Genomic DNA, 56,321 nt, shown 5'->3' with positions numbered 1-56,321 from the left:
CACCGGGGGCGCGGCGGGCGCCGCCGCGGGCATCGGCGGGGCGGCGGGGACCGCGGCGGCGGGCGGGGCGGTCGCGGCGGGTGCGGCCCCCGCGGGCTCCTCGTCGACCGAGACCCCGAAGTCCGTGGCGATCCCGGCGAGGCCGTCGGCGTACCCCTGGCCCACGGCGCGCACCTTCCACACGCCGCCGCGCTGGTAGACCTCCACCACCACGAGGGCGGTCTCCGTGCCGAGCTGCGGAGGTGTGAAGGTGGCGATCACGGCGCCGCTCGCCGCGTCCCGCACGGTGGCGGTGGGTTCGATGCCCTGGAAGGTCTGCCCGGCGGCGTCCGGGCTGGCCGTGACCACGATCCGCTCGATGCCCGGCGGGAGGGCGGCGGTGTCGACGGTGATCGAGTCGGGCGCCGACCCGCCGCCGGACCGGTAGTCCACGCCCGGGCCGGAGGGCTGGTTGTAGAAGACGAAGTCGGCGTCGGAGCGCACCTTGCCGTCCGCCGTGAGGAGGAGTCCCGAGACGTCGAGACGCACCGGGGCGGCCACCTCGACCGTCACGCGGACGGTGTTGAGCGGCAGGTTGGAACCAGGGGTCATAGCGGTCATGCCCGGAGAACGACCGGCACCGCTTTGCCGTTCCCTTACCCTCGCAGGATTCTCAGCGCCGGTTGCGCGGGTGGGCGCGGGCCGCGCGCTCGTTGCCGAACTTGTAGGAGCCGGTCCAGCGGGCCATGACCAGCTGGGCGCCGCCCGATTCCACCTCGCCGAGGAACTTCTCGGCCCGGGCTCCCCGCAGGGTGCCCGCGGCCCGGCCCCGGTGCGTGATGACGACGCGCTCGCCCTGTCTTTCGTACGTGAACCCGTGCGGCTTCGGCATGGACGGCAGCGTGCCGCGCCCGAGGCGGGGGCGGCAACGCATTTCCCGCCGTCAGGCCCCCGTGACCCGGCGCGGGAGCCCCAGCGGGTTGCCCTCGCGCAGCTCCGCCGGAAGCAGCGCGTCCGGCACCGACTGGTAGGCCACCGGCCGCAGCCAGCGCTCGATGGCGGTGGCGCCGACCGAGGTGGAGTGCGAGGTCGCCGCCGGGTACGGGCCGCCGTGGTGCTGGGCCGGCGCCACCGCGACCCCGGTCGGCCAGCCGTTGACCACGATCCGGCCGGCCAACGCGGTGACCTTCTCGACCAGTTCGACGGCCGGCCCGGGCGCGCCCGCGGTCTCGGCCGACGAGAGCTGGAGGGTGGCGCTCAGGTTCCCGCCGAGACGGGCCAGCACCTCGGCCGCCTCGGGCCCGGCGTACCGGACGACGACGCCCACCGGGCCGAAGCACTCCTCCAGGAGCACCCCGTAGGACGGCCCGCCGTCGAGGAGGGTCCGGGCCGGCACGCTCAGGTACCCGGCCACGACGCGGTGTTCGCCGTCCGGGCCCGGTGCGACGGGCGTCTCGACCCCGGGCAGGGCCGACCGCTCCCGGACCCCGGCGACGAAGGCGTCCCGCATCCGGTGGTCCAGCAGCACCCCGGGCCCGGTCTCGCCGAGCGCCTTGCCGAGCGCCGCGGTGAGGCGGTCCCCGTCGGGGCCCTCGGGAACCAGCACCAGTCCCGGCTTGACGCAGAACTGGCCGACGCCGAGCGTGAGCGAGCCCGCGAGCCCCGTACCGATCTCCTCGGCCCGCTCGGCGGCCGCCGCCGGGGTGACCACGACGGGGTTCAGGGAGCCCAGTTCGCCGTGGAAGGGGATGGGCACGGGCCGGGCGGCGGCCGCGTCGAACAGGGCCCGCCCGCCCCGGATGGAACCGGTGAACCCGGCCGCCGTGACGAGGGGGTGGCGGATCAGCTCCAGCCCGGCCCCGAACCCGTGGACGACGGAGACGACTTCGGCCGGCAGCCCGGCCCCCACCGCCGCCCGGCGCAGCAGCGAGACGCACAGCTCGGAGGTCGCAGGGTGGTCGGGGTGCGCCTTGACCACCACGGGGCAGCCGGCGGCCAGGGCGCTCGCGGTGTCCCCGCCGGGCACGGAGAAGGCGAGCGGGAAGTTGGAGGCGGCGTAGACGGCGCTCACGCCCAGCGGCACCTTGTAGCGGCGCAGTTCGGGGCGCGGCGGGCTCAGCGACGGGTCGGCGCGGTCGATGCGGATGTCCAGGTAGGAGCCCTCGTCGACGGCGTCGGCGAAGGCCCGCAGCTGGCCGGTGGTGCGGGCCAGCTCCCCGGTGAGGCGGCCGGGCCCGAGCGCGGTCTCGGCGTCGGCGGCTTCGACGACCTCGTCCGCGGCCCCGTCCAGCAGGTCGGCGGCCGCGCGCAGGAACGCGGTGCGGGCGGCGCGGTCGGCCAGTGCCCCCCGGGCGGCGTGCGCCGCGCGCACGGCCTCGTCCACGTCCCGGGGTGTGGCCTCCACCGCAACCCGGCCGAGCTGCTTCCCGGTGCGGGGGTCCACACTCCAGACTGGTGTTGCTGCCATGGCGCACTGCCTCCTGGATCTACGCCGACCCGAGCGGTGTCGTTCAGTATTCTGAACGCCGTTCCGATGGATGAATGATCACATCCAGCGTGGACTCTATTTCCGCGTCTTCCCGGTGACAAGGGAAACGAGACAAGAGGGGCACGAACGCCGATGACCACAGGTGAGCCGGGGGCGCGGGGGGACGGAGTTGCGGAAGCGGGCGGTCCGGGAGCTCCGGCGGCCGTCAAGTCGGCCGTGCGCACGGTCATGCTGCTGGAGCACTTCGCGGCGAGGCCCGGGCTGCACAGCCTCGCCGACATCCAGCACGACCTCTCGCTCCCCAAGTCCAGTCTGTACATGCTGCTGCGCACGCTCGTGAACCTCGGCTGGGTCGAGACCGACGCCACGGGCACCCGGTACGGGATCGGCGTTCGCGCCCTGCTCGTCGGCAGCTCCTACATCGACGGCGACGAGGTCGTCGCGGCGGCCCGGCCCACCCTGGACCGGCTCTCCGACGACACGACGGAGACGATCCACCTGGCCCGGATGGACGGGACGAGCGTGGTCTACCTCGCGACCCGGCAGTCCCAGCACTACCTGCGGCCGTTCACCCGGGTCGGGCGCCGGCTCCCCGTGCACTCCACGGCGCTCGGCAAGGCGCTGCTGGCCACGCACACCGACGACGAGGTGCGCGCACTGCTGCCGCGGCGGCTGGAGGCGGTCACCGAGCACACCGTCACCGACCGCGAGCGGCTCGTGGACGAGCTGGCGCTGGTGCGGGAGCAGGGGTACGCGGTCGACCGGGAGGAGAACACCCTCGGACTGCGCTGCTTCGGAGTGGCGGTGCCCTACCGGACGCCGGCGCGCGACGCGGTCAGCTGCTCGGTGCCGGTCGCCCGGCTGACGCCGCAGCACGAGCAGACCATCAAGGCGGCCCTGTTCGAGGCCCGCGACCGGCTGTCGGTGGTGACGCGCCGGATGTGAGACGGGCCGGATGTGAGGCCTGCCCGAGGCTGGTCCGCCGGGTGCGAGGGCCCCCGCGGCCGGCGATCATGAGGAAAGGCTGAGAACCCGGCCACAATCGGGGCAGAGCGGAACGTCCGGGGCCGCTCGTACGTCTTTCCGGGGGATGAACAAGACGATCAGGCGCGCGTCGGTCTTCTGTCTGCTTCTGGTGGCGGCCCTCTTGGTACGGGTCACCTGGGTGCAGGCGTACCAAGGCCAGGCGCTCGCAGACGACAAGCACAACCGGCGCAACCTCATCGGGCAGTACGAGAACCCGCTGGGGAACATCATCGTGGGCGGCGAGGCGATCACCGGCTCGGTGAAGACGGGCGGCAAGGACTTCCAGTACAAGCGCACCTACGTCGACGGCCCGCTGTACGCGCCGATCACCGGCTACAGCTCCCAGGCCTACGGGGTGAGCATGCTGGAGGGCGTCTACAAGAACATCCTCAACGGCTCCGACAGCCGGCTCAAGACGCCGATGGACATCCTCACCAACAAGCGGGCCGCCCCGGGCAACGTGCTGACCACCATCGACAAGGGCGTCCAGAAGGCGGCCTACGACGCCCTGCAGGGCAAGCAGGGCTCCGCCGTGGCCATCGACCCGGCGACCGGCCGGATCCTCGCGATGGTGAACAACCCGTCCTTCGACCCGGGCCGGATCACCGGCGCCGCCGACGAGCAGGCCTGGAAGGAGCTCTCCGCCGACCAGGGCAAGGCCATGGAGAACGTGGCGCTGCGCAAGCCGCAGGCCCCCGGCTCCACCTTCAAGCTGGTGACCATGGCGGCGGCCATCGAGAACGGCCTGGTCTCCGACATCGACGCGCCCACCGGCATCCCCGGCGCCTACACGATCCCGGGCACCCGCACCGCCCTGCCCAGCGAGGCCGGCAACGACGGCTGCAACAACGTGTCCGTGCGCACCGCGCTCCGGCTGTCCTGCAACAACGTCTTCGCCGAACTGGCCTCCAAGCTCGGCCAGGACAAGATGCGGGCGATGGCGGAGAAGCTGGGCTTCAACTCGGAGACCGCCACCCCCGTCACCGCCCGGCCCGCCAGCAAGTACCCCTCGCAGAAGATGTCGATCGACCAGGTCGCGCAGACCGGTATCGGCCAGTTCGACGTCCAGGCCACGCCGCTCCAGATGGCGATGGTGACGTCGGCGATCGAGAACGGCGGCAAGCTCGTCGCCCCGCACATGGTCTCGGAGGTCACCGACTCCGGCGGCAACGTGCTGGAGAGCTTCAAGGACCCCAAGTCGGACCAGGTCATGAGCGCCAAGACCGCGTCGATGCTCCAGGACGCCATGCGCACCGTCGCCACACAGGGCGGCGGCAAGCCCGCGCAGGTGCCGGGCGCCGAGGTCGGCGGCAAGACGGGTACCGCGCAGCGCGGTGTGAACAACAGCCTCCCGCCGCTCGCGTGGTTCACCTCGTACGGGAAGCTCGACGGCAAGCAGATCGCGGTCGCCGTCGTGATCGAGAACTCGGACACCGACCGCTCCGAGATCGGCGGCGGCAAGCTGGCCGCGCCCATCGCCCAGAAGATGATGGCGGCGTGGCTCAAGACGTAGCCGCCTGCCGTGCGGGGAGCCGCGCCGGGAACCGCCGGGGTTCCCGGCGCGTTTCCATTTCCATGATCAGGACCGCGCGCGTCGACGATCTCGACGCCATTGCCGCCCTGCACACCCGTGCACGGGCCACCTACTACCAGGGCCACATCCCCGAGGTGGAGTACGGCGGTGAGGCCGAGCTCGCGCGCACCCGCGAGGGCTGGTCCCGCGCCGTCGCCCGGACCGCCTCCGAGGGCGGGATGTTCTGCGCGGAGGAGGACGGTGTGCTCACCGGGGTCGCGGCGTTCCGCACGGAGGAGGGGGAGAGCGTCCTCACCCAGCTGCACGTGGACCCGGACCACTGGCGCCGCGGCACCGGCGCGGCGCTGCACGCCGCCTGCCTGGACGCCTGGCGCCGGGCGGGCATACGCCGGGCCCGCCTGGAGGTCTACGAGCACAACCTGCGCGCGCAGTCCTTCTACGCCGCCCACGGCTGGCGTCCGGACCCCGGGCTGCCCCAGTCCGGTACCCACGTGACGCTGTGGCTGACCGTGGAGGCCGCGCCCGGGGAATGAGACGTTCCGGCAGGTGGTTGAAGGGGAAACCGTCCGGCCCCGCCGACCGGACGGCCTCCGAGAGAAGAAGGATCATGCGCGTAGAGATTTGGGCCGATATCGCCTGCCCGTGGTGTTACGTCGGGAAGGCCCGCTTCACCAAGGGGCTGGCCGGGTTCGCACACCGCGACGAGGTGGAGGTCGTCTTCCGGTCCTTCGAGCTCGACCCGAACGGCCCCAGGGGCGTGACCGCGCCCGTCGTGGAGATGCTCGCCAAGAAGTACGGCCGCACCCTCGACGAAGCCCGCGGCATGGAGGAGCACGTCGCAGCCAGCGCGCGCGGCGAGGGACTGGAATACCGGGTGGAGGGCCGCGACAACGGCAACACCTTCGACATCCACCGCATGCTGCACCTGGCCGCCGCCCGGGGCCGCCAGGAGGAACTGCTCGACCTGGTCTACCGCGCCAACTTCGCCGAGGAGCGCAGCGTCTTCGACCCCGAGGTGCTGGTGGCGCTCGCCGTCGAGGCAGGGCTGGAGGAGGCGCAGGCCCGTACGGTCCTCGCGGACGACCGGGCCTACGCCGAGGAGGTGCGCGCCGACGAGCGCGAGGCGGCCGAATTGGGCGCGAACGCCGTACCGTTCTTCGTCCTGGACCGCCGCTACGGCATCTCCGGCGGCCAGCCCGCCGAGGTGTTCACCCGGGCGCTGGAGCAGGCGTGGGCCGGCCGCGAGGTCACCCGGCCCGAGGCCGGGGGCGGCGAGGCCTGCGAGCCCGAGGGGGAGTGCGCCGTCCCGGGTGCGTGAGCGTCGTCCACGCCTCACGGGCATGGACGCGGACTCGATCTCGGCGCAGAGTTGAGGGCATGGACCTCTCCGCCCTCAGCGCCGAGTTCGCACGCTCCAACACCTACCTCAACACGGCCAGCTGCGGGGTGCTCCCGCGTTCCGCCGTAGCCGAGGTCCGGGCCCTGGCCGAGGCGGCCGGGGCCGGGGACCCGGCCGGATTCGGGGACTTCGACCGGGTGGGCCGGGTGCGGGCCGCGTTCGCCCGGCTCGTCGGCGTGCCCGTCGAGCGGGTGGCCCTCGGTTCCTCCGTGGCCACCCACGTCGGCCTCGTCGCGGCCGCACTCCCCGCCGGAGCCGAAGTCCTGTGCCCCGAAGGCGACTTCGCCTCGGTGATGAACCCCTTCGTGGTGCGCGACGACCTCAAGGTGCGCCTCGCCCCGCTGGAGTCGCTCGCCGAAGCCGTCGGCCCGGGCACCGCGCTCGTCTCCCTGTCCGCCGTGCAGTCCGCCGACGGCCGCAGCGCCGACCTCGCGGCGGTACGGGCCGCGACGGCCGCACACGGCGCGCGGATGCTCGTCGACGCGACACAGGCGGCGGGCTGCGTGCCCTTCGACGCCGCGCCCTACGACTACACCGTCACCGCCGGCTACAAGTGGCTGCTCGGCGCGCGCGGGGCCTCGTACCTCACCGTGTCGGAGGAGGCCGAGGACACCCTCACCCCGCTGCACGCCGGCTGGGTGGCGGCGGAGTCCGTCTGGGACGCCACCTACGGGCCGATGCCCCGACTGGCCGAAGGGGCGCGGCGCTTCGACGAGTCCCCCGCCTTCCTCGGCTACCACGCCGCCGAGCCCTCACTGGCGCTGCTGGAGCGGATCGGCGTCTCCGCCGTCCACGCGCACGACACCGCCCTGGCCGACCGCTACCGGGCCGGTCTCGCGCGCCTGGGCCACGAACCGGTCGCGGGCCAAACCCCGATCGTCACCGTCCCGGGCCTGGCCCACCGCCAGCCCGCACTCCAGGCCGCGGGCATCATCACATCGGCCCGCGCGGGCGGCCTGCGGGCCTCGTTCCACCTCTACAACACCGAAGCCGACGTCGACCGGCTGCTGGACGTCCTCGGCGGCTGACCCGCCCGCCGCGGCCGCGTACCGGGCGGCCTACCAGGCCGCGTCCGCCGCGGCGAGCGCCGGGGCGGGGTCCAGCGACAGGGCCGAGGCCAGCGCGGTCAAAGCCGCCCGCACCGCGTCCGCCGAGGCCGCCGGACCGTAGTGGTTGACCCGGACCATCTCCCGGGCCAGCGCCCCGCCGCCCGCCGCGAGCGGGGCCGCCGGGTCCGCCGCCAGCGCCTTCGCCACCACGGCGGAGGCGTCCGCCACCCGCAGGGTCGTCGCCACCGGCGCCGCCTCCACCGCCACCGGGACGTACGGGGCCACGCCCAGCGCCGTCGCGCCCGCACGGGTCGCGGCGGCCGCCGCGGCGTGCCGGCCCGTCACCGCGGGCAGCCCCTCGGCGGCGATCCGGTGCAGGCAGGCCTCCAGCGCCAGCATCTCCAGCTGCGCGGGAGCGTGCAGCAGCGTCGTACGGCCGGCGTCGATCCAGCGCTCCTTCCAGTCCAGCAGCGACAGGTACGAGCGCCGGGGCGCGGCCGGGTTCTCCGCGAAACGGGCCCAGGCGCGCTCCGAGACCGACACCGCCGAGACCCCCGCCGGGCCGCCCATCGCCTTCTGCGCGCCGATCACGCACAGGTCCACGCCCCACGCGTCCGGGAGCAGCGGCTCCGCCCCCACCGAGGCCACCGCGTCCAGCATGAACAGCGCACCGTGGGCCCGAACGGCCTCGCCGATCTCGGCGACCGGGTTGGTGTTGCCCGTCGCGGCCTCGGCGTGCACGAGCGAGACGAAGTCGGTGCCGGGGTGCGCCGCCAGCGCCTCGGCGACCTGCTCCCCGGTGACGGCGGTGTGGAACGGCACCGCCAAGTCCACCACCGTCGCCCCGCAGTCGCGCAGCCAGTTGCCGAACGTGGTCCCGTACGGGCCCGTCACGATGTTCAGCGCGGTCGAGCCGGGACGGGCCCCCGAGCGGATGCACGCCTCCAGCGGCAGCAGCGCCTCGCCCTGCGTGACGACCACGTCCTGGTCGGTGCCGAGCAGCTCGGCCACCCCGCGCTCGATCGACGCGAAACGGGCGGCGGTCAGCGGCGGGAGGTCCAACAGGGGGCGGGTCACGGCGGTGCTCTCTTCGTCCGGGGTCACCGGCCGAGCCTACCCAGCACGGACGTAAGGTGCCGCCATGAGCGATGCGCGTGAGGTGGGCGGAGCGGGCCGGGCCGGCGCCGGGTCCCGGGGCGAAGTGCTGCACGTCAAGGGGCGGGTGCTGGTCGGACCCGACGACGTGCGCGACGAACTGTGGGTGATCGGCGGCCGGATCTCCTATGAGCGCCCGCGCGGCGCCCGCGAGATCACCACGGTCACCGGCTGGACCCTGCCGGGCCTGGTCGACGCGCACTGCCACGTGGGTCTCGACGCCCACGGCCCCGTCGACGCCGAGACCGCCGAACGCCAGGCGCTCACCGACCGCGACGCCGGCACCCTCCTGATCCGCGACGCGGGATCGCCCTCGGACACCCGCTGGATCGACGACCGCGAAGACCTGCCGAAGATCATCCGGGCCGGCCGGCACATCGCCCGGACCCGCCGCTACATCCGCAACTACGCGCACGAGATCGAACCGGCCGACCTCGTCGAGTACGTCGGGCGCGAGGCGCGGCGCGGCGACGGCTGGGTCAAGCTGGTCGGCGACTGGATCGACCGCGACGCGGGGGACCTGACCGCCTGCTGGCCGCGCGCGGAGGTCGAGGCTGCCATCGCCGAGGCCCACCGCCTGGGCGCCCGCGTCACCGCGCACTGCTTCGCCGAGGACTCGCTGCGCGACCTGGTCGAGGCGGGCATCGACTGCATCGAGCACGCCACCGGACTCACCGAGGAGACCATCCCGCTCTTCGCGGAGCGCGGGGTGGCCATCGTCCCGACCCTGGTGAACATCGCGACGTTCCCCAAGCTCGCGGCGGGCGGCGAGGCGAAGTTCCCGGTCTGGTCGGCGCACATGCGGCGGCTGCACGAGCGCCGGTACGACACCGTACGCGCCGCCTACGACGCCGGGGTCCCGGTCTACGTCGGCACCGACGCGGGCGGCTCCCTGCCGCACGGCCTGGTCGCCGCCGAGGTCGCGGAGCTGGTGAAGGCCGGGATCCCGGCGTCGGACGCCCTCTCGGCCACCGCTTGGGCGGCCCGCGAATGGCTCGACAGGCCGGGCCTGACCGAGGGCGCGCCGGCCGACCTCGTGGTCTACGGCTCGGACCCGCGGGCCGACGTACGGGCGCTGGCGCAGCCGCTGCGGGTGGTGGTCGACGGGGGCATCCGGGCCTGAGGCGCGGCCGTGTCCGGTGGGAACTCCCGTTCCTGCCGGGGCGGATGATTCGCACCCTTGCTCGGAAACCACCCTTTGGGGTGAAGTCGCGTCAAGTGTACCCCCGTTCACCCACAGTGCTTAAAGAATCCGGAAGTCGAAGCCGTCGGCGTGCGCGATGTCCCCCATTGGCCGCGCGACGGCACCCAACTCCCCGGGGGTTCCACCATCTTGAACAGCAACACCTTCCGCATGCCCGCGGCCGCCCTGCTCGCCACGGGGGCGGTAGCCCTGCTCACCGCGCCGCCCGCCGCCGCCACCGACGGCTCCGGGACCGGCTCGGCGGGCCAGGGCAAGGCCGGCGCCGTCGTCCTGCGCGCCGGACTCGACGTCGGCCTGCTGGGCAACGCCGTGCACGTGCCGCTCCGGACCACCCTCAACGAGGTCAGCGCCCCCGCGACGGCCGACAGGACCGCCCTCACGGTGACCCTCGACGGGGCCGAGCAGGGCAAGCCGGTCAGCGTCCTGCGGGCGGACGTGGCCACCGCCAAGGCGACCGCGGACGACCGGAGCGCCCAGGCGGAGTCCCACCTGGCCGATGCCCAGGTGCACGTGCCCGGGCTGCCGCTGCTCTCCCTGATCCAGGTCGAAAAGGTCACCTCCAAGGCGGTGTGCGAGGCCGGCCGAAAGCCCGTGGCCACCTCGAACGTGCTCGGCTCCGTCACCGTCCTCGGCAAGAAGGTCACCCTGTCGGCGGGCGGCCCCACCAAGGTGGAGGTCCCCGGGGTCGGCCTGGTGGACATGGAACTGTCCGGTACGCAGACCACCTCCACCACGGCCGCCTCGGCCGCGCTCCGCCTCAAGGTGTCGGTGAACCCGCTGAACCTGAACGTGGCGCGGGTCGACGGCGAGGTCGTCCTGGCGGAGGCGCACTGCGAAGCCCCGGCGGCCGCGGCGGTACCGGCGCCGAGCGCTCACGCCGACGTCAAGGTCCAGACGGGGCCCGGCGCCACGACGCCCGTGAAGGCGAACCTGGCGGAAACGGGCGGCAGTTCGGCGACCCCCTACGTGGCGGGCGGGGCGCTGCTGCTGCTCGGCGTCGGTGCGGGCGCGCTGGTCCTCACCCGGCGCGGCAAGTCCTCGTAGCACCCGGGCCCGCCGGGCGGGGGACCGTCAGCGGGTGGCGTGCTCCAGCCCCTGGGCGCCCGCGCCGCGCGACGTCACGGCGGCGGTGACCTGCTGGTCGACGCGGGCGTACTCGCTGCGCTTGGCGGCGGGGAGCGAGCCGTCGGCGGCGGCGCAGGAGGCGCACACGACGCGGAACGGAGGCCCCGTGTCCGAGTACTGCGTGAGGTACTCGGCCTTCACCACCTCCCAGCGGCCCGGGCGCGCGGCGGCCGGGGCGAAGGTGAAGCGGGGCACCGAGGACATGTTGCCGCGCAGCTGGGCGGGCTCGTAGAAGCTGGCGATCTGGTCGCCCATGCCGTAGACCACCCACGTGCCGTTGATCTTCTCGTAGGGCTGCGGCACGTGGTTGTGCGTCCCGATGATCAGATCGATGTCGGGGAGCCCGTCGGGGGCGCGGGAGGCGGTCAGCGCCTGGGCCAGGTCGCTCTGCTGCCGGTCGGGCGCGGTCTGCCACTCGGTGCCCCAGTGGACGCTGAGGACGACGACGTTCGCGCCCGCCGCGCGGGCGGCGCGGGCGTCGGCGATGATCCGGTTCTGGTCGATCAAGTTGACGGACCACGGCTTGCCGGCCGGGAGCGGTATCCCGTTCGTCCCGTACGTGTAGTCCAGCTGGGCGACCTTCGCGCCGCCCGCCGTGAGGACGGCGGGAGCCCGGGCCTCGTCGGCCGCGCGGGCCGAGCCGACGTGTTTGACGCCGACGCGGTCGAGGTTGTCGAGGGTGCGGGCCAGGCCGTCGTAGCCGGCGTCCAGGGTGTGGTTCGAGGCGGTGGAGCAGCTGTCGTACCCGGCGTCCTTGAGGGCGTCGGCCAGCTGGTGCGGTGCCTTGAAGGCGGGGTAGCCGGTGTAGGGGCCGCCGGGCGGCCCGTACGGTATCTCGTGGTGGCATATCGCCAGGTCGGCGGCGGACACGATGGGCTTGACGCCGGCCAGTATCTTGCGGAAGTCGTGGCTCTGGCCGGTGCCGTGGGCGTCGTCCGCCGCGCGCTGGATGATCGAGGGGTACGGGATCACGTCCCCGGTCGCCACCAGGGTGAACGGCTTCCCCGCGACGACGGCCGGGGCGTCCCGCCGGGCGTCGGCCCCGAGCCGCTGGTCGGCAGCGCCCCCGCCGGCCTTGCCCATCACCACGGGCACGGCCCACACGGCCCCGCCCACCAGCACCAGCCCGCCCAGCGCCGCGCCTGTCTTCCCGAACGCCTTCACCCTCGCACCCCCGTGATCACGACTCCTCCCCCGCGATCTTCCCCCACCCGGCCCCGACCCGCCAGGCGACGCCGGGGTGGAGGGCCGGGGCGCCGGCACGGACGTCGGGCCGGCTGCACGCCGCCCGTCCGAGCGACCCGAACGGCCCCGGCTCCCCGCAGGCGCGGCCGGAGGCCCCGGCGCCCGGCAAGGCCGCGCCGCGGCGCGCCTGGGTAGCCGCGACCGACCACCCCGGGGGCCTACCCCCCGCGGGGCACGGCGAGCGGGCCCCCACCGGGGGTGCCGACGTGCCGCCCCGGCCTAGGGGTGCGGCCGGTGGTGGTGTTGCCGCCCGGTCGCGTCGGCGGAAGGGCCGGGCCGCGTCACCCGCGGGGCACCGGGGGCCGCCACCGGCGGGGGCCGGCGAGCACGGGCGTGCGAAGGCTCCGCCTCCCGTCGGGCGCGGTGAGCGCTCCCGGACCGCGCGCGCCGGCACACCTCGCTCGGGCCCGAGGGCACAGGCGTCGGTGGTCGTCGGCCGGTCGCGCCGGCGGGCAAGGCCGGGCGGCGCCAGGGGCGGGGCGCCGGGGTGGCCGCCACTCGCCGGGCGCGGTGAGCGGTCCCGACCGGGCGCGCCGACACACCCCGCTCCGGCCTGGGGGTGCGGCCGGTGGTGGTGTTGCCGCCCGATCGCGCGGATGGAAAGGCCGGGCCGCGCCAGGCGGCGGGCGCCGGGGGGCCGCCACCGGCGGGGGCCGGCGAGCACGGGCGTGCGAAGGCTCCACCTCCCGTCGGGCGCGGCGAGCGGCCCGACGGGGCGCGCCAACCTGCCCTGCCCCGGGCCTAGGGGTGCGGCCGGTGGTGGTGTTGCCGCCCGGTCGCGTCGGCGGAAGGGCCGGGCCGCGTCACCCGCGGGGCGCCGGGGGGCCGCCACCGGCGGGGGCCGGCGAGCGGCCCCGACCGGCGGGGGCCGGCGAGCGGCCCCGACCGGGGGTGCCGACGTGCCGCCCCGGCCTGGGGTATGGCCGCCGGTGGCGGTCGCGCCCGGTCGCGCCGGTGGAGGCGGCCCGGGGGCCTATCCCTGGGCGGGGTGCCGCTCGGCAGGACGAGTTGTCCAGCCGGGGGAACAACGCTGCGGGTCGATACGCCTAGCGCGCGGTCAGGGCGAGGGCGTGGTCGAGGGCCTGGAGGAGGCGGCCCGTCGTGGGGCGGTCGCGGACCGCGAGGCGGAGCCAGGAGGCGTCCAGGCCCGGGAAGGTGTCGCCCCGGCGGACGGCGAAGCCCAGCGCGCGCAGACGGCTGCGGACCTGCTCGGCGCCCGGGACACGGATCAGGACGAACGGCCCCTCGGCCACCCCCGACACCGAGACCTCCTCGAACTCCGCGAGACCCGCCAGCAGATGCGCCCGGTCGACCGCGATCTGCCGGGCCACCGCCTCCGCCTCCGCCAGCGCCTCCGGCGTCATGCACGCCTGCGCCGCCACCAGGGCCGGAGTGGACACCGGCCACAGCGGCTGCGCCGCCGCCAGCTTCGCGATCACCTCCGGCTCGGCCAGTACGTACCCGATCCGCAGTCCCGCCAGCCCCCACGTCTTCGTCAGGCTGCGCAGCACCACCAGCCCCGGTACGTCCGTCCGCCCGGCCAGCGCCTCCCGTTCGCCCGGGACCGCGTCCATGAACGCCTCGTCCACGACCAGGATCCGGCCCGGCCGGGCCAGCGCCGCCAGGGTGGCCGCCGGGTGGAGCACCGAGGTCGGGTTGGTCGGGTTGCCGACGACCACCAGGTCGGCTTCCTCCGGCACCGCCGCCGGGTCCAGCCGGAACCCGTCCGCCGCCCGCAGCACCACCCGCTCCACCCGGTGGCCGGCGTCCCGCAGGGCCGCCTCCGGCTCGGTGAACTGCGGATGCACCACCACCGGCCGTACGGCGCCCAGGGCCCGTGCGATCAGTACGAACGCCTCCGCCGCCCCCGCCGTCAACAGCACCCGGCCGGCCGGCAGCCCGTGCCGCTCCGCCACCGCCGCGCGGGCCGCCCGGCCGTCCGGGTACGCGGCGAGGTCCCCGAGCGAGGCGGCGATCCGCTGCTTGAGCCACTCCGGGGGCGTGTGCGCCCGTACGTTGACCGCCAGGTCGACCAGCTCCCCGTCCGCGTCCCGCACCTCCGCGTCACCGTGGTGGCGCAGGTCGTGCCCCTGCGCGGTGGCGACGGCGCAGGTCGCGGCCACCGACCGGCGCTTGGGTACGAGGAGTTCCCCGCCCCCCGCGAGCGCCGCGGCCTCCGCCACCGAGGCGGTGCCGGCGGCGTCGCGCGCCGCGTCCGAGGGATGCGGTACCGGGATCCCGGCCAGCTTCTCCGCGGGGTAGCCGAGCAACGGCACGCCGAAACGTTTCGCCGCCCCCGCGATGCCCGCCTCCTGCGTCTTCGGCTCCACCGTGGCCAGGGCCGTCACCGCGTCCGCGGCCAGCCCCGCGCCCCGCAGCGTCTCCTCGACCAGCGCACAGACCTCCGCCACGGAGACCCCCGCACGTCCGCCCACCCCGACCACCAGCCGGGTCGCGTACTCGCCCACAGGGGCACTCCCTCCGTCGTCCTGTCGGGTCATTGTCGGCCCACCGGTGTCCCTACGTCTGCGTCCCCGGCCCGCGCGGGGAAGTGCGCGAGGCGCCGACAATCGGTATGCAGGGGCACATGGCCGTGATCGTGGCGTTGGGCGCGTTCCTGATGACCCTGGCGGGCGGATGGACGGCGCAGCGCGTCACCGACCGGCGCCACCTCGTGCTGGGCCTGGCCGGCGGGCTGATGCTCGGCGTCGTGGGCCTGGACCTGCTCCCCGAGGCGATGCGGGCGGCGGGGGACGAGGTGTTCGGCGTCCCGCTCGCCCTGCTCCTCTTCGTCACCGGATTCCTGCTCGCGCACGTGGCCGAACGCCTGCTCGCCGTGCGGCAGGCCGCGCACGGGGCGGCGAACGGGGCCCCGCACGCAACCGGCTACGGGGCCCCGCACGCAACCGGCAACGGCGCCCCCCGCGGCCCGGGCAACGGCGCCCCGCACGAGCACGCGCACCGGGCCCCCGAGGTCGGTCTCACCGCGGCCGCCGCCATGGTCGGCCACAGCCTCGCCGACGGAGTGGCCCTGGGCGCCGCGTTCCAGGTCGGCGGCGGGATGGGAGTGGCCGTCGCCCTCGCCGTCGTCACGCACGACTTCGCCGACGGCTTCAACACGTACACGCTCACCAGCCTGTACGGCAACGCCCGCCGCAGGGCGCTGACGATGCTCTTCGCGGACGCCCTCGCGCCGGTCGCGGGCGCCGCCTCCACGCTGCTGTTCACCCTTCCGGAGGAACCGCTCGGGGCGTACCTCGGTTTCTTCGCGGGCGTCCTGCTCTACCTGGCCGCCGCCGAGATCCTGCCCGAGGCGCACCACCGCCACCCCGCCCTGTCCACGCTGCTGTGCACGGTGGGCGGGGTGGCCGGGATCTGGCTGGTGGTCGGCCTCGCGGACTGAGCTCACCGCCGGGCCGCTGCGGCCTGTGTGAACCGCCGGGCGACGGAAGGCTGCGCCGCCCAGTGCGTGTGCAGGTAGCTGGCGTGCACACCGCCCCGCACGAAGCCCTCGACGCGGCGTTCGGGATGCGTGAAGCCCCAGGCGGGGGCCGCCCCGGCACCCGGCTCGATCACCGTCCGGTGGAACTCGTGGCCCCGTAGCCGGGTTCCCGTTGCGGCGAGCGCGCTGTCCGACACCGCGACGGCCTCGCGGTAGCCCAGCGTCAGCCGCTCCGACATCCGCGCGTCGGCGTCCAGCACCCCGCACATCGGCTTCCCGTCGAGCGACCGGGCCAGGTACAGCAGGCCGGCGCACTCGGCCGCCACGGGGCCCCCGGCCGCGGCGAAGCCGGCTACGGCGCGGCGGAGGGGGGCGTTGGCGGAGAGCTCGGGGGCGTAGACCTCGGGGAACCCGCCGCCGATCACCAGGCCGGTGGTGCCGGGCGGGAGCGTTTCCTCCCGGAGCGGGTCGAAGGTGACGACGTCCGCACCGGCGGCGGTGAGGAGTTCGGCGTGCTCGGCGTACGAGAACGTGAAGGCGGGGCCGCCGGCGACCGCGACCACCGGCCGCCGGCCGGGGCTCTGCTCCGGACCCCGCGCCTCGAACGCCGGCGGGGCCGGATCCTGCTGCTCCAGGGCCCGTTGCGGGGACCAGGCTTCGCAGTCCAGGACGGGGGCCGTGCGGGCGAGGGCCATCAGGGCGTCCAGATCGCAGCCGGCGCGGACCTGGGCCGCCAGGGCGGCGACCGAGGAGACGGCGTCGGCGCGGCGCTCCGCGACCGGGACCAGGCCCAGGTGCCGCGACGGCGCCGCCACCTGCGGGGCCCGCCGCAGTACTCCCAGGACCGGCATCCCGGCCTCCTCCAGCGCCTCCCGCAGCATCGCCTCGTGCCGGTCGGAGCCGACCTTGTTGAGGATCACTCCGCCCAGCCGCACCCGGGGGTCGAAGGACGCGAAACCGTGCACCAGCGCGGCCACCGACCGGGACTGCGACGAGGCGTCCACGACCAGCACCACCGGCGCCCGCAGCAGCTTGGCGACCTGCGCCGTCGATGCCAGCTCACCCCGCCCCGCGGCCCCGTCGTACAGGCCCATCACGCCTTCGACGATCGCCAGGTCGCACCCGGCCGCCCCGTGCGCGAACAGCGGTGCGACCAGTTCCGTCCCGCACATGAAGGCGTCGAGGTTGCGCCCCGGCCGGCCGGTGGCCAGCGCGTGGTAGCCGGGGTCGATGTAGTCGGGCCCGGCCTTGTGCGGGGACACGGCGAGGCCGCGCTCCGCGAAGGCCGCCATCAGGCCCGTCGCCACGGTGGTCTTGCCGCTCCCGGAGGACGGCGCGGCGATCACCAGCCGCGGCATGCGGAGCGAGGTCACCACTCGATGCCCTTCTGGCCCTTCTGGCCCGCGTCCATGGGGTGCTTGACCTTGGTCATCTCGGTGACCAGGTCGGCGAACTCCATGAGCTCCTGCGGCGCGTTGCGGCCGGTGATGACCACGTGCTGGGTCCCCGGACGGGTGCGCAGCACCTCGATCACCTCGTCCACGTCGATCCAGCCCCAGTGCATGGGGTACGCGAACTCGTCCAGCACGTACAGCCGGTGGGTCTCGGCGGCCAGGTCCCGCTTGACCTGCTCCCAGCCCTCCTTCGCCGCCTGCTCGTTGTCGAGCTGCGCGTCGCGCTGGACCCAGGACCAGCCCTCGCCCATCTTGTGCCAGGCGACCGGGCCGCCCTCGCCGGAAGCGCCGAGCACCTTGAGCGCGTTCTCCTCGCCGACCTTCCACTTCGCCGACTTGACGAACTGGAACACCCCGATCGACCAGCCCTGGTTCCAGGCGCGCAGCGCCAGCCCGAAGGCCGCCGTCGACTTGCCCTTGCCCGGGCCGGTGTGGACGAAGACGAGCGGACGGTTGCGGCGCTGACGCGTCGTGAGTCCGTCGTCCGGAACGACGGTCGGCTGTCCCTGCGGCATTACGCGGCCCTCCTGGAGCTGTCCGATGCGGTACGTACGTTCTTCACGAGGCCGGCCAGCGAGTCGGCCCGCAGCCCGTCGAGCGTGACGGCCGGGCCGCCGAGGTCGGCGGCCAGCGCCCCGGCCAGCCCCAGCCGGACCGGGCCCGTCTCACAGTCCACGACCACCGAGGTCAGCCCCTGCGCGGCCAGCATGCGTGCACTGCGCCCCGACAGCTCGCGCGGGTCCCCGCCGAGCGCGCCGGCCGACGTGGCCCGCCCGTCGGTGACGACCACGAGCAGCGGCCGGCGCGAAGGGTCCCGCAGCCGCTCGATCCGCAGGACCTCGTGGGCTTTCAGCAGACCGGCCGCCAGCGGGGTCCGGCCGCCGGTGGGCAGCTGCTCCAGCCGGGCCGCCGCCGCGTCCACGGAGGAGGTCGGGGGCAGCGCCAGCTCCGCGGTCCGGCCGCGGAAGGTGATCAGACCGACCTTGTCGCGCCGCTGGTAGGCGTCCAGCAGCAGCGACAGTACGGCGCCCTTGACCGCGCTCATGCGCTGCCGGGCGGCCATGGACCCCGAGGCGTCCACGAGGAACAGGACGAGGTTGCCCTCACGGCCCTCGCGGGTCGCCTGCCGCAGGTCGTCCTTGCGCACGACCAGCCCGCGCCCGCTGCGCCCGCGCGCCTTCTGGTGCGGCGCGGCGGCCTGGACGGTCGCCGCCAGGTGCAGCTTCGTCAGCTGGCCGCGGGGGCGCCGGGAGCCGGTGGTGCGGCCGTGCGCCGTCCGGGCGCGGGAGCGGCGGCCGGCCGCGCCCTCGCCGAGGCCCGGCACGCTCAGGACCTTGGTCCGGAAGGGCTCGGCGGCCCGCACGGGCGCTTGTTCGGGCGCGGCAGCGGGGGAGTCGGGGGCGTCCGCGCGGGCCGGTTCCGGTGAGTCGGCGTCGGGCCGGGGCTCCGCCGGGGGCGTCTCGGACGCCTGGCCGGGGCCGCCGTCCTGCGGGGGCTGCTGCCCGCCGCCGTCGGGTCCGTCGCCCGGGCCGTCACCGTCGTCGTCCGGGCCCCCGGGCTCCGGCTCCGGCTCCGGTTCCGGGTCGGGCTCCGGCTCTTCGTCGGGGAACCGGTCCAGGATCTCGTCCAGCTTGTCCTCGTCCAGGCCCGGGGCGTCGAACGGGTTGCGGCGGCGCCGGTGGGGGAGCGCCAGCAGCGCGGCCTGCCGCACGTCCTCCTTGCGCACCTCGGTCCGCCCGGCCCAGGCGGCCAGGGCCGTCGCGGTGCGGGCCATCACGATGTCGGCGCGCATGCCGTCGACCTCGAAGCCGGCGCAGGTGGCGGCGATCCGGAGCAGGGAGGTGTCGTCGAGCACCACCTTCGGCAACAGCGCCCGCGCGGCGACCACCCGGGCCCGGACCTCGCGTTCGTCGTCGGCCCAGCGGCTCGCGAAACCGGCGGGGTCGTCCTCGTACGCCAGTCTGCGGCGCACCACCTCGACGCGCTGGGCGGGCTCGCGCGAGGCCGCGACCTCGACGGTCAGCCCGAACCGGTCCAGGAGCTGCGGGCGGAGCTCGCCCTCCTCGGGGTTCATCGTGCCGACGAGCAGGAAGCGGGCCGCGTGGCGGACGGAGACGCCTTCGCGCTCGACGTAGGAGGCGCCCATCGCGGCGGCGTCCAGGAGGAGGTCGATCAGGTGGTCGTGGAGGAGGTTGACCTCGTCGACGTAGAGGATGCCGCGGTGGGCGTCGGCGAGCAGGCCCGGCTCGAAGGCCTTCACGCCCTCCGCGAGGGCGCGTTCGATGTCGAGGGCGCCGACGAGGCGGTCCTCGGAGGCTCCGACGGGCAGCTCGACCATCCGCGCGGGACGGGCGGTGCCGGGGCCGGGCTCGTGGGGGCCGTCGGGGCAGGCGGGATCGGGGGCGCCCGGTGCGCACGAGAACCGGCATCCGGGTACGACGTCCACCTGCGGGAGCAGCGCGGACAGCGCGCGGACGGCGGTGGACTTGGCGGTCCCCTTCTCACCGCGCACGAGCACACCGCCGACCGCCGGGCTCACGGCGTTGAGCAGGAGCGCGAGGCGCAGGTCGCTCTGGCCGACCACTGCGGTGAACGGGTAAGGGGTGCTCATGCGGTGCCTTTCCTTGTGCGGGTACGGGTACGGGTTCGCGGGCGGTCGTGGGGGCGCGGGGCGCCGGCCGGGGGGCGGATGCGCGCAGCTGCGGCGGGGCGGCTCCGGGCTGCCGGGCCGCCGGGGGCCGCCTGGGACCGGGTGCGATGCGCGGGCGCGCTGCGGGGTGCCGCTGCGCGGCGCTGTCCCCAACCCGGCCTCCGCCCGTTCCCCGGGGCTCCGCCCGGGACCCCGCGCCTCGAACTCCCCCGGACTCCGTCCGGGGGCAGCAGCCCCACACGCTGCCGCAAGGGCGCCGCGCGCCGTCCGGCCCGCCCAGCGGGACCATGCAGCCCCGCCGGCATGTGAGGCGCGGCGGTCCGGGGACCGGCCCCCGGCGGCGGCGCCGCGCCGGCGAGGGGTCGGCGGAGCTCCGGAGAACGGGGGAAGGGCGGCTGGGGGAGCGGCTCCCGCAGGGCCGGGGGCCTCATGGAGCGCCCGGGGGGAGGAAGGGGAGGCCCGCCGGGGCGCCGCCCTCGATCAGCGCCAGCAGCGCGCCGGTGTCGGCGTGCTCCTCGATCAGGTCCCCGAGAAGGTCCAGCTGCCGCTCCCGCAGCAGGCCGAACGACGTATCCGCCGCCGGAACGAACCGGCGCCCCGCGGCGGAGGCCACCTCCCGCAGGAACGCCCGGCGGAAGCCGTCCGACTCCAGCGAGCCGTGCCAGTGCGTGCCCCACACCTCGCCGACGCGGCAGCCGTCCAGGAACCGCGTCCCGCCCAGCACCTCGGCCACCCCGTGGTGGATCTCGTACCCCTCCACGGCCTCGCCCAGCGCCGAACCCACCGGCCGCGCCAGGGTTTTCTCCCGCTCGAAGCGGACGCGTACGGGCAGCAGCCCCAGGCCGTCGACGGTGCCCGCACGGGACTCCACCTCGTCCTCGATCCGCTCGCCCAGCACCTGGAACCCGCCGCAGATCCCCAGCACCGGCCGGCCGGCCGCCGCCCGCGCGGCCAGGGCGTCGGCCAGACCGCGCTCGCGCAGCCACGCCAGCGCCTTCACCGTGCCCCGCGTCCCCGGCACCACCACCAGGTCGGCATCGGTCAGTTCCTCGGGCCGGTCCACGAACCGCACCACGACCCCGGGCTCCGCAGCCAGCGCGTCCACATCGGTGAAGTTCGACATCAGCGGCACCGCGCACACCGCGACCCGCAGCACGTCCTCGCCGACGGGAGGGGCGACCACGGACTCCCGTACCGCGCCCCGCAGCGAGACCCTCAGGCCGTCCTCCTCGTCGATGCCCAGCCCGTGCCGGTAGGGCAGCACACCGTAGGTGGGCCGCCCCGTCAGCCCGCGCAGCATCTCCATGCCCGGCTCCAGCAACGAGACGTCACCGCGGAACTTGTTCACCAGATAGCCGGCGATCAGTGACTGGTCCTCGGGCGACAGCAGCGCCGTCGTCCCGAAGAAGGAGGCGAAGACGCCGCCCCGGTCGATGTCCCCGACCACCACCACCGGGAACCGCGCGGCCCGCGCGATGCCCATGTTCACGATGTCGGTCCGGCGCAGGTTGATCTCGGCCGGACTGCCCGCCCCCTCGCAGATCACGGCGTCATACGTGCCCCGCAGCTGCTCCAGGCAGTCCGTGACGACCCCGAGAAGCTGCTCCTGCCTCCCCCCGTGGTAGCCCCGCGCGCTCATCTCCCCCACCGGCTTGCCCAGCAGCACCACCTGGCTGCTGCGGTCACTGCCGGGCTTGAGCAGCACGGGGTTCATCAGCGCGGTCGGCTCCACGCGCGCGGCCTGGGCCTGCATCGCCTGCGCCCGGCCGATCTCCGCGCCCTCGCGCGTGACGAACGAGTTCAGCGACATGTTCTGCGCCTTGAACGGCGCCACCTTCACGCCCTGCCGGGACAGCCAGCGGCAGATGCCCGCCGTGACCACGCTCTTGCCCGCGTCCGACGTGGTCCCGGCGACCAGCAGACCGCCGCCCCGCTTCGAACCGTTGCTCATGCCCGCCCCTTCCTCGACCGGCGCGCGACCGGCCATCGCGTCACCGCACACCGCAGTGCCACGCACGCCCCCAGTGCCACCCACGTCACTTGACGCGACAGCCGTACCGCCCGCTCGATGTCCGCCACTTCGACCGGCCGGCCGGCGGCGCCGTTCAGCACGGCCCGGTGCTCGACCCGTCCGCCGTACGCGAGCGTCCCGCCGAGGCGTACGCCCAGTGCCCCGGCGAACGAGGCCTCGACCGGACCGGCGTTGGGGCTCGGGTGCGCAGCGGCGTCGGCGCGCCAGGCGCGTACGGCTCCCCGCCGGTCGGGCCCGGCCAGTACGGCGGCGAGCGCGGTCAGCCGGGCCCCGGGCCAGCCCGCCACGTCGTCGAGCCGGGCCGAGGCCCAGCCGTAGCGCAGGTGGCGCGGCGACTTGTGGCCGACCATCGCGTCCAGGGTGTTGACGGCACGGAACGCCAGCAGTCCGGGCACGCCCGCGAGGGCGCCCCAGACCAGCGCCCCGACCACCGCGTCGGAGGTGTTCTCGGCGACCGACTCCACGACGGCGCGGGCCAGCTGCTGTTCGTCCAGGGCCTGCGGGTCGCGCCCGCACAGGTGCGGCAGCCGCTCCCGGGCCACCTCGGCGTCCCCGGCGGCCAGCGCCCCGCCGATCGCGCGGGCCTCCCGGCCGAGCGAGGTGCCGCCGACGACGGCCCAGGTGGCGGCGGCGGTCAGGGCGATACGGGCGGCAGCGGGCCGGGAGCGCACGGCGCGCGCGCCGAGCGCGCCGACGGCGGCCACGCCCCCCACGCACGTCAGGGTGTGGATCACGCCCCGTGCCCGGTCGTCCCGCCACAGGGCGCGTTCGAGGGCGGCGGCGGCTCGTCCGAAGGCGGCCACGGGGTGCCCGCGGCGAGGATCCCCGAGGATCCGGTCGCCGATCAGGCCCGCCGTGGCGCCGTACGCGAATACGCGGTCGGCACGCATGGTGGCAGGTATGTCCTCGCTCAGGGTCCGCGCCCTGGTTCGACGTGTCCGGCGGCGAGAGTTCCTGGCTCCCGGGGCGCACGGACGGCGTGCGCTACCCGGTGACAGTGGCGGGACCGCGCCGGATTCGCACCGGACTTCCTCTCCATGCCGCCGTATTGGCTCGGGCAGTCCACCACGCACCGCGAACGCCCGTCAACTTGCCGTTGACCTGCGGCGAGGGGACGGGGCGGCCGGGGCGGGGGTACGCGAAAGCTCCCCGCGGCAATCCCGCGGGGAGCTCTCGGTGTCCGGCGCCTCGGCCGGCGTCCGTCCGGCGCGTCGGATCTCGCGTCAGATCTCGCGCCGGTCCGCGCGCCGGTCCGTGCGTCGTTTCCCGGTCAGCCGACGCGCCGGGTCCGTGTCAGCTGACGATCAGGTAGATCGCGTAGGCCACGGCGAGGCCGCACAGCGCGAAGCACGCGTACGCGCCGCTGCGGGCCGCGGTCGCGGTCCCGCCCTGCTCGGTGGCGGTCTCGTGCTTGGAAAGACCCACCAGGCCCAGGGTGAACAGGGCCACGAGGGCGACGGTGGCGGAGAGGCTGACCCCGAAGACGGAGCCGAGTGCTGCCCAGTCGATCTTCATACCGCTGATTCCTCTGTCGTTCTCGGGGTCAGACCGCGGCGGCCGGGGCCGCGGGTGCCGGGGCGGCCGCCGGGATGGTGGCCTTGAGGTCCTCGTCGGTCACAGCGGCCGTGGTACCGGCGACGGCGATCGGCGGGACGGTGACGGCGGCCATCGCCGTGGTGACGACACCGGGCGCCTCGGCGGCGTCCCGGGCCGGCTCCGTGACGTTGTGGTGGTCGACGACCTGGCGGCGCGAGATGAGCCAGATCGCGGCGCAGGAGGCGACCAGGAAGACCACGACGGCGGCCACGCCGACGTTGCCGGTCCGCATGACCAGCTCCGCACCGGCGCCGACCAGGGCGGCGGCCGGGAGGGTCAGGCCCCAGGCGATGAACATCCGGGTGGCGGTGGACCAGCGGACCACGCCGCCCTTGCGGCCCAGGCCCGCACCCATGACCGCGCCGGAGCAGGCGTGGGTGGTGGAGAGGGAGAAGCCGAGGCTGGAGGAGGCCAGGATGACGCTCGCGGCCGAGGTCTGGGCCGCGAAGCCCTGCTGCGGCTGGAGGTCGGTCAGGCCGCTGCCCATGGTGCGGATGATGCGCCAGCCGCCCAGGTAGGTGCCCGTCGCGATGGCCATGCCGGCCGAGATGATGACCCAGACCGGCGGGTTCGCACCGGACTCCAGGGCGCCGCCCGCGACGAGCGCGAGGGTGATGATGCCCATCGTCTTCTGTGCGTCGTTGGTGCCGTGCGCGAGGGAGACGAGACCGGCCGAGGCGATCTGACCGGCGCGGTAGCCCTTGGTGGAGGTCTTCCCGCCCACCTTGCCACCGAGCTTGTACGTGAGCCTCGCGGCCAGCATGGCGGCCACACCGGCCACGATGGGGGCCGCGACCGCGGGGATGAGCACCTTGGTGACGACCACGCTGCCGTTGACCGCGCCGAGGCCGGCCGAGGCGACCGCGGCGCCGATCAGGCCGCCCATCAGGGCGTGGGAGGAGCTGGAGGGAAGCCCGACCAGCCAGGTGACGAGGTTCCAGAGGATCGCGCCGACCAGGGCGGCGAAGATCACTTCTGGCTGGATGCCCTCCTCGTTGACCAGGCCCTTGGAGATCGTCTTGGCGACCTCCACGGACATGAACGCCCCGACGAGGTTGAGGACGGCGGACATGGCCACCGCCGTCTTGGGCTTGAGAGCGCCGGTCGAGATGGTGGTCGCCATCGCGTTGGCTGTGTCGTGGAAACCGTTCGTGAAGTCGAACACGAGAGCGGTGATGATCACGATCCCGAGGAGAAGCGTTATGTGCTCCATTTACCCAGGCTTCTGTTTGGCGTCAGTGGTTCGGCGACCGTAGGCAACCTGGGTGAACGGAAGATGAACTGAGGGGGGTCGAGCGGTGTCCCGTCCCGGCGCCCGATCGGGGGCTTCCTCCCGATTCGGCCGCAGATCCCGCGATAAGGGCACGTCAAGGCGGGTGGACGCCTCGGTCCGGAAGGCATTTCGACCGGCTCGGCCGCCTTGCGCCCCCCTCGTGACGAGACCCAGATCACGTCCCGATCCGGTCAAGCGGAATCGTTACGGACCGTTAGCCGGCGATTGCGGAATGATCTCCTCCAGTGGCCCGTACGCCACCGGGCCACGACACTGGAGCGGTGCGTACCGCCACAGCGACGGCAGCGGCCGTCACCACGACCCTGATCGGTGCCGCAGCGGCCGTCGTCGCGGCCGGCCGGTACGCCGCCGACGCGGCCCTGCGCCCCGAACCGGGCCGCCCCCTGCCGGGAGTGCCCCGGCTCACCGTCCACGCCACCGCGGCCGGCCGGGTCGTCCTGACCCGCTCCCTGGCGTCCCTGCGCCCCGGCCGGTACGGCCTGGAGGCCCCCGGAGTGCACGCCGTGGTCGGCCCCGTCCTCACCGGGGTGCCGCACGGTCCCGACACCGTCGTACGCCGCCTCCTCGCCGTCACCCACGGCAGCCTCGACCCCGGCACCCGGGTCTTCCTCACCCCCCAGGTCCACATCGGCAACCCGCGCACGGCCCTCGGGCTCGACCACGCCGACGTCGACGTCCCCGGCGAGCTCGGTGCGCTGCCCGCCTGGTTCGTCCCGGCGGCCCGGGACACCTGGATCATCACCGTGCACGGGCTCGGCGGCACGCGCGAACACCCGATGGTCGTGATGCCGTTCCTGCACCGCCACGGGCTGCCCGTCCTCGACCTCGCCTACCGGGGCGATCTGGGCGGCCCCCGCCCGCCCGACGGCGTCGGCCACCTCGGCGAGTCGGAGTGGCGCGACGTCGACGCCGCCATCCGCTACGCCCTGCGCTACGGCGCCCGCCGCGTCATCCTGCACGGCTGGTCCACCGGCGCCACGATGGCCCTGCACGCCGCCGAGCGCTCGGCGCTGGCCGACCGGATCTCCGGACTGGTGCTGGACTCCCCGGTCCTCGACTGGCACGCCACCCTGCGCGCCCTGGCCGCGGCCCGGCGCACCCCGGCTCCGCTGATGCCGTTCGTGCTCCGGGCCGCCGAGGGCCGCGCGGGCCTGCGCGTCGACCGGCGCCCCCCGGGCGCCGACCCCGGCCTGCTGCGGATGCCCGTCCTGATCTTCCACGGGCCCGACGACGCGCTCGCCCCCTGGGAGCCCTCCCGCCGGCTCGCGGCGGCCCGCCCCGACCTCGTCACCTTGAAGGCCGTCAGGGACGCCCCGCACGGGGCGATGTGGAACGCCGGCCCCGAGGTGTACGAGGAAACCCTGCGCCGATTCCTGACCCCTCTTATGTGAAAGCCCTGTGGCGGACGGGGTGCCGTGGTCGTCTTGTCCCGGTATGCGTGCCGGGTCACCCACAGCAACGACCCATTCCGTTTGGGCTTTCGGCCAGTGACGGGCGAGACTGCTTCCGTGACGTCCCGAAAGCCTGATGAGCAGTTGGCTCGCGACTCCAGACTCCGACTCGTCTCCCCGCGCTCCGTCGCCGCGGCCCGCAAGGCGGTGACCGACCGGCGGACGCGGACCGCCCCCCGGCCCCCGGCGGGCACCCCCGCGACGGCCGACCTGGCGAACCGGGCCCGGGCCTCACTCGCCGACGCGGTACGGCTGGCCCGCTGGGCCGAACGCCACCTCGGTGCCGGGGACGGGGGCAGGCCCGCCCCGGCGGGCGCGCTGCCCGCCGCCGACGTCGAACGGGCCGCGGAGGACCTGCGCCTGACGCACGGCCAGATCCGGGTCGGCTGGGACCGCGCCCGTCTCTCCGGCCTGGTCGAGGTGCACGGCGGCCACGCCCGGCCCGGCTGGCGCCTGCGCGCCTGGGACCGTGACGACACCGCCGTCCTGCGCGGCTGGGTCGCCCTCTTCGACGCCTGGTCGCTCGTCCACCCGGCCCCCGCCGACATCGCCCCCGCCGCGGTGGCCGAGGTCGTCGAGGCCATGCCCCAACTGCTGTCCCTGCTCCAGCTGTCCGCCGGTCCGGTGACCGTTCCGGACCTGCTGGACCTGCTCGGCCAGCGGGTGACCGAACTGCGCGACGAACGGTGCGAGGTCCCGTACGAGGGCGCTGCCACCGATGCCTCCGCCACCGATGCCTGCGCCGCGGACCCCGCCGCGCACGACGGCCCGGTGGTGGCGCTCACCGCCCAGGCAGTCCCCTCCGCCCCTGAGACCGGCCCCGCGCCCCCGGTTCCCCTGGCCCGGCTGCTGCGCTGGGCGCTCGGCGGGCTCGCCGCGGTCGACGCCGTCACCCTCGGGCCCGCCCGGGCCACCCTCACCCCGCTCGGCAGCTGGGCCGTCTGGGTCAAGCTGGAGCAGATCTGCGTCGCCGCGCAGAGCCCCGCCGGGAACATCGAACAGTCCGCCGCCGCCATGCTGCACGGCTGCGCCCGGCTCACCCCGGGCCCCGCGCGCGCCGAGTACCAGGCCTGGCTCGCCGCCCGGCCCGTCGGGCACGCCGTCAGTGAACTGCTCCAGGCCGCCCGCGGCGAGGACGCCCTGCTGCGCGGCCTCGCCTTCGAGGCGCTGCGCGTGGTCGGCGCCCCCGCCGAACCCGACGTGCGCGGCGCCGTCCGCGATCCGGCGCTGCGGCCCTACGCCCTGCTGTGGCTCGCCGAGCACGACGGGGTGGACCCCGACGAGGCGCAGGACGTCCTCACCCCCGAGGAGTCCACCTGGCTGTGGGTGGACACCGCCGCGGCCATCGCGGACCACGGCGAAGCCGAACTCCTGGCCCGCCACCTCGACTCGGCCGTGCGCACCACCGTGCCCAGGCTGCTGGACGAGGTCCGGGCGGTCGGCCACCCCCGGACCGTGCAGGTCCTGGTCGCCCTGGCCGCCGCCCACCCCGACCCGGCCCTGGCCAAGGCGGTCCGCCGGGCCGCCTTCCAGGTCCACACCGGTGGCGCCTAGCACCGCGGGACGTGCGGATGGCACCGCGGGACGTGCGGACGGACAGGCGGACGCGCGTGCAGGCGTACAGAGGTGCGCGCCGCCGGGGTCAGACCTGCGGCGCGTACGTCCCGAAGCTCCAGATGTTGCCCTCGGCGTCGCGGGCCATGTAGTCCCGCGAGCCGTAGTCCTGGTCGGTCGGCTCCATCACGATCTCCATGCCGTGCTCCGCGGCCCTGCGGTGGTGGGCGTCCACGTCGTCCACGACGACGTAGACCCCGGCGGGGCCGCCGTCCGCCATGGCCTTGTCGAAGGCCCCGCCGCGGCCCTTGCTGCCGAGCATCACGGCGCCGTTCCCGTACGACAGCTCCGCATGCATCACGGTGCCGTCCTCACCCTCGTAGACGGCGACCTGCGTGAACCCGAACGCCTCGGTCAACTGCTGGATCGCGGCCTTGGCGTCGCGGTAGAGCAGCGTCGGAACGATGGACGGGACACCTGCCATGACGATCACTCCCTCTCGTGCGGTGCGCGTGTGCGGATCAGCGGTCATGTGACCGGCGGGGCGGCCACTTCGACCCGCGGCCCCAGCATGGCAGGCCCCGCCGACAGTCAGCGGAAGGTGTCGCACCGGGCCATGTCACCGGTCCGGTAGCCCTCGTAGAACCACTGCTGGCGCTGCTGCGCCGAGCCGTGCGTCCAGGTCTCGGGGGTGACCCGCCCCTGGGCCGCCTGCTGGATCCGGTCGTCGCCGACCGTTGCCGCCGCGTCCAGGCCGTCCTTGATGTCCTGGTCGGTCAGGCTGGTGATCAACGGGCGTCCGGTGGACTCGTCCGGGGTCCGCGTCGCGTTGCGGGCCCACACCCCCGCGTAGCAGTCGGCCTGCAGTTCCACCCTGACCGAGTTGCTGTTCTCGCCCCGCTGCCCGTCCTGGTACTTGCGCAGCACCCCCGTCATGTCCTGGACGTGGTGCCCGTACTCGTGGGCGACCACGTACGCCTGGGCGAAGGGCCCGCCGCGCGCGCCGAACTTCGTCCGCAGCTCCTGGAAGAAGCCGAGGTCGAGGTAGACCTTCCGGTCACCCGGGCAGTAGAAGGGGCCGACCGCCGCGGTGGCCGGACCGCAGGCGGTGTTCACCCGGCCGGTGAAGAAGACCGTCGAGGCCGGGACGTACCGCGCGCCCCGCCGCTGGAACTCCTGGCGCCAGTAGTCCTGCGTGCTGTTCGTCACGGCGACGAGCCGGCAGTCCTCGCGGGTGTTGGCGTCGTGGCCCTTCCGGCAGGTCTGCTGCACCTGCGCGGCGGACGAGGGGGTCGACGCAGGCTGCGGGCTCCCGCCCGACAGACCCAGCTCGTCCGGTCCCACACCCAGCAGCAGCCCCAGGACCAGGGCGATCACACCGACCAGGCCGCCGCCGATCGTGGCCCGGCCGCCGGGGATGCGGCTGCCGCGCTGGTCCGAGACCTCCGACGTGTCCAGATCGGCGTCGTCGTCGAACTGCATCCCGCACCGTCCTCGCTCCCGGGTGTCCGCCCCTGCGGCGGCCGCCACGTCCTCACTGATACGTGCCCCGGCTGGCCCGGGGGATCCGTACTGATACGTGCCCCGGCGGGCCCGGGGGATCCGTGCGCCGAACGGAGGACCCGGCCGGGGGTGCGCGGGCCGCCGGGCGCCCCGAAAAGTGGTTGCGCGCCCCCGTTAGAATGTCCTCATGGCAAATCTCCTCGCGGATTAGCGGCGTCGAAGCCTCGCGCGTCCCTGCCCCCCTTCCGCCGTCCCCACCGCCCTGGAGTATTTCCGTGATCACCGCCACCGGCATCGAGCTGCGCGCCGGCGCCCGCGTCCTCATCGAGTCCGCTTCCTTCCGCGTCGCCAAGGGCGACCGCATCGGCCTGGTCGGCCGCAACGGAGCGGGCAAGACCACCCTCACCAAGTGCCTCGCGGGCGAGGGCCAGCCCGCCGCCGGCTCCATCGCCCGCTCGGGTGAGGTCGGCTACCTGCCGCAGGACCCGCGCACCGGCGACCTCGACGTACTCGCCCGCGACCGGATCCTCTCCGCGCGCGGGCTCGACGTGCTGATCAAGAAGATGCGCATGAACGAGGAGCGCATCGCCACCGGCTCCGGCGGCACCCGCGACAAGGCGATGAAGCAGTACGAGCGCCAGGAGACCGAGTTCCTGACCAAGGGCGGCTACGCCGCCGAGGCGGAGGCCGCCACCATCTCGGCCGCCCTCGGCCTGCCCGACCGGGTGCTCGGCCAGCCGCTGCACACCCTCTCCGGCGGTCAGCGCCGCCGCGTCGAGCTCGCCCGGATCCTCTTCTCGGACGCCGACACCCTGCTCCTCGATGAGCCCACCAACCACCTCGACGCCGACTCGATCGTCTGGCTGCGCGACTACCTCAAGAACTACCGCGGCGGATTCATCGTGATCTCCCACGATGTCGACCTGGTCGAGACCGTCGTCAACAAGGTGTTCTACCTGGACGCCAACCGCGCCCAGATCGACGTCTACAACATGGGCTGGAAGCTCTACCAGCAGCAGCGCGAGGCCGACGAGAAGCGCCGCAAGCGCGAGCGTCAGAACGCCGAGAAGAAGGCCGCGGCCCTCAACTCGCAGGCCGACAAGATGCGCGCCAAGGCGACCAAGACCGTCGCCGCGCAGAACATGGCCAAGCGGGCGGAGCGGCTGCTGTCGGGCCTGGAGGCCGTCCGCGTCTCCGACAAGGTCGCCAAGCTCCGCTTCCCGGACCCGGCGCCCTGCGGCAAGACCCCGCTGACCGCGGAGGGCCTGTCGAAGTCCTACGGCTCGCTGGAGATCTTCACCGACGTCGACCTGGCCATCGACAAGGGCTCGCGCGTCGTGATCCTCGGCCTCAACGGCGCCGGCAAGACGACGCTGCTGCGCCTGCTGTCGGGCACCGAGAAGCCGGACACCGGCACCGTGACCCCCGGACACGGCCTCAAGCTCGGGTACTACGCCCAGGAGCACGAGACGCTCGACCCCGAGCGCACGGTCCTGGAGAACATGCGCTCCTCCGCGCCCGACCTGGACCTGGTCGCCGTCCGCAAGACGCTCGGCTCCTTCCTGTTCTCCGGCGACGACGTGGACAAGCCGGCGGGCGTCCTCTCCGGCGGCGAGAAGACCCGTCTGGCGCTGGCCACCCTGGTCGTCTCCTCCGCGAACGTCCTCCTGCTCGACGAGCCCACCAACAACCTCGACCCGGCCAGCCGCGAGGAGATCCTCGGCGCGCTGCGCACGTACAAGGGCGCGGTCATCCTCGTCACGCACGACGAGGGCGCCGTGGAGGCGCTGGAGCCGGAGCGGATCATCCTGCTGCCGGACGGCGTGGAGGACCTGTGGGGCCCGGACTACCGGGACCTCGTGGCGCTCGCCTAGTACGCGCGGGGCCCCGCGCGGACCCTCGCCGGGCCCCTCCACGACGTTGATCCAGTTCCTTATGGATCATTCGGCCCACGCGTGATCCATCATCTGAGTGAGGCGGTCTCATACCGCCGCACCGCCACGACGGCCCCGGCCGTGCCCGTACGGGTACGTGTCCGGGGCCCGTCCACTTTCCGGCGCCGTGCCCCTGACCTGGTGATTCCTTGCGCGAGCGGGGGAGTGTGACGGAGGTCATGTGGCGGAACGGGAGATTCCGTTCTGCTCGCGCGTCCACTCCTCGGGAAATGCCGTCGTACCGACCTTGCTGAATGGGTGGCCAGGATGGCGGGGAGGGGTGATCATGAGAAGTCCAGAGCGCACTTCCCATGAGGAGGCACGGGTGGCCGAGACTCTGAAGAAGGGTAGCCGGGTAACCGGCGCCGCGCGCGACAAGCTCGCGGCAGACCTGAAGAAGAAGTACGACTCCGGTGCGAGTATCCGGGCGCTGGCCGAGGAGACCGGCCGGTCCTACGGATTCGTCCACCGGATGCTCAGCGAGTCCGGAGTCGTGCTGCGCGGTCGCGGCGGCGCGACGCGCGGCAAGAAGGCGGCCTCGGCCTGACCCTGGCCGTCGCGGACGGTTCTTCGGTGGCCCCCGGTCGGCCATGCGGCCGACCGGGTGGTTACTGTGCAGTCACTTAGGCCGGGATTGCCGGCCGCTGCACACCGGAGGCACCGAGATGGCTCTGCTCGACAAGGACGGCGTACGGCTCACCGTGGACGACACGGTCGCCACGGTGACACTGACCAATCCGGCCAAGCGAAACGCTCAGTCCCCCGCGCTCTGGCGGGCTTTGGCGGAGGCCGGACGGTCGTTGCCGGGCAGTGTCCGGGTCGTCGTGCTGCGCGGCGAAGGCAAGTCCTTCTCCGCCGGACTCGACCGCCAGGCGTTCACGCCCGAGGGCTTCGAGGGTGAGCCGTCCTTCCTCGATCTGGCGCGCGGTTCGGAGGAATTGCTCGACGCCACCATCGCCGAGTACCAGGAGGCTTTCACCTGGTGGCGGCGCAACGACATCATCTCCGTCGCCGCCGTGCAGGGTCACGCGATCGGCGCCGGCTTCCAGCTCGCGCTCGCGTGCGACCTGCGCGTGGTCGCGGACGACGTGCAGTTCGCCATGCGCGAGACCAGCCTCGGCCTGGTGCCCGACCTGGCCGGGACCCAGCCGCTGACCGCGCTGGTCGGGTACGCCCGCGCGCTGGAGATCTGCGCGACGGGCCGCTTCGTGCACGCCGAAGAGGCCGAACGCGTCGGCCTCGCGAACCTCGTGGTCCCCGTGGACGAGCTGGACGCCGCCGTCCAGGACCTGGCGACGGCCCTGCTGGCCCCGCCGCGCGACGCGGTCATCGAGACGAAGGCGCTGCTCCGTGACGCCACGTCGCGCCCCTACGACACCCAGCGCAGCGCCGAACGCGCGGCGCAGGGCCGCCGCCTGCGGGACCTGGCCGGCCTCTCCGACTGACCCACCGGCCCCGGCTGCCCCGCCGGCCCCTCTGCCGGCCGCTCCGGCCGAGCCGCCGAAACCCCTCCGATCCGCCCGGCGTAGCGCGTCCTCGGGGCGGCGGAGGGGTTCCGCGCTTACGGCGGGCGTGAGTCCGCACGCTCGAAGAGACGCGTGGCTGCCCCTGCCGTTCCGGGGCCGCCGGCCCACTCCGGCCCCCGCCGGGCACCACCCGGGTTCCCTGGGGCTCCGCCCCAGACCCCGCGCCTCAACGCCGGCGAGGCTGAAATTTCCCCGCGGGGCTGCAAGTTCCCCCGCGGGGGTGGGAGTGCTACCGCGGGGCGGGGGGCGCCACGGGGGGATGGCTGGGGCCGGGGTGTCAGAAGCCGTGGCGGGCGCCGCCGTCGACGGGGAGCATGACGCCCGTCAGGTAGGACGCCGCCGGGGAGAGGAAGAACGCCGCCGTGCGGCCGAACTCCTCCGCCGTACCGTAGCGACGCAGCGGGATCCGCGATTCGTTCGCCGCCCGTGCGGCCGCCGCGTCACCGGACAGGCCGTCCAGCTCCTGCACCCGGTCCGTGTCGATCCGCGAGGGCAGCAGCCCGATGACCCGGATGCCCCGCGGGCCCAGGTCCACCGACAGGGACTTCGCGAAGCCGGCGAGCCCGGGGCGCAGGCCGTTGGAGATGGTCAGGCCCGGGATCGGCTCGTGCACCGAGCCCGAGAGCACGAAGCCGATGACCCCGCCCTCGCCCAGCTCGGCCGCCACCGCCCGGGCGAGGCGGACCGCGCCCAGGAAGACCGACTCGAAGGCGGCCGACCACTGCTCGTCGGTGTTGTCCGCCGCCGCTCCCGGAGCGGGGCCGCCGACGCTGATGAGGACGCCGTCGAGGCGGCCGAAGCGTTCCAGCGCGGTGGCGACGAGCCGCGCGGCCGCGCCGGGGTCGGAGTTGTCCGCCGCGACGCCCACCGCGTGCGGTCCCAGAGAGGCGGCGGCGGCAGTCGCGCGCTCCTGGTCCCGGCCGGTGACGACCAGCTTCGCGCCTTCGGCGGCCAGTTCGCGGGCGGATGCGTAGCCGAGGCCACGGGTGGCTCCGGTGACGATGTAGACACGGTCCTCAAGTCCAAGATCCATGCCGGACACGCTACGCCGAGGCGGTCGCCATTTCCGAGGCGGCCTTGGCCGACGCCTCGTCGCGGTCCCGCTTCTCCCGGCGCACCAGGATCACCCACCCCACGGGTACCGCCGCGGCGAACAGCCACCACTGCACGGCGTACGCCATGTGCGGGCCGATCGAGTCGTGGTCCGGCTCGGCGACCGGCTCCGGGCTGCCGCCCGCCGGGACCGGCGCGGTGAGCTCCAGGTAGCCGCCGAGCACGGGCCGGCCCACGTACGCCGTCTGCTGGGTGCTGTTGATCAGCATCACCTGGCGCTCGGGCAGGCCCTTGCGGTCCTTGATGCCGCTGTCGCCGCTGGTCTCGTCCGCCTTGAGCCGTCCGGTGACCGTCACCTCGCCCGTGGGCGCCGCCGGCACCGGCGGGTACGCGCGGGAGTCCTCGCCGCCCGCCACCCATCCGCGGTTGACCAGCACCGCCCGGCCGTCGTCCATCACCAGCGGGGTGACGACCTGGAAGCCGACCTTGTCGTCGTTGGAGGTCCGCATCCGCACGACCACCTCGTGCGCGGAGTCGTACGTACCGGTGGCGGAGACCGCACGCCAGTAGTCGTCCCTCGGGACGACGTGGCCCGGGGAGGTGAGCTCGCCCACGGGGACCGGCTTGCCGTACAGGTTCCTGGCGATCAGCTCGTTCTGCGCGACCCGGTGCTCATGGCGGTGGTACTGCCAGAACCCCAGCTTGATCATCGCGGGGATGAGGGCGAGGGTGATGAGGGTGAGGCACACCCACTGCCGGGTCAGCACAAAGCGGTACACGCCCACGACGGTACCCCCACCGGCTAAGTCCCCGGCGGCCGGGTGGCGTCATCCGGTGAAGCCGGCCGCGCTGCCCACCTTGTCCACGATGCCGGCCTTGCCCTCCGCGCGGGCGCAGTGCGCCCCGCAGTACCAGTGGCCGTCCGCCTCGACGCCCTGCCCGATGATCTGCACGCGGCAGTGCTCGCAGATGGGCGCCATCCGGTGGATGGCGCAGGAGAAGGAGTCGAACACGTGCCGTGCACCGTCCTGCGTCTCCACGTAGAACGCCAGGTCGTAATCGTTTCCGCATACTTCGCAACGGGCCATGCGCCACAGGGTGGGACCGGACGGCGGCCCCGGGGAAGAGGGTGCCTGGCGAGTCGTGCGAGGGTCACCCGTCTGCCGGAGCCACGTCCCTCAGGAGCTGGGTGAAGGCCGCCTCGTCGACCACCGGCGTTCCGAAGGATTTCGCCTTCACGGTCTTCGAGGTCGCCGAATCGGGGTCGTTGGTGACCAGGAGGCTCGTGAGCCGCGACACACTCGTCGCGACGTGCAGACCGGCCTCGACGGCACGGTCCTCCAGGAGCTCCCGGTCCACGGAGGTGTCCCCGGAGAACGCGATCCGCATGCCCTGCTTGAGCGGCTTGCCGTCCTCGAACCGGCCGGGGTTGGGGTACGGGCACGGCGGGCGCTTGCGGGAGGGCCGCCAGCTCGTCGCCCCGAAGGGGCCCTGGTAGCCGATGCGGGGCGCGGCGGGGGAGTCCGACCACTCCGTGAGCGGGCGGCATTCCAGCAGGGGCAGCCGTACGCCGTCCCGCGCGGCGGCGTGCAGCGAGGGCCGGAAGGCCTCGGCCAGGACGCGGGCGTCGTCGAGGGCGTGGTGGGCGCGCTGCTGGACCACGCCGAAGTGCGCGGCGAGCGACTCCAGCTTGTGGTTGGGCAGCGGGAGGTTCAGTTCCTTCGAGAGGGCGATGGTGCACAGCCGCTGACGGACCGGCGCCGCCGCGGCGGCCCGGGCGTACTCCCGGGCGATCATCTGCCAGTCGAAGATGGCGTTGTGCGCGACCAGCACCCGGTCCGCGAGGCGGCCGGAGAACTCCTCGGCGATGTCCTCGAAGAGCGGGGCGTCCTGGAGCATGTCGCTGGTCAGCCCGTGGATCCACACCGGCCCGGGATCCCGGCGCGGATTGACCAGGGTGTACCAGTGGTCCTCCACGTTGCCCTGCGCGTCGAGCCGGTAGACGGCGGCGGACACTATCCGGTCGTCGCGAGCGAGCCCGGTGGTCTCCACGTCGACGACCGCGTACCCCTGGGGGTACGCGGTCGGCCACATCGTCTCTGCGGTCGTTCGGTCGTCGAGCATGGTCACAGAGGATATCGGCACGGACTGACACCCGGGGCCCGACGGTTGCGGGAACGAGGCGGGCACCGGGTCGGGGAACGGGACGGGTCCGGGTCGGGGAACGAGCGGCCAGGCCCTCGGCCGTCGGCGGATCAGCCGGGCGCGGGCCGGCCCGGCCGACGGGGGCGGTGCGCGGGCGGCGCGACGGCGCGGTCCGGCGGCGGGGCGGGCGGGGGAGCCGGGGCAGGTGTCAACAGGGCCCGGACCAGAGCCCGTAGGGACAGCAGGAACAGCCGTTCCGGGTCCGGCGGGCGGGCCAGGGCGCGCGAGAGCGCCGGGTCCCCGGGCGCCGCGGCGGCCCCCCAGAGCTCGCCCTCGTCGGGGGACTGGGCGGGGGAGCGTTCGCGGTTCCGCTCCACGAGCAGGTAGCCGACGGTCTGGAACTGGACGGCGCGCACCGCGTCGGCGGCCCGGGCCCCGCGCAGCCCGGCCGCCCGGACCTCCTGCACGAGGGCCTGCTGGGCGGGGAGGAACATGCGCTCCGTCAGTCCGCGTTCGTGGACCATCGCGATCAGGTGCGGCCGCTCGCGCAGTTCGCGGCGCAGCAGCCGGGCCACGGAGACGATCCGCTCGGCCGGGGTGCGGCCCGAGGGCCTGATCGCGCCCATCTCCCGCACGGTGCGCTCCACGAGGGCGTCGAGCAGCGATTCGCGGTTGCCGACGTGCCAGTAGATGGAGGTGACGGCCGTACCGAGTTCCGCGGCGAGGCCCCGCATGGTGAGGGCCGCCGGGCCGTGCCGCCTGACCAGGGACGCGGCCGCGTCCAGTACCTCCTCGCGGGTCAGCGCGCTTCGCGCCATGGGTGCGCCGCCAATCTGTCGGTCCGTCAGTTCGCGCCGTCGTGGGCCTTTACCCTTCATCGTCCGCGGTGTAACTGTGTTACAGACCCGACCGAGAGGTGGTGCGAGACATGGCACGCGTACGGTACGGAGCGCGGACCGGGGCCGAGATCACGGCGTCGCGCGAGAAGAGCGCCAAGCTCCCCGACATCTGGTCCACCGGTGTGGTGGCCGTCTGGGAGAGCGACCCGGACGTGGTCGCGGCGGTCCTGCCGCCCCCGCTCAAGCCCGCCGAACGGCCCCTGGTGCGGGCGAACATCAGCAAGGTCGACCTGCCCGGGTACCCGCTCGGCGCCGGCTCGGTGGCCGTCGCGGCCCGCCACGGGGAGGTCGAGGGCTGGTACCCGCTGGTGATGCCGATGACCCACGAACGCGCCCTGATCGGCGGCCGTGAGGTGTTCGGCGAACCGAAGAAGCTGGGCGAGGTCACCGTCGAGCGCGAGGGCCTGGTCGTACGCGCCTCCCTCTCCCGGCACGGCATCGCGTTCGTCGAGGTGCGCGGCGCCGTGGACGGCGCCCTGCCGCTGCCCGGGCCCACCGTCAAGACCGACTTCTACTTCAAGTTCCTCCCGGCGGTCGACGGTTCGGGCTTCGAGGCCGACCCGGTGCTCGTGCACTGCACGCGCAACGAGAAGGTCCGCAGGCTGGAGCACCTCACCGGCGACGTGGTGCTGCGCGAGTCGATGTTCGACCCGGTGGCCGACCTCCCCGTGCGCCGCATCGTGGAACTGACCATCGGCGAGAAGACCACCGACCAGAAGGGCCGGGTCGCCGAACGCGTCAGCGCCCAGGCCCTGCTCCCGTACATCCACCAGCGCTACGACGACCCGCTCCAGGTACTCGACGGGCCGCCCGAGGGGAGCGTGTGAGATGCGCCTCGAACCGGGACAGGTCGCCGTCGTCACCGGTGCGGCCGGCGGCATCGGGCTCGCCATGGCCCGCCGCTTCGCCGCCGAGGGACTGCGGGTCGTGCTCGCCGACGTGGAGGAGGACGCCCTGCGCGAGGCGGCCGCCGGGCTGACCGCCGAAGGCGCCGAGGTACTGGCCAGGCTGGTCGACGTCAGCGAACGCGACTCGGTCGTCGCCCTCGCGGACGCCGCCTACGACGCCTTCGGCGCCGTCCACGTCCTGTGCAACAACGCGGGCGTCGGCTCCGGCGCCGAGGGCCGGATGTGGGAGCACGAGCCCAACGACTGGAAATGGGCGTTCGCGGTCAACGTCTGGGGCGTCTTCCACGGAATCCAGGCCTTCGTCCCCCGCATGATCGCGGGCGGCGCCCCCGGGCACGTCGTCAACACCAGCTCAGGCGACGGCGGCATCGCCCCGCTGCCCACCGCCTCCGTGTACGCCGTCACCAAGGCCGCCGTGGTCACCATGACCGAGTCGCTGTACGCCCACCTCAAGGCGGAGGGCGCGGAGGTCGGCGCCTCGGTCCTCTTCCCCGGGCCGCACATGCTGCGCACCGGCCTGTGGGAGTCGCACCGCAACCGGCCCGAACGCTACGCGAAGCAGCGGCCGCGCAAGACCCCGTACCGCAGTCTCGACGAGTACGAGGCCGCGATGAAACGAGCCGGCCACGAGGTGAGGTTCACCCCGGTGGAGGAGGTCGCCGAGCACGTGGTCGACGGCATCCGCGCCGACCGGTTCTGGATGCTCCCGGCCGGCGAGCACAGCGACCGGCAGATCCGCGCCCGTTCGCAATCGATGCTCGACCGCGCCAACCCCGCCTACCTCGAAAGCTTCATCCTCGACTGAGGAGCAGAGGAGCCCTGCCGTGAACGCGTACGAAGACCCGTACCTGATCATCTCCTCCGACTGCCACGCGGGACTGCCCACCGAGCGCTACCGCCCCTACCTCGACTCCCGCTTCCACCGACAGTTCGACGAGTTCCTCGGGCAGCGCGACGCCCGCCGCGAGGAGGCCACCCGGCTCGGGGTCCGCAACGAGGCCTTCGCCGAGAAGTGGTTCCACGACCACGAGGAAGGCCTCAAGGGCGGCTGGGACGTGGGGCAGCGGCTCAAGGAACTCGACGGCGACGGGGTGGCCGCCGAAGTCGTCTTCCCCGACGCGGACGCCGTCGACAGCGGGACCGCGGCGCCCTTCGGGGTCGGCCTCGGCCTCTCCGGCGACCAGGACCCCGAGCTCGGCATGGCCGGCGCCCGGGCCCACAACCGCTGGCTGGCGGAGTTCGTCTCCGAACATCCCGAACGGCACTGCGGGGTCGCCCTGCTGCCCATCACCGGCGAGCCGGCGGAGGTCGTCGCTGAGATCCACCGGGCGAAGGAGTCCGGGCTCGGCGCGCTGATGATCCCCTCCATGTGGGTGGACCGGCCGCCCTACCACGACCGCCGCTACGACCCGGTCTGGGCGGCGGCGGCCGAGACCGCGATGCCGGTCGTCACCCACTCGGGGGCCGCGCCCCGGCACGAGTACGGGGACCACCTCGGCATCTACGTCTCCGAGGTCACCTGGTGGCCGGCCCGCCCGCTGTGGTTCCTGCTGTGGTCCGGGGTCTTCGAACGGCACCCCGGGCTGAGGTTCGGCGTCGCGGAGTCGGGCTGCTGGTGGCTGCCCAACCAGCTGTGGTTCATGGACCGGCTGTACCTGGGGGCGCACGGCGGCAAGAAGCTCTCCCCGTTCGCGGAGCTGAGGCGGCCGCCCAGCGAATACCTGGACCGTCAGGTCTTCATCTGCGCGACGAACACCAAGCGGCGCGAGCTGGCCCAGCGCTACGAGATCGGCGTGGACAACATCCTGTGGGGCTCGGACTTCCCGCACCCCGAGGGCACCTGGCCGGACACCCGCAACTGGCTGCGGAACACGTTCCACGACATCCCGGTCGGCGAGAGCCGCCGGATGCTGGGCCTCGCCGCGGCGGAGGTCTTCGGCTTCGACACCGCCGAGCTGGCCCCGCTCGCCCGGCGGATCGGCCCGACCCCGGCGGATCTCGGCCAGAGCGCCGACCAGGCGGCGGTGGAAGCCTCCTGGGCCGGCTCCCGCGAGGTGGGCCGGCACTGGCTGACCGGCCACGACTTCCCGGTGCTGGGGGTCTCGTCATGACGCAGGACCGCTACACGGTCATCTCGGCGGACTGCCACGCGGGCGCCGACCTGCTCGACTACAAGCCGTACCTGGCCAAGCGCCACCACGACGAGTTCGACGCCTGGGCCGCCACGTACGTCAACCCGTACGAGGACCTGCTCGCCGACACCGCCGACCGCAACTGGAACTCGGCCCGGCGGGTGGCCGAACTCGAAGCGGACGGCATCGTCGCGGAGGTCGTCTTCCCCAACACCATCCCGCCGTTCTTCCCCAAGACCTCCCTGATGGCACAGCCGCCCACGGCCGCGGAGTACGAACTGCGCTGGGCGGGCCTGCAGGCCCACAACCGCTGGCTCGCCGACTTCTGCGCGGACGCCCCGGGCCGGCGGGCCGGGGTGGCCCAGATCCTGCTCAACGACGTGGACGCGGCGGTGCGGGAGGTCCGCCGCACCAGGGCGGCGGGCCTCACGGGCGGGATCCTCCTCCCGGGCGTCCCGCCGGGCTCCACCGTCCCCGAGCTGTACTCGTCGGCCTACGACCCGATCTGGGCGGTGTGCGACGAACTCGACGTCCCGGTCAACCACCACGGCGGCTCGGCGTCCCCGCCGCTCGGCGACGAACCGGCCGCCCGGGCCGTCTTCATGGTGGAGACCACCTGGTTCTCGCACCGCGCCCTGTGGCACCTGGTCTTCGGCGGCGCCTTCCGCCGGCACCCCGGCCTCAAGCTGGTCCTGACGGAGCAGGGCTCCGGCTGGATCCCGGGCGTGCTGGACATGCTGGACTACTACCATGCCCGGCTGGTCACCGCCTCGGCCACGGCGGAGGCCAAGTTCGGGGCGGGCCTGGCGGATTCCATGGGCAAGGGTCCGAGCGAGGTCTGGCGGGACAACTGCTTCGTGGGGGCGAGCTTCATGCGTCCCCACGAGGTCCCGCTGCGGGAGCGGATCGGCCTCGACAAGATCATGTGGGGCAGCGACTACCCCCACGACGAAGGCACCACCCCCTTCTCCCGCGAGGGCCTGCGCATCGCCTACGCGGGCCTGCCGAGGGAGGAGGTCGCCGCCATGGTCGGCGGGAACGCGGCCCGCGTCTACGGATTCGACCTGGACCTGCTGGACCCGTTGGCGGCGAAGCACGGACCCCTCGTCTCGGAAACCGCCGAACCCCTCACCGACATCCCCCCGCAGGCCACCAGCCCCGCCTTCGCCCGCGGCGCCTCGGTCCGCGTCTGGTGACGCGGACCCTCCGGGGCGGCTCGCGGCGGGCAGGTGATCCGCTCCGGAGGAGGCGGTCCGCCGCCGTGGACCGACGCGATCGGTACCCTGGGTAACCCCGATGGATACCGATCGGTAACAACCCCTAGCGGCGGTGGTGGGGGCGCCTCTATGGTGCGGGCATGCCGAACCTGCCCGATGTCGTGCTGTGGTCCATACCCGCCTTCGTGCTGCTCACCGTCGTGGAGCTGGTGAGCTACCGGCTCCATCCCGACGAGGACGCCGCCGGGTACGAGGCCAAGGACGCGGCCACCAGCATCGCCATGGGCCTCGGCAGCATCGGGTTCGACCTGCTCTGGAAGCTCCCGGTCGTCGCGGTCTTCACGGCGGTCTACGAACTGACCCCGCTGCGCGTGCCGTTCCTGTGGTGGACCGTCCCGCTGATGCTGCTCGCCCAGGACTTCCTCTACTACTGGCAGCACCGCGGCCACCACGTCATCCGGATCCTGTGGGCCTGCCACGTCGTCCACCACAGCAGCCGCCGGTTCAACCTGACCACCGCCCTGCGCCAGCCCTGGACCAGCGCCACCACCTGGTGGTTCTACCTGCCGATGGTCGCCCTCGGCGTGCACCCGGCCGTCATCCCGTTCTGCTACGGCATCAACCTGCTCTACCAGTTCTGGGTCCACACCGAGCGCATCGGCAAACTGCCGCGGGCCTACGAGTACGTCTTCAACACCCCCTCCCACCACCGCGTCCACCACGCCTCCCAAGGGGGCTACCTGGACCGCAACTTCGGCGGGATCCTGATCATCTGGGACCGGATGTTCGGCTCCTGGGTGGGGGAGGAGGAGAAGCCCGTCTACGGACTCACCAAGAACATCGACACCTTCAACCCGCTGCGCGTGGCCACCCACGAGTACGCCGCCATCGCCCGCGACGTCCGCGCCGCCCGCAGCTGGCGCGAGCGCGCCGGACGGGTCTTCCGCGGCCCCGGCTGGCAGCCCGCCCCGGCCGCCGAGCCCGCCAAGGCGCCGGCGGAGCACGCCGCGTGAGCGCCACCGGGTCCCGTACCCCCTCCTGGGCCCGCCCCGTACCGGACGACACCCGCGGACGGGTGCTGCTCGCCGCGTTCGCCGCCGCCGGGGTGCTCGACCTCCTCTCGCTGCTCGCCGGCTGGCACCTCGGGCACGTCCTCGCCAAGCCGCTGCTGATGCCGCTGCTCGTCGCCCACGTGGTCACCCGAGGGGCGCCCCGGCTGCTGGTCGCGGCCCTGCTGTTCGGTTGGGGCGGGGACCTGGCGCTGCTCGTCGACGCCGGCCCCGCCTTCCTCGTCGGCATGGGCTCCTTCGCCGCCGGGCACGTCTGCTACCTCGTGCTCTTCGGCCGGGGCAGGACACACCCCGCGCTCGTGGGCGCGTACGCCGCCGCGCTCGTCGGGACGGTCGCGCTGCTCTGGGGCGACCTTCCGGGCGACCTGCGGGTGCCCGTCGCCGGGTACAGCCTGCTGCTCACCGCGATGGCCTGCCGCGCCGGCGCCCTCGGGACGCGCGCGGCGATCGGCGGGGCGCTGTTCCTGCTCTCCGACACCCTCATCGCCACCGGCGTCGCCGACTGGCCGCAGCCGCCCCGCCCCGACCTGTGGATCATGGCCACCTACCTCGCGGCCCAGTACCTGCTGGCCACGGGCGCGCTCGCCTCCCGGCAGGCGTACGGTGGGTCAGTCATACAAGACTGAACCAACCTGATCGGAGGGCAGCGCCACCATGCGTGCCACCGTCATCCACGCCCCGCACGACATCCGCGTGGAGGAGGTGCCCGACGCTGCGATCCAGCGCCCCGAGGACGCCGTCGTCCGCGTCCTGCGTGCCTGCATCTGCGGCAGCGACCTGTGGGCCTACCGCGGCGCGGCCGAGCGCCAACCCGGCCAGCGCATCGGCCACGAGTTCCTCGGCATCGTCGAGGAGACCGGCTCCGCCGTGTCCGGCCTGCGCGCGGGCGACCTCGTGGTGGCGCCCTTCATGTGGTCGGACGGCACCTGCGACTACTGCTCCGAGGGCCTGTACACCTCCTGCGTGCACGGCGGCTTCTGGGGCTCGGTCGGCCACGACGGCGGCCAGGGCGAGGCCGTGCGGGTACCGCACGCCGACGGCACGCTGGTGAAGCTGCCCGCCGACGCCGCCTCCGACGACCACCTGCTGACCGGGCTGCTCGCGCTGTCCGACGTCATGGGCACCGGCCACCACGCCGCCGTGGGCGCCGGCGTCCGCGAGGGCTCCACGGTCGCCGTCGTCGGGGACGGCGCGGTCGGCCTGTGCGGCGTCCTCGCCGCCAAGCGGCTCGGTGCCGAGCGGATCATCGCCCTGGGCCGTCACACCGCCCGCACCGACATCGCGAAGCTGTTCGGGGCCACCGACATCGTCGCCGAGCGCGGCGAGGCCGCCGAGGCGGCCGTCCGCGAGCTCACCGGCGGCCAGGGCGCCCACTGCGTCATCGAGGCCGTCGGTACCGAGGAGTCCATGCGCACCGCGGTGAACATCGCCCGCGACGGCGGGACCATCGGCTACGTCGGCGTCCCGCACGGCAGCGGCACCGGCCTCGACCTCGGCGTCATGTTCGACCGCAACCTCACCCTGCGCGGCGGCGTCGCCCCGGTGCGCGCGTACATCCCGGAGCTGCTGGAGGACGTGCTGAGCGGCGCGATCGACCCGGCGCCCGTCTTCGACCGGGCGGTCTCCCTCGACGGGGTGCCGGACGGCTACCGCGCGATGGACGACCGCAGCGCCCTCAAGGTCCTGATCACGCTCTGAGGACGGTCCCGCACGGCCGGCCGGGGGAGCTTCCCCGGCCGGCCGTGCACGTCCCGCGCTACTGCACGTCCCGCGCTACTGCACGTCCCGCGCTACTTCACGGCCTTGAGCGCGTCCACCACGCCGTAGCCGTAATAACCCGTCTGGCCCCACTTGGCCTGGCAGGTGCCGGCGTCGACCAGGGTGCCCGCGGCGTCGTAGATCTTCTCCGGGCAGGCCGTCTTCGTGGCCTGCGCCTTGAGCATGGCCTGGAGCTGCGAGGGCGTCGCCGTCGGGTGGGCGCTCTTGAGGAGGGCCGCGACGCCCGCGACGTGCGGACCGGCCATCGAGGTGCCCTGCTTGTAGCCGTAGCCGCCGCCCGGGAGGGTGGACAGCACGCGGCCGTTGGCGTCCGGGGTGTCGGGCACCTGCCACTTGTCGCCGCCCGGCGCCGCCACGTCTATGACGCCGAGACCGTAGCTGGAGTAGTAGGACCGCAGCCCCTTGTCACCGGTGGCGGAGACGGAGACCACGCCCGGCAGCTGCGTCGGCAGGTCCAGGCAGTCGTGCGGGTCGATCGTGCGCGGCGCCGGGGTGCCGTCGTCCGGGCTCGTCGTGTCGGTGATCGAGTGGGAGGCCAGGTCCCAGTTCTCGTTGCCCGCGGAGGCCACGTTGAGCACGCCCTTGCGCTCCGCGTACTTGGCCGCCCGGCCGAGGGCCTCCACCAGCGCCTTCTGGTCGTCGTCCGACTTGCAGTTGAAGTACCAGGGGTCGACGTAGTAGCTGTTGTTGGTCACCTCGATCCCCTTCTCGGCGGCGAACACGAAGCCGCAGACGACCGCTTCGGTGTAGAAGAGGCTGGTCCCGGGCTCGCTCACCTTGATCGCGGCGACCTTCGCGCCCGGTGCGACACCGCTGATGCCGATGCCGTTGCGGGCGGCCGCGATGGTGCCCGCCACGTGCGTGCCGTGGTCGCTGCCGTCCGGGTACGGGCGCCAGGCGCCGTCCGTGGTGTCGGCGACGCCGCCGACGCAGTTGGCCGACTGGCTCTTGGAGAAGTTCGGGGCGAGGTCCGGGTGAGTGTCGTCGACGCCCGTGTCGATGACCCCGACCGTGACGTCCGGGCTGCCGGCGTTGAGCGCCTGCGCCTGGTCGGCCTTGATCGCCCGCAGGTCCCACTGGTTGGGCTCCAGCGGCTCCTGCCCGGGCTGCGCGCTCGCCGCCGCCTTCGCCGCGTCCGCCGCGCCGAGGCGCTGCGTGGTGCCCTCCTCGGTCGTCTGCACCGTCTTGAGGGGGGCGGTGCGGGTGGCGCCGACCGACACGAACAGGCCGCGCTGGGCGCGCAGCTGCTTGGCGAAGTCGGGGTTGCGGGAGTGTGCGACGACCACCCCGATCTGCTCGTACGAGGTCACCACCGTTCCGCCGGCCCGCTCGACGGCCTTCTGCGCCGCCGTGACGGTGGCGTACGTGTTCAGGTTCGCCACGTACGACAGCTCGGGACCGGAGGTGTCGGGCTTGGCCCCGGCCGCCGCGCCGGCCGTCGTGCCCAGGGGCGCGGCGGAGGCCGCGACCGGGGACAGGAAGGCGAGCGAGGCGGTGAGCGCGAGGCCGACCGGTACGGCGAGACGGCCGTGCCTCTTGGGGGATCGTGACCCCAGCTGAGCCATGGGTTCTCCACATCATCAGTGAAAGGGCCGTCCGCGCGTGGTCCGCGCAGGCGACGGGTTCATGACAGGCGAACCTAGTACCGGCCTTCACCCCTGCGCCATCAGTTCGAAGAATCCGGTGGAACGAGCAGGACGGCGGAAAACGGCCTCAGAAACGGAACGTGTTGAACCGTCCCGTCGCGCGAGCCGTGCCGTTGTCAGGGGGAACCGGCGCCACCGCTCCCCACCACGGAGGTCGTTTTGTCCGTACCCGCCCCCTCGCACCCGCGTCACAAGGAGAGCCCCCGGTGACAACCCAAGCAGCAGCGCAGCCGCCCGGCGGCGTGGAACCACGCCCGGCGGGTCCCACGGCCGAAGACTTCGAACGCGTCCAGCAGAGCCCGGAGTTCGCCGAACTGCGCCGCTCCCACCGCTCCTTCGCCTTCCCCCTCACCGTCGCGTTCATCGCCTGGTACCTCCTGTACGTCCTGCTCTCGAACTACGCGGGCGGTTTCATGGGGACCAAGCTCTTCGGCAACATCAACGTCGCCCTCGTCCTCGGCCTCGCCCAGTTCGCGACGACCTTCCTCATCGCCTGGCTCTACGCGCGGCACGCCGCCACCGGGCTCGACCCCAAGGCCGCCGCCATCAAGGCGCGGATGGAGGCCGGAGAATGAGCACTCCACTGCACCTGACGGCCGCCGCCGGGGCCACCGAGCACCGCCCGCTGATCATGACCCTGTTCGGGCTGTTCGTGGTCGCCACCCTCGTCATCACCATCTGGGCCGGCCGCCAGACCAAGGACGCCGCCGACTTCTACGCCGGCGGCCGCCAGTTCACCGGCTTCCAGAACGGCCTGGCCATCTCCGGCGACTACATGTCAGCCGCGTCCTTCCTCGGCATCGCGGGGGCCATCGCGCTCTTCGGCTACGACGGCTTCCTCTACTCCATCGGCTTCCTCGTCGCCTGGCTGGTGGCCCTGCTGCTGGTCGCCGAGCCGCTGCGCAACTCCGGCCGCTACACGATGGGCGACGTCCTCGCCTACCGGATGCGCCAGCGGCCCGTACGCACCGCCGCGGGCACCTCCACCATCGTGGTGTCGATCTTCTACCTGCTCGCCCAGATGGCCGGCGCGGGCGTGCTGGTCTCGCTGCTCCTGGGCATCACCAGCGACGGCGGCAAGGTGGCCGTCGTCGCCCTGGTCGGCGTCCTGATGATCCTCTACGTGACCATCGGCGGGATGAAGGGCACCACCTGGGTCCAGATGGTCAAGGCCGTCCTGCTCATCGCGGGCGCCCTGCTGGTCACCTTCCTAGTGCTGCTCAAGTTCCACTTCAACATCTCCGACCTGTTGGGCAAGGCCGCCGAGAACAGCGGCCAAGGCGCCAAGTTCCTGGAGCCCGGTCTCAAGTACGGCACCAACGGGACCACGAAGCTGGACTTCATCTCGCTGGGCATCGCGCTGGTCCTGGGCACCGCCGGCCTGCCGCACATCCTGATCCGCTTCTACACCGTGCCCACCGCCAAGGCCGCCCGTAAGTCCGTGAACTGGGCCATCGGCATCATCGGGGCCTTCTACCTGATGACGATCGCCCTCGGCTTCGGCGCCGCGGCCCTGCTCAAGCGGGCCGACATCCTCGCCTCCAACAAGGCGGGCAACACCGCGGCGCCGCTGCTCGCGCAGGAGGTCGGCGGCGGTCCCGGCACCACCGGCGGGGCCATCCTGCTCGCGGTGATCTCCGCGGTCGCCTTCGCCACGATCCTCGCGGTGGTCGCCGGCCTGACCCTCGCCTCCTCCTCGTCCTTCGCGCACGACATCTACGTGAACGTCATCCGCAGGGGCAAGGCCACCGAGAAGGAGGAGGTCCGCGCGGCCCGCTGGTCCACCGTCGTGATCGGCGCCGTGGCCATCGGGCTCGGCGCCCTCGCCCGCGACCTCAACGTCGCCGGTCTGGTCGCCCTCGCCTTCGCCGTCGCGGCGTCCGCCAACCTGCCGACGATCCTCTACAGCCTGTTCTGGAAGCGCTTCACCACCCAGGGCGCGCTGTGGTCCATCTACGGCGGCCTGGTCTCCTCGGTCGTCCTCGTGCTCTTCTCGCCGGTGGTCTCAGGCAAGCCCACCTCGATGTTCAAGGGCGCCGACTTCTACTGGTTCCCGCTGGAGAACCCCGGCATCGTCTCCATCCCGCTCGGCTTCCTCCTCGGCTGGCTGGGAACCCTCCTGTCCAAGGAGGAGGCCGACCCCCGGAAGTTCGCCGAACTCGAAGTCCGGGCCCTGACGGGAACAGGCGCTCACTGAAATACTCCGGACACCCGTCGTGGCCGTGTCGTACTTCCCTACGACACGGCCACGGCACGTCTCGTTCGTTCAGGCACCACAACAAGTCACGGGCGTCGCGTAGGCTCGAAAGCAGCGCACACATGTCTCGACCGAGCGGCGCTACCTCTATGAAGCGGACAGGGGAGGGGGCCCACAGTGCTTCTCGACACCTACGGCCGTGTGGCCACTGACCTGCGCGTCTCACTCACGGACCGGTGCAACCTGCGCTGCACCTACTGCATGCCCGAGGAAGGCCTGCAGTGGCTGCAGAAGACGGACCTGCTCAGCGACGACGAGATCGTCCGGCTGATCCGCATCGCCGTCACCCGGCTCGGCATCACCGAGGTCCGGTTCACCGGCGGCGAACCGCTGCTGCGCCCCGGTCTCGTCGGCATCGTCGAGCAGTGCGCGGCCCTCGAACCGCGGCCCGACATGTCGCTGACCACCAACGGCATCGGGCTCAAGCGCACCGCACAGGCGCTCAAGGCCGCCGGCCTGGACCGAGTAAACGTCTCCCTGGACACCCTGCGGCCCGAGGTGTTCAAGACCCTCACCCGCCGCGACCGTCACCACGACGTCATCGACGGCATGGCGGCCGCCCGGGAGGCCGGTCTCACCCCGGTGAAGGTCAACGCGGTGCTCATGCCGGGCCTCAACGACGACGAGGCCCCCGACCTGCTCGCCTGGGCCGTGGAGAACGAGTACGAACTCCGCTTCATCGAGCAGATGCCGCTCGACGCGCAGCACGGCTGGAAGCGCGACGGCATGATCACCGCAGGTGACATCCTGGCTTCGCTGCGCACCCGCTTCACCCTCACCGAGCAGGGCGCCGACGAACGCGGCTCCGCCCCCGCCGAGCGCTGGCTCGTCGACGGCGGCCCGGCCACCGTCGGGGTCATCGCCTCCGTCACCCGCCCGTTCTGCGGCGCCTGCGACCGCACCCGCCTCACGGCCGACGGCCAGGTGCGTACGTGCCTCTTCGCGACCGAGGAGTCGGACCTGCGGGGCGCGCTGCGCTCGGGCGCCCCGGACGAGGAGATCGCCCGCCTGTGGAAGGTGGCGATGTGGGGCAAGAAGGCCGGCTCCGGCCTCGACGACCCGAGTTTCCTCCAGCCCGACCGCCCGATGTCGGCGATCGGCGGCTAGGCCGGCCGGCAGCCACCCGTCACATCACGAGGCCCCGTCCGGCGACCGGACGGGGCCTCGACCCGTTCTCAAGCGAAACTCAGGCACTCCTGCGGCGGGTCTTCAGCGCTCGCGCTCCGAGCCCTCCGGCTGGACCCACTCCTCCAGCTTCACGACGTCCTTGAGGAACCCGCGCACGTCCAGGAACCGCGAGAGGTGCTCGCGGTGCTCCTCGCAGGCCAGCCACGTCTTGCGGCGCTCCGGTGTGTGCAGCTTCGGGTTGTTCCACGCCAGGACCCAGACCGCCGCGGCGCGGCAGCCCTTGGCGGAGCAGGTGGGATCGGTGCCGGGGGCGCTGGTGTCCGTATCAGGGGAGTTCACAGCCTCAACCCTACAAACGGAAGGGCGACGCCGAGCAGCCACGGGGGGAGCTGCCCGGCGTCGGTCCGTCGCTCCGACGGGGGATGCGGAGCGCGTAGGCAGTATGTCACGCAGGACCCGGTGCGGTGCACCGGAACTTCATGATTGATCTGAGGTTTTCTTGAGGTTTCCCGCCTCCAGCACCGGGCGCACCGGAGCGGGCAGGAAGTGCGAGGGCAGCGAGGGCGCCGACTCGCGACCCGCGTTGGCGATGACCACCGCGACGTAGGGCAGCAGGGCGCCCGCCACCAACGTCACGATCGCCACATGACGCTCCACGTTCCATAGGAAAACGGTCGCGATGACCGAGAGGGTCCTGATCGTCATCGAGATCACGTACCGGCGCTGCCGACCGCGCACGTCCTCGCTGAGGCCCATCCGCGCTCCGGTGATCCGGAAGACCTCGGCCCCGTTCCGCTTCGACCGTTCCACGCTCCACCACCCGATCCACCCGCCGGGCGCTCCCGGCCCGGACCCCTTCCACCGTACGCCGCCGCCACCGGGGCGAGGAGAGGGGGTGCCCCCGAACGGCGCTGCCGGAATGCGGCCCACGCGGGCCGAGCCGAGACTGGGCCCACCTGCGCACAACGCGCCGCGAGGAGGCTCGACATGCATTGGTTGTGGGCGATCATCGTCGGTTTGGTGCTGGGGCTGATCGCCAGGGCCATCCTGCCGGGCAAGCAGCACCAGCCGATCTGGCTGACCGTGATCTTCGGCATCATCGGAGGCGTCCTCGGCAACGCCGTGGCCACCTGGATCGGCGTCCACGACACCAAGGGCATCGACTGGATCCGGCACCTGCTCCAGCTCGCCGGAGCCGTCCTGATCGTCGGACTCGGCGACATGGTCTACATGGCCCTCAAGGGCGACCGGCGGCGCCAGATGACCTGAGCGGCCCGGCGCGCTCCGCGGGCACGGCGAAGGGGCCGGTACGGACGTCCGTACCGGCCCCTTCGCCATGCCCACGGAGGGCGCCGGGGCCGTCAGCCCGTGACCTCGACCGCGGCCAGGTTCTTCTTGCCGCGGCGCAGTACGAGCCAACGCCCGTGCAGCAGGTCCTCCGCGGCCGGGACCGCGTCCTCGGCGGTCACCTTCACGTTGTTCACGTAGGCACCGCCCTCCTTCACCGTCCGGCGGCCCGCCGACTTGCTCGCGACCAGGCCCGTCTCCGCGAAGAGGTCCACGACCGGGGCGAGCTCCGCGACCCGGGCGTGCGGCAGCTCCGACAGGGCCGCGGCCAGCGTCGGCGCGTCCAGGTCGGCCAGCTCGCCCTGGCCGAACAGCGCCTTCGAGGCGGCGATCACCGCGTCGCACTGGTCGGCGCCGTGCACCAGCGTCGTCAGTTCCTGGGCCAGCGCCCGCTGGGCGGCGCGCGCCTGCGGCCGCTCGGCGGTCTGCTTCTCCAGCTCCTCCAGCTCCTCGCGGGACTTGAAGGACAGGATCCGCATGTAGCCCGAGATGTCCCGGTCGTCCACGTTCAGCCAGAACTGGTAGAACGCGTAGGGGGTGGTCATCTCCGGGTCGAGCCAGACGGCCCCGCCCTCGGTCTTGCCGAACTTCGTACCGTCCGACTTGACCATCAGGGGCGTCGCCAGCGCGTGCACCTGGGCCTGCGGCTCCAGCTTGTGGATCAGGTCCAGGCCGGCCACCAGGTTGCCCCACTGGTCCGAGCCGCCCTGCTGGAGCGTGCAGCCGTGGCGCCGGTACAGCTCCAGGAAGTCCATGCCCTGGAGCAGCTGGTAGCTGAACTCGGTGTAGCTGATGCCTTCCTGGGACTCCAGCCGGCGGGCCACCGAGTCCTTCGTCAGCATCTTGTTGACGCGGAAGTGCTTGCCGATGTCCCGCAGGAACTCGATGGCGGACATGCCCGCCGTCCAGTCCAGGTTGTTCACCATGACGGCCGCGTTCTCGCCCTCGAAGGACAAGAACGGCTCGATCTGCGTACGCAGGCGCGTCACCCAGTTCGCGACCGTCTCCGGGTCGTTCAGGGTGCGCTCGGCGGTCGGCCGCGGGTCGCCGATCTGACCGGTGGCCCCGCCGACCAGCGCCAGCGGCCGGTGACCGGCCTGCTGGAGCCGGCGCACCGTGAGCACCTGCACCAGGTGGCCCACGTGCAGCGAGGCCGCCGTCGGGTCGAATCCGCAATAGAACGTGACCGGACCGTCCGCGAACGCCTTGCGCAGCGCTTCTTCGTCGGTGGACTGGGCGAACAGCCCGCGCCACTTCAGTTCGTCGACGATGTCCGTCACGGTCGTGACTCTCCTTGAACGAGATGAACCAGATGAAGAGGGGTTTCCCCGCCAGTCTAGGCGGGCGGGGAGGACCCCTCAGACGCCCTTGCTGACCGAGCTCATGTTGAAGTCCGGGATCCGCAGGGCCGGCATCGAGGTGCGGGTGAACCAGTCGCTCCACTCGCGCGGCAGGGTCTTCTCGCTCCGGCCGGCCTCCGTGGCCCTCGACAGCAGGTCCACGGGGGACTCGTTGAACCGGAAGTTGTTGACCTCGCCGATGACCTCGCCGTTCTCCACGAGGTACACGCCGTCCCGGGTCAGCCCGGTCAGCAGCAGCGTCGCCGGGTCGACCTCGCGGATGTACCAGAGGCAGGTCAGCAGCAGGCCGCGCCCCTGGTGGCCGGTGCCCGCCACCATCTCCTCCAGCGACTTCTCCCCGCCCCCGTCCAGGATCAGGTTCCCGAAGCCGGGGGAGAGCGGGAGCCCGGTCAGGTCCGCGCTGTGCCGGGTCGTGGTCAGCCGGGCCAGCTCGCCGCCGCTCATCCACTCCGTGGCCGGGACCGGTAGGCCGTTGTCGAACACCGAGGCGTCGTCACCGGAGCTGTGCGCGATCACGAACGGCGCGGACTCCAGGCCCGCCGCGTTCGGGTCGCTGCGCAGTGTCAGCGGCAGCCGGGACAGCCGCTCCCCGATCCGGGTGCCGCCGCCGGGCTTGGAGAAGACCGTCCGGCCCTCCACCGCGTCCCGGGCCGCCGCCGACCACATCTGGTAGATCAGCAGGTCCGCCACCGCCGTCGGGGGCAGCAGGGTCTCGTACCGCCCGGCCGGCAGGTCGAAGCGGCGCTCCGCCCAGCCCAGGCGTACGGCGAGCTCCGCGTCCAGCGCGGTCGGGTCCACGTCCTTGAAGTCCCGCGTGGCCCGGCCGGCCCACGCCGAGCGCCGGCGGTCCGGCGACTTCGCGTTCAGCTCCAGCGTGCCGTTCGGCTGGTCGTGGCGCAGCCGCAGGCCCGTCGAGGTGCCGACGTAGGTGGAGACCAGCTCGTGGTTGGCGAAGCCGTACAGCTCCCGGCCGCCCGCGCGGGCCCGGGCGAAGGCCTCGCCGAGGGCCGGGGCGAAGTCGGTGAACACCGCAGAGGAGGTTTCGGCCGGGGCGTCGGTGAAGTCCGGCGAGGCCGGTGTACCGGTGACCAGGGGCTGGGCGTCCTCCGCCGGGCCCGCGTTCCGCGCGGCCGCCTCGGCGGCGCGCACCAGAGGTTCCAGGTCGGCCGCGGTGACGGCGGAGCGCGACACGACCCCCGAGGCCGTGCCCTCCTTGCCGTCGACGGTGGCGATGACCGTCAGGGTCCGGCCGCGGGTGACGCCGTTGGTGGTGAGCGCGTTGCCCGCCCAGCGCAGGTTGGCCGTCGACTCCTCGTCGGCGATGACGACGCAGCCGTCGGCGGTGGACAGCTCCAGGGCCCGCTCGACGATCTCGTGGGGCTTGGTACGAACCGACATCAGCGTCCGGCCTCCTGGGTCGTGTTCAAGATGTTCACGTCGCGGAACAGCGCGGACGGGCAGCCGTGGGACACGGACGCGACCTGGCCCGGCTGTGCCTTGCCGCAGTTGAAGGCGCCGCCGAGCACGTACGTCTGCGGGCCGCCCACCTTCTCCATCGAGCCCCAGAACTCGGTGGTCGTGGCCTGGTACGCCACGTCGCGCAGCTGCCCCGCCAGCCGGCCGTTCTCGATGCGGAAGAACCGCTGGCCGGTGAACTGGAAGTTGTAGCGCTGCATGTCGATCGACCAGGAGCGGTCGCCGACCACGTAGATCCCGCGCTCCACCCCGCCGATCAGGTCCTCCGTGGACAGGCCGCCCGGATCCGGCCGCAGCGAGACGTTCGCCATCCGCTGCACCGGCACGTGGCCCGGCGAATCCGCGAACGCGCAGCCGTTGGAGCGCCCCAGCCCGGTCAGCTTCGCGATCCGCCGGTCCAGCTGGTAGCCGACCAGGGTGCCGTCCTTGACCAGGTCCCAGCTCTGCGCCTCGACGCCCTCGTCGTCGTAGCCGATGGTGGCCAGGCCGTGCTCCGCCGTGCGGTCACCGGTCACGTTCATGATCGAGGAGCCGTACTTGAGCTCGCCCAGCTGGTCGAAGGTGGCGAAGGAGGTCCCGGCGTACGCGGCCTCGTAGCCCAGCGCCCGGTCCAGTTCGGTGGCGTGCCCGATGGACTCGTGGATGGTCAGCCACAGGTTGGACGGGTCCACGACCAGGTCGTAGCGGCCGGCCTCCACGCCGGGCGCCCGCATCTTCTCGGCGAGCAGTCCGGGGATCTGCTCCAGCTCGGAGTCCCAGTCCCAGCCGGTGCCCGTCAGGTACTCCCAGCCGCGCCCGGCCGGCGGGGCGATGGTGCGCATCGAGTCGAACTCGCCGGTGGAGGCGTTGACGGCGACCGCGGTGAGCTGGGGGTGGATCCGTACCCGCTGCTGGGTGGTGGAGGTGCCGGCGGTGTCGGCGTAGAACTTGTTCTCGTGGACCGCCAGCAGCGACGCGTCGACGTGCGTCACGCCGTCCGCCGCCAGCAGCCGCGCGCTCCACTCGGCCAGCAGGGCCGCCTTCTGCGCGTCCGGCACCTCGAACGGGTTCACGTCGTAGGCGGAGATCCAGGTCCGGTCGGCGTGCACCGGCTCGTCGGCGAGCTCCACCCGCTCCGTCGAACCCGCGGCCTTGAGCACCTGCGCCGACAGCTTGGCCATGGCCACGGCCTGCGAGGCCACCTTCGCCGCGCCGTCCATGGTCAGGTCCACACCGGAGGCGAAGCCCCAGGAGCCGCCGTGCACCACGCGCACCGCGTAGCCGAGGTCGGTGGTGTCCGAACTGCCGGACGGCTTGGCGTCGCGCAGCCGCCAGGAGGCGCTGCGGATCCGCTCCAGCCGGAAGTCGGCGTGGTCGGAGCCCAGCGCGCGCGCCCGCGCGAGCGCCGCGTCGGCGAGCGCCCGCAAGGGCAGCGCGGTGAATGCCGCGTCGATGGAATGGGGCACGTCGATTCCTCCCGGGGTCGGGGCCGGTCGCCCCGATCATGTCGCGCCCGGGGCCGTTGTGCACACTTCTTTCTGTAGAGACTCCACAGAGGCTGCGGCAAGGCCCTGTCGGGCCCCGATTCTCCTTATCCAGGGCGGGACCGATAGGTTTTTGTTCATCACACAGCTAAGCGAAAGGGTGATCCGTTGAGCCGCTCGGTTCTCGTCACCGGAGGAAACCGGGGCATCGGCCTCGCCATCGCCCGAGTCTTCGCGGAGGCGGGCGACAAGGTCGCGATCACGTACCGGTCCGGCGAGCCACCGCAGGAGCTCGCCTCGCTGGGTGTCCTGGCGGTCCGCTGCGACATCACCGACTCGGAGCAGGTGGAGCAGGCCTACAAGGAGATCGAGGACAAGCACGGCGCGGTCGAGGTCCTGGTGGCCAACGCCGGCATCACCAAGGACACGCTGCTCATGCGGATGTCCGAGGAGGACTTCGCCTCGGTCGTCGACACCAACCTCACCGGCACGTTCCGGGTCGTCAAGCGGGCCAACCGCGGGATGCTGCGTGCCAAGAAGGGCCGCGTCGTCCTGATCTCCTCGGTCGTCGGCCTCCTCGGTGCGGCCGGCCAGGCCAACTACGCCGCCTCGAAGGCCGCGCTCGTGGGCTTCGCCCGCTCGCTCGCCCGTGAGCTGGGATCGCGCAACATCACCTTCAACGTCGTCGCCCCCGGTTTCGTGGACACCGACATGACGAAGGTGCTCACCGACGAGCAGCGCGCGGCCATCGTGGGCCAGGTGCCCTTGGGCCGCTACGCGCAGCCCGAGGAGATCGCGGCGGCCGTGAGCTTCCTGGCGTCCGACGACGCCGCGTACATCACCGGAGCCGTCATTCCCGTAGACGGCGGATTGGGCATGGGTCACTGATCACCATGAGTGGAATTCTCGAAGGCAAGCGCATCCTCGTCACGGGGGTGCTGATGGAGTCGTCCATCGCCTTCCATGCCGCCAAGCTGGCCCAGGAGCAGGGCGCCGAGGTCATCCTCACCGCGTGGCCGCGCCCCTCGCTCACCGAGCGCATCGCCAAGAAGCTGCCCAAGCCGGTCAAGGTGATCGAGCTCGACGTCACCAACGAGGAGCACCTGGCCCGCCTGGAGGGCCTCGTCCGCGACGAGCTCGGCGGCCTGGACGGGGTCGTCCACTCCATCGGCTTCGCGCCGCAGGACGCCCTGGGCGGCAACTTCCTCAACACCCCGTTCGAGTCGGTCGCCACCGCCATGCACGTCTCGGCGTTCTCGCTGAAGTCGCTCACCATGGCCTGCAAGCCGCTGTTCCCGCACGAGGGCGCGGCCGTCGTCGGCCTGACCTTCGACGCGCAGTTCGCCTGGCCGCAGTACGACTGGATGGGCCCGGCCAAGGCCGCGCTGGAGGCCACCAGCCGCTACCTGGCCCGCGACCTGGGCAAGGAGAACATCCGCTGCAACCTGGTCTCGGCCGGTCCGCTCGGCTCGATGGCCGCGAAGTCCATCCCCGGCTTCTCCGACCTGGCCGACGTGTGGAACTCCCGCTCCATGCTGGAGTGGGACATGAGCGATCCGGAGCCCACGGGCCGGGCCATCGTGGCCCTGCTCTCCGACTGGTTCCCGAAGACGACGGGCGAGATCGTCCACGTGGACGGCGGCCTGCACGCGATGGGCGCCTGACCTTCGCGTCCCTTACGTCCGTACGGCGGTGGGGGGGGGGGGCCCCCCGGGGGGGGCCCCCCCCCCCCCCGCCCCCGCCCCCGGGGGGGGGGGGCCGGGCGGGGCCAAAAGCGTGGTTGGGATAGACGGTATTAAA

52 protein-coding genes and 1 riboswitch (1 of these 53 cut by a window edge) are annotated in these 56,321 nt (G+C 73.4%); of the genes, 26 read left to right on the top strand and 26 right to left on the bottom strand.

Translation table 11 applies throughout. From position 1 onward, the window contains the following. The 3 genes in view from ACIA6C_RS00390 to ACIA6C_RS00380 are tightly spaced (at most 52 nt apart) and all read right to left on the bottom strand, a layout consistent with a single transcriptional unit that may run on beyond the window. On the bottom strand, positions 1–600 hold the 5' portion of the coding sequence (locus ACIA6C_RS00390; RefSeq protein ID WP_399271838.1) for a TerD family protein. It extends 612 nt beyond the left edge of the window; 600 of the gene's 1,212 nt are visible here — the first part of the coding sequence; its start codon is at positions 598–600; its stop codon lies off the left edge, out of view. Between the two features lie 52 nt (positions 601–652). Next, entirely contained in the window at positions 653–871 is a 219-nt protein-coding gene (locus ACIA6C_RS00385) for a hypothetical protein (protein ID WP_399271836.1), read from the bottom strand. 51 nt (positions 872–922) lie between these two features. Further along, on the bottom strand, positions 923–2,446 hold the full coding sequence (locus tag ACIA6C_RS00380; RefSeq protein ID WP_399271834.1) for an aldehyde dehydrogenase (NADP(+)): 1,524 nt from the start codon (positions 2,444–2,446) through the stop codon (positions 923–925). Positions 2,447–2,599: 153 nt separating this feature from the next. Here ACIA6C_RS00380 and ACIA6C_RS00375 point away from each other — a divergent pair, with 153 nt between their 5' ends. The 5 genes from ACIA6C_RS00375 (at position 2,600) to ACIA6C_RS00355 (ending at position 7,454) form a co-directional block, all read left to right on the top strand. Further along, positions 2,600–3,412, top strand: coding sequence for an IclR family transcriptional regulator (locus ACIA6C_RS00375; RefSeq protein ID WP_399271832.1), 813 nt, complete (start codon positions 2,600–2,602; stop codon positions 3,410–3,412). 145 nt (positions 3,413–3,557) lie between these two features. Further along, complete coding sequence (locus ACIA6C_RS00370; RefSeq protein ID WP_366081393.1) at positions 3,558–5,006, top strand: penicillin-binding protein 2; 1,449 nt, start codon at positions 3,558–3,560, stop codon at positions 5,004–5,006. Positions 5,007–5,068: 62 nt separating this feature from the next. Continuing rightward, on the top strand, positions 5,069–5,560 hold the full coding sequence (locus tag ACIA6C_RS00365) for a GNAT family N-acetyltransferase (protein WP_399271830.1): 492 nt from the start codon (positions 5,069–5,071) through the stop codon (positions 5,558–5,560). 74 nt (positions 5,561–5,634) lie between these two features. Further along, positions 5,635–6,345, top strand: a complete 711-nt coding sequence (locus ACIA6C_RS00360; protein ID WP_399271828.1) for a DsbA family oxidoreductase — start codon at positions 5,635–5,637, stop codon at positions 6,343–6,345. A gap of 59 nt (positions 6,346–6,404) precedes the next feature. Beyond that, the gene (locus ACIA6C_RS00355) at positions 6,405–7,454 is read left to right on the top strand and encodes an aminotransferase class V-fold PLP-dependent enzyme (RefSeq protein ID WP_399271826.1); all 1,050 of its coding nucleotides are present in this window, start codon (positions 6,405–6,407) and stop codon (positions 7,452–7,454) included. 30 nt (positions 7,455–7,484) lie between these two features. Here the strand turns inward: ACIA6C_RS00355 and ACIA6C_RS00350 are convergent, their stop codons facing one another. After that, complete coding sequence (locus ACIA6C_RS00350) at positions 7,485–8,552, bottom strand: pyridoxal-phosphate-dependent aminotransferase family protein (RefSeq protein WP_399274404.1); 1,068 nt, start codon at positions 8,550–8,552, stop codon at positions 7,485–7,487. Positions 8,553–8,616: 64 nt separating this feature from the next. On the opposite strand from ACIA6C_RS00350, the gene ACIA6C_RS00345 reads away from it, so the two are divergent. Together ACIA6C_RS00345 and ACIA6C_RS00340 are read left to right on the top strand one after the other, a co-directional pair. After that, positions 8,617–9,753: an amidohydrolase family protein gene (locus tag ACIA6C_RS00345; protein WP_399271824.1), complete on the top strand. Its 1,137-nt coding sequence runs from the start codon at positions 8,617–8,619 to the stop codon at positions 9,751–9,753. Positions 9,754–9,963: 210 nt separating this feature from the next. After that, positions 9,964–10,878, top strand: coding sequence for an SCO1860 family LAETG-anchored protein (locus ACIA6C_RS00340; RefSeq protein ID WP_399271822.1), 915 nt, complete (start codon positions 9,964–9,966; stop codon positions 10,876–10,878). 27 nt (positions 10,879–10,905) lie between these two features. On the opposite strand, the gene ACIA6C_RS00335 is transcribed toward ACIA6C_RS00340, so the two are convergent. Both ACIA6C_RS00335 and cobC read right to left on the bottom strand, forming a co-directional pair. Next, positions 10,906–12,123, bottom strand: a complete 1,218-nt coding sequence (locus tag ACIA6C_RS00335) for a CapA family protein (protein ID WP_399271820.1) — start codon at positions 12,121–12,123, stop codon at positions 10,906–10,908. Positions 12,124–13,250: 1,127 nt separating this feature from the next. After that, positions 13,251–14,705 (bottom strand): Rv2231c family pyridoxal phosphate-dependent protein CobC, encoded by a 1,455-nt coding sequence (gene cobC, locus ACIA6C_RS00330; RefSeq protein WP_399271819.1) that lies wholly within the window; start codon positions 14,703–14,705, stop codon positions 13,251–13,253. Between the two features lie 86 nt (positions 14,706–14,791). Here cobC and ACIA6C_RS00325 point away from each other — a divergent pair, with 86 nt between their 5' ends. Further along, complete coding sequence (locus ACIA6C_RS00325) at positions 14,792–15,607, top strand: ZIP family metal transporter (RefSeq protein WP_399271817.1); 816 nt, start codon at positions 14,792–14,794, stop codon at positions 15,605–15,607. Positions 15,608–15,609: 2 nt separating this feature from the next. Here the strand turns inward: ACIA6C_RS00325 and ACIA6C_RS00320 are convergent, their stop codons facing one another. The 7 genes from ACIA6C_RS00320 to ACIA6C_RS00290 all read right to left on the bottom strand — a co-directional run bounded on the left by ACIA6C_RS00320 (position 15,610) and on the right by ACIA6C_RS00290 (position 24,591). After that, positions 15,610–17,004 carry a cobyrinate a,c-diamide synthase gene (locus ACIA6C_RS00320; RefSeq protein ID WP_399274402.1) on the bottom strand — a complete coding sequence of 465 codons (1,395 nt, stop codon included), beginning with the start codon at positions 17,002–17,004 and terminating at the stop codon, positions 15,610–15,612. 11 nt (positions 17,005–17,015) lie between these two features. Then, positions 17,016–17,615 (bottom strand): cob(I)yrinic acid a,c-diamide adenosyltransferase, encoded by a 600-nt coding sequence (cobO, locus tag ACIA6C_RS00315; RefSeq protein ID WP_399271815.1) that lies wholly within the window; start codon positions 17,613–17,615, stop codon positions 17,016–17,018. Continuing rightward, entirely contained in the window at positions 17,615–19,711 is a 2,097-nt protein-coding gene (locus ACIA6C_RS00310; RefSeq protein WP_399271813.1) for a putative cobaltochelatase, read from the bottom strand. The genes cobO and ACIA6C_RS00310 overlap by 1 nt, the downstream gene beginning before the upstream one ends. Before the next feature lie 466 nt (positions 19,712–20,177). Beyond that, positions 20,178–21,701, bottom strand: a complete 1,524-nt coding sequence (locus ACIA6C_RS00305) for a cobyric acid synthase (RefSeq protein ID WP_399271811.1) — start codon at positions 21,699–21,701, stop codon at positions 20,178–20,180. Continuing rightward, positions 21,698–22,672, bottom strand: a complete 975-nt coding sequence (locus ACIA6C_RS00300) for a cobalamin biosynthesis protein (RefSeq protein ID WP_399271809.1) — start codon at positions 22,670–22,672, stop codon at positions 21,698–21,700. The genes ACIA6C_RS00305 and ACIA6C_RS00300 overlap by 4 nt, the downstream gene beginning before the upstream one ends. A 58-nt stretch (positions 22,673–22,730) precedes the next feature. Continuing rightward, positions 22,731–22,817, bottom strand: a riboswitch (cobalamin riboswitch). Between the two features lie 258 nt (positions 22,818–23,075). Beyond that, positions 23,076–23,297 (bottom strand): hypothetical protein, encoded by a 222-nt coding sequence (locus tag ACIA6C_RS00295; protein WP_361137969.1) that lies wholly within the window; start codon positions 23,295–23,297, stop codon positions 23,076–23,078. Positions 23,298–23,325: 28 nt separating this feature from the next. Further along, positions 23,326–24,591: an anion permease gene (locus tag ACIA6C_RS00290; protein WP_399271807.1), complete on the bottom strand. Its 1,266-nt coding sequence runs from the start codon at positions 24,589–24,591 to the stop codon at positions 23,326–23,328. A 341-nt stretch (positions 24,592–24,932) separates the two neighbouring features. Between ACIA6C_RS00290 and ACIA6C_RS00285 the strand changes: the two genes are divergently transcribed. Together ACIA6C_RS00285 and ACIA6C_RS00280 are read left to right on the top strand one after the other, a co-directional pair. After that, entirely contained in the window at positions 24,933–26,063 is a 1,131-nt protein-coding gene (locus ACIA6C_RS00285; RefSeq protein WP_399271805.1) for an alpha/beta hydrolase, read from the top strand. 117 nt (positions 26,064–26,180) lie between these two features. Beyond that, positions 26,181–27,677 (top strand): hypothetical protein, encoded by a 1,497-nt coding sequence (locus ACIA6C_RS00280; RefSeq protein ID WP_399271803.1) that lies wholly within the window; start codon positions 26,181–26,183, stop codon positions 27,675–27,677. Between the two features lie 88 nt (positions 27,678–27,765). Here the strand turns inward: ACIA6C_RS00280 and ACIA6C_RS00275 are convergent, their stop codons facing one another. Both ACIA6C_RS00275 and ACIA6C_RS00270 read right to left on the bottom strand, forming a co-directional pair. Next, complete coding sequence (locus tag ACIA6C_RS00275) at positions 27,766–28,161, bottom strand: VOC family protein (protein ID WP_361137972.1); 396 nt, start codon at positions 28,159–28,161, stop codon at positions 27,766–27,768. 107 nt (positions 28,162–28,268) lie between these two features. Then, on the bottom strand, positions 28,269–29,159 hold the full coding sequence (locus ACIA6C_RS00270; RefSeq protein ID WP_399271800.1) for a neutral zinc metallopeptidase: 891 nt from the start codon (positions 29,157–29,159) through the stop codon (positions 28,269–28,271). Positions 29,160–29,455: 296 nt separating this feature from the next. On the opposite strand from ACIA6C_RS00270, the gene ACIA6C_RS00265 reads away from it, so the two are divergent. The 3 genes from ACIA6C_RS00265 to ACIA6C_RS00255 all read left to right on the top strand — a co-directional run bounded on the left by ACIA6C_RS00265 (position 29,456) and on the right by ACIA6C_RS00255 (position 32,559). Beyond that, positions 29,456–31,054, top strand: a complete 1,599-nt coding sequence (locus ACIA6C_RS00265; protein WP_190181943.1) for an ABC-F family ATP-binding cassette domain-containing protein — start codon at positions 29,456–29,458, stop codon at positions 31,052–31,054. Between the two features lie 385 nt (positions 31,055–31,439). Next, positions 31,440–31,661, top strand: coding sequence for a helix-turn-helix domain-containing protein (locus ACIA6C_RS00260; protein WP_005319113.1), 222 nt, complete (start codon positions 31,440–31,442; stop codon positions 31,659–31,661). Positions 31,662–31,779: 118 nt separating this feature from the next. Further along, positions 31,780–32,559, top strand: a complete 780-nt coding sequence (locus tag ACIA6C_RS00255) for an enoyl-CoA hydratase/isomerase family protein (RefSeq protein ID WP_399271798.1) — start codon at positions 31,780–31,782, stop codon at positions 32,557–32,559. Positions 32,560–32,917: 358 nt separating this feature from the next. On the opposite strand, the gene ACIA6C_RS00250 is transcribed toward ACIA6C_RS00255, so the two are convergent. From ACIA6C_RS00250 to ACIA6C_RS00230, 5 genes are all read right to left on the bottom strand, one after another. Next, positions 32,918–33,673: an SDR family oxidoreductase gene (locus tag ACIA6C_RS00250; protein WP_399271797.1), complete on the bottom strand. Its 756-nt coding sequence runs from the start codon at positions 33,671–33,673 to the stop codon at positions 32,918–32,920. 10 nt (positions 33,674–33,683) lie between these two features. Beyond that, entirely contained in the window at positions 33,684–34,472 is a 789-nt protein-coding gene (locus ACIA6C_RS00245; protein WP_366082336.1) for an SURF1 family protein, read from the bottom strand. Positions 34,473–34,520: 48 nt separating this feature from the next. Then, positions 34,521–34,781, bottom strand: a complete 261-nt coding sequence (locus tag ACIA6C_RS00240) for a hypothetical protein (RefSeq protein ID WP_361137977.1) — start codon at positions 34,779–34,781, stop codon at positions 34,521–34,523. 64 nt (positions 34,782–34,845) lie between these two features. Beyond that, complete coding sequence (locus tag ACIA6C_RS00235) at positions 34,846–35,823, bottom strand: DEDDh family exonuclease (RefSeq protein WP_361138056.1); 978 nt, start codon at positions 35,821–35,823, stop codon at positions 34,846–34,848. A gap of 125 nt (positions 35,824–35,948) precedes the next feature. Beyond that, entirely contained in the window at positions 35,949–36,656 is a 708-nt protein-coding gene (locus ACIA6C_RS00230; protein ID WP_366082335.1) for a TetR family transcriptional regulator, read from the bottom strand. A 110-nt stretch (positions 36,657–36,766) separates the two neighbouring features. On the opposite strand from ACIA6C_RS00230, the gene ACIA6C_RS00225 reads away from it, so the two are divergent. The 7 genes from ACIA6C_RS00225 (at position 36,767) to ACIA6C_RS00195 (ending at position 43,762) form a co-directional block, all read left to right on the top strand. Then, positions 36,767–37,564: an acetoacetate decarboxylase family protein gene (locus ACIA6C_RS00225; RefSeq protein ID WP_399271794.1), complete on the top strand. Its 798-nt coding sequence runs from the start codon at positions 36,767–36,769 to the stop codon at positions 37,562–37,564. 1 nt (position 37,565) lies between these two features. Continuing rightward, on the top strand, positions 37,566–38,450 hold the full coding sequence (locus ACIA6C_RS00220) for an SDR family NAD(P)-dependent oxidoreductase (RefSeq protein ID WP_399271792.1): 885 nt from the start codon (positions 37,566–37,568) through the stop codon (positions 38,448–38,450). A gap of 19 nt (positions 38,451–38,469) precedes the next feature. Then, complete coding sequence (locus ACIA6C_RS00215) at positions 38,470–39,756, top strand: amidohydrolase family protein (protein ID WP_399271790.1); 1,287 nt, start codon at positions 38,470–38,472, stop codon at positions 39,754–39,756. Next, complete coding sequence (locus ACIA6C_RS00210) at positions 39,753–40,973, top strand: amidohydrolase family protein (RefSeq protein ID WP_399271788.1); 1,221 nt, start codon at positions 39,753–39,755, stop codon at positions 40,971–40,973. The genes ACIA6C_RS00215 and ACIA6C_RS00210 overlap by 4 nt, the downstream gene beginning before the upstream one ends. A 161-nt stretch (positions 40,974–41,134) precedes the next feature. After that, positions 41,135–42,007, top strand: a complete 873-nt coding sequence (locus ACIA6C_RS00205) for a sterol desaturase family protein (RefSeq protein ID WP_361137984.1) — start codon at positions 41,135–41,137, stop codon at positions 42,005–42,007. Beyond that, positions 42,004–42,690, top strand: coding sequence for a lysoplasmalogenase (locus tag ACIA6C_RS00200; protein WP_399271786.1), 687 nt, complete (start codon positions 42,004–42,006; stop codon positions 42,688–42,690). The genes ACIA6C_RS00205 and ACIA6C_RS00200 overlap by 4 nt, the downstream gene beginning before the upstream one ends. A 28-nt stretch (positions 42,691–42,718) precedes the next feature. Then, positions 42,719–43,762 (top strand): zinc-dependent alcohol dehydrogenase family protein, encoded by a 1,044-nt coding sequence (locus ACIA6C_RS00195; protein ID WP_399271784.1) that lies wholly within the window; start codon positions 42,719–42,721, stop codon positions 43,760–43,762. A gap of 92 nt (positions 43,763–43,854) precedes the next feature. Here the strand turns inward: ACIA6C_RS00195 and ACIA6C_RS00190 are convergent, their stop codons facing one another. Then, positions 43,855–45,408 carry a S8 family peptidase gene (locus ACIA6C_RS00190; protein WP_399271782.1) on the bottom strand — a complete coding sequence of 518 codons (1,554 nt, stop codon included), beginning with the start codon at positions 45,406–45,408 and terminating at the stop codon, positions 43,855–43,857. 287 nt (positions 45,409–45,695) lie between these two features. Between ACIA6C_RS00190 and ACIA6C_RS00185 the strand changes: the two genes are divergently transcribed. From ACIA6C_RS00185 to moaA, 3 genes are all read left to right on the top strand, one after another. Beyond that, entirely contained in the window at positions 45,696–46,064 is a 369-nt protein-coding gene (locus tag ACIA6C_RS00185; RefSeq protein WP_399271781.1) for a DUF485 domain-containing protein, read from the top strand. Next, positions 46,061–47,686 (top strand): cation acetate symporter, encoded by a 1,626-nt coding sequence (locus ACIA6C_RS00180; protein WP_361137993.1) that lies wholly within the window; start codon positions 46,061–46,063, stop codon positions 47,684–47,686. The genes ACIA6C_RS00185 and ACIA6C_RS00180 overlap by 4 nt, the downstream gene beginning before the upstream one ends. Before the next feature lie 177 nt (positions 47,687–47,863). Continuing rightward, entirely contained in the window at positions 47,864–48,853 is a 990-nt protein-coding gene (gene moaA / locus ACIA6C_RS00175; RefSeq protein ID WP_361137995.1) for a GTP 3',8-cyclase MoaA, read from the top strand. Between the two features lie 102 nt (positions 48,854–48,955). Here the strand turns inward: moaA and ACIA6C_RS00170 are convergent, their stop codons facing one another. Both ACIA6C_RS00170 and ACIA6C_RS00165 read right to left on the bottom strand, forming a co-directional pair. After that, positions 48,956–49,213: a hypothetical protein gene (locus ACIA6C_RS00170; RefSeq protein ID WP_361137997.1), complete on the bottom strand. Its 258-nt coding sequence runs from the start codon at positions 49,211–49,213 to the stop codon at positions 48,956–48,958. Positions 49,214–49,351: 138 nt separating this feature from the next. Beyond that, the gene (locus tag ACIA6C_RS00165) at positions 49,352–49,684 is read right to left on the bottom strand and encodes a DUF3099 domain-containing protein (protein ID WP_366082324.1); all 333 of its coding nucleotides are present in this window, start codon (positions 49,682–49,684) and stop codon (positions 49,352–49,354) included. A 177-nt stretch (positions 49,685–49,861) separates the two neighbouring features. Here ACIA6C_RS00165 and ACIA6C_RS00160 point away from each other — a divergent pair, with 177 nt between their 5' ends. Continuing rightward, positions 49,862–50,143 (top strand): GlsB/YeaQ/YmgE family stress response membrane protein, encoded by a 282-nt coding sequence (locus ACIA6C_RS00160; protein WP_361137999.1) that lies wholly within the window; start codon positions 49,862–49,864, stop codon positions 50,141–50,143. A 92-nt stretch (positions 50,144–50,235) separates the two neighbouring features. Here ACIA6C_RS00160 and tyrS read toward each other — a convergent pair whose 3' ends face one another. From tyrS to ACIA6C_RS00145, 3 genes are all read right to left on the bottom strand, one after another. Further along, on the bottom strand, positions 50,236–51,501 hold the full coding sequence (gene tyrS, locus ACIA6C_RS00155; protein WP_399271777.1) for a tyrosine--tRNA ligase: 1,266 nt from the start codon (positions 51,499–51,501) through the stop codon (positions 50,236–50,238). Between the two features lie 78 nt (positions 51,502–51,579). After that, positions 51,580–52,980, bottom strand: a complete 1,401-nt coding sequence (locus ACIA6C_RS00150; RefSeq protein WP_361138003.1) for a metallopeptidase TldD-related protein — start codon at positions 52,978–52,980, stop codon at positions 51,580–51,582. Next, entirely contained in the window at positions 52,980–54,503 is a 1,524-nt protein-coding gene (locus ACIA6C_RS00145; RefSeq protein ID WP_399271775.1) for a TldD/PmbA family protein, read from the bottom strand. Before ACIA6C_RS00145 ends, ACIA6C_RS00150 begins: the two co-directional genes overlap by 1 nt. A 186-nt stretch (positions 54,504–54,689) precedes the next feature. Here ACIA6C_RS00145 and fabG point away from each other — a divergent pair, with 186 nt between their 5' ends. Together fabG and fabI are read left to right on the top strand one after the other, a co-directional pair. After that, positions 54,690–55,409, top strand: a complete 720-nt coding sequence (gene fabG, locus ACIA6C_RS00140; RefSeq protein ID WP_361138006.1) for a 3-oxoacyl-[acyl-carrier-protein] reductase — start codon at positions 54,690–54,692, stop codon at positions 55,407–55,409. 5 nt (positions 55,410–55,414) lie between these two features. Further along, on the top strand, positions 55,415–56,185 hold the full coding sequence (gene fabI / locus ACIA6C_RS00135; RefSeq protein WP_361138007.1) for an enoyl-ACP reductase FabI: 771 nt from the start codon (positions 55,415–55,417) through the stop codon (positions 56,183–56,185). Positions 56,186–56,321: the final 136 nt, after the last annotated feature.

The sequence above is a fragment of the Streptomyces sp. NPDC051578 genome, assembly GCF_044454045.1.
In the GTDB taxonomy this organism is placed as follows: Bacteria; Actinomycetota; Actinomycetes; order Streptomycetales; family Streptomycetaceae; genus Streptomyces.
Note: the sequence above shows the minus strand (reverse complement) of the source record. Positions and strands in the feature narration are given on the sequence as shown.

Excerpts from the sequence above, each read along its gene's own strand:
- ACIA6C_RS00385 (WP_399271836.1), bottom strand. The coding sequence starts at position 871 with ATGCCGAAGCCGCACGGGTTCACGTACGAAAGACAGGGCGAGCGCGTC.
- ACIA6C_RS00380 (WP_399271834.1), bottom strand. The coding sequence starts at position 2,446 with ATGGCAGCAACACCAGTCTGGAGTGTGGACCCCCGCACCGGGAAGCAG.
- ACIA6C_RS00375 (WP_399271832.1), top strand. The coding sequence starts at position 2,600 with ATGACCACAGGTGAGCCGGGGGCGCGGGGGGACGGAGTTGCGGAAGCG.
- ACIA6C_RS00370 (WP_366081393.1), top strand. The coding sequence starts at position 3,558 with ATGAACAAGACGATCAGGCGCGCGTCGGTCTTCTGTCTGCTTCTGGTG.
- ACIA6C_RS00365 (WP_399271830.1), top strand. The coding sequence starts at position 5,069 with ATGATCAGGACCGCGCGCGTCGACGATCTCGACGCCATTGCCGCCCTG.
- ACIA6C_RS00360 (WP_399271828.1), top strand. The coding sequence starts at position 5,635 with ATGCGCGTAGAGATTTGGGCCGATATCGCCTGCCCGTGGTGTTACGTC.
- ACIA6C_RS00355 (WP_399271826.1), top strand. The coding sequence starts at position 6,405 with ATGGACCTCTCCGCCCTCAGCGCCGAGTTCGCACGCTCCAACACCTAC.
- ACIA6C_RS00345 (WP_399271824.1), top strand. The coding sequence starts at position 8,617 with ATGAGCGATGCGCGTGAGGTGGGCGGAGCGGGCCGGGCCGGCGCCGGG.
- cobC (WP_399271819.1), bottom strand. The coding sequence starts at position 14,705 with ATGACCCGACAGGACGACGGAGGGAGTGCCCCTGTGGGCGAGTACGCG.
- ACIA6C_RS00325 (WP_399271817.1), top strand. The coding sequence starts at position 14,792 with ATGGCCGTGATCGTGGCGTTGGGCGCGTTCCTGATGACCCTGGCGGGC.
- ACIA6C_RS00320 (WP_399274402.1), bottom strand. The coding sequence starts at position 17,004 with ATGCCGCGGCTGGTGATCGCCGCGCCGTCCTCCGGGAGCGGCAAGACC.
- cobO (WP_399271815.1), bottom strand. The coding sequence starts at position 17,615 with ATGCCGCAGGGACAGCCGACCGTCGTTCCGGACGACGGACTCACGACG.
- ACIA6C_RS00310 (WP_399271813.1), bottom strand. The coding sequence starts at position 19,711 with ATGAGCACCCCTTACCCGTTCACCGCAGTGGTCGGCCAGAGCGACCTG.
- ACIA6C_RS00305 (WP_399271811.1), bottom strand. The coding sequence starts at position 21,701 with ATGAGCAACGGTTCGAAGCGGGGCGGCGGTCTGCTGGTCGCCGGGACC.
- ACIA6C_RS00300 (WP_399271809.1), bottom strand. The coding sequence starts at position 22,672 with ATGCGTGCCGACCGCGTATTCGCGTACGGCGCCACGGCGGGCCTGATC.
- ACIA6C_RS00295 (WP_361137969.1), bottom strand. The coding sequence starts at position 23,297 with ATGAAGATCGACTGGGCAGCACTCGGCTCCGTCTTCGGGGTCAGCCTC.
- ACIA6C_RS00290 (WP_399271807.1), bottom strand. The coding sequence starts at position 24,591 with ATGGAGCACATAACGCTTCTCCTCGGGATCGTGATCATCACCGCTCTC.
- ACIA6C_RS00275 (WP_361137972.1), bottom strand. The coding sequence starts at position 28,161 with ATGGCAGGTGTCCCGTCCATCGTTCCGACGCTGCTCTACCGCGACGCC.
- ACIA6C_RS00270 (WP_399271800.1), bottom strand. The coding sequence starts at position 29,159 with ATGCAGTTCGACGACGACGCCGATCTGGACACGTCGGAGGTCTCGGAC.
- ACIA6C_RS00255 (WP_399271798.1), top strand. The coding sequence starts at position 31,780 with ATGGCTCTGCTCGACAAGGACGGCGTACGGCTCACCGTGGACGACACG.
- ACIA6C_RS00250 (WP_399271797.1), bottom strand. The coding sequence starts at position 33,673 with ATGGATCTTGGACTTGAGGACCGTGTCTACATCGTCACCGGAGCCACC.
- ACIA6C_RS00240 (WP_361137977.1), bottom strand. The coding sequence starts at position 34,781 with ATGGCCCGTTGCGAAGTATGCGGAAACGATTACGACCTGGCGTTCTAC.
- ACIA6C_RS00230 (WP_366082335.1), bottom strand. The coding sequence starts at position 36,656 with ATGGCGCGAAGCGCGCTGACCCGCGAGGAGGTACTGGACGCGGCCGCG.
- ACIA6C_RS00225 (WP_399271794.1), top strand. The coding sequence starts at position 36,767 with ATGGCACGCGTACGGTACGGAGCGCGGACCGGGGCCGAGATCACGGCG.
- ACIA6C_RS00220 (WP_399271792.1), top strand. The coding sequence starts at position 37,566 with ATGCGCCTCGAACCGGGACAGGTCGCCGTCGTCACCGGTGCGGCCGGC.
- ACIA6C_RS00210 (WP_399271788.1), top strand. The coding sequence starts at position 39,753 with ATGACGCAGGACCGCTACACGGTCATCTCGGCGGACTGCCACGCGGGC.
- ACIA6C_RS00205 (WP_361137984.1), top strand. The coding sequence starts at position 41,135 with ATGCCGAACCTGCCCGATGTCGTGCTGTGGTCCATACCCGCCTTCGTG.
- ACIA6C_RS00195 (WP_399271784.1), top strand. The coding sequence starts at position 42,719 with ATGCGTGCCACCGTCATCCACGCCCCGCACGACATCCGCGTGGAGGAG.
- ACIA6C_RS00190 (WP_399271782.1), bottom strand. The coding sequence starts at position 45,408 with ATGGCTCAGCTGGGGTCACGATCCCCCAAGAGGCACGGCCGTCTCGCC.
- ACIA6C_RS00180 (WP_361137993.1), top strand. The coding sequence starts at position 46,061 with ATGAGCACTCCACTGCACCTGACGGCCGCCGCCGGGGCCACCGAGCAC.
- ACIA6C_RS00160 (WP_361137999.1), top strand. The coding sequence starts at position 49,862 with ATGCATTGGTTGTGGGCGATCATCGTCGGTTTGGTGCTGGGGCTGATC.
- ACIA6C_RS00150 (WP_361138003.1), bottom strand. The coding sequence starts at position 52,980 with ATGTCGGTTCGTACCAAGCCCCACGAGATCGTCGAGCGGGCCCTGGAG.
- fabI (WP_361138007.1), top strand. The coding sequence starts at position 55,415 with ATGAGTGGAATTCTCGAAGGCAAGCGCATCCTCGTCACGGGGGTGCTG.